This is a genomic window from Undibacterium sp. TJN25 (assembly GCF_049339885.1).
Classification (GTDB): domain Bacteria; phylum Pseudomonadota; class Gammaproteobacteria; order Burkholderiales; family Burkholderiaceae_D; genus Undibacterium.
Genome location: NZ_JBMPPM010000005.1, coordinates 341,337 through 398,788, shown reverse-complemented (window position 1 = coordinate 398,788; position 57,452 = coordinate 341,337). Strand labels below are relative to the sequence as shown.

At 57.3% G+C, this 57,452-nt stretch carries 50 protein-coding genes (2 of these 50 cut by a window edge); 20 read left to right on the top strand and 30 right to left on the bottom strand.

Features of this window, described 5'->3' with window-relative positions:
* On the bottom strand, positions 1-480 hold the 5' portion of the coding sequence (locus ACO0LO_RS15160) for an FMN-dependent NADH-azoreductase (RefSeq protein WP_422965067.1). Its footprint begins 132 nt before the window's first position; the window shows 480 of its 612 coding nt (coding positions 1-480); it begins with the start codon at positions 478-480; its stop codon lies off the left edge, out of view.
* 136 nt (positions 481-616) lie between these two features.
* Between ACO0LO_RS15160 and ACO0LO_RS15155 the strand changes: the two genes are divergently transcribed.
* Positions 617-1,033, top strand: a complete 417-nt coding sequence (locus ACO0LO_RS15155; protein ID WP_422965066.1) for a winged helix-turn-helix transcriptional regulator — start codon at positions 617-619, stop codon at positions 1,031-1,033.
* Positions 1,034-1,271: 238 nt separating this feature from the next.
* The gene (locus tag ACO0LO_RS15150) at positions 1,272-2,405 is read left to right on the top strand and encodes an ABC transporter substrate-binding protein (protein WP_422965065.1); all 1,134 of its coding nucleotides are present in this window, start codon (positions 1,272-1,274) and stop codon (positions 2,403-2,405) included.
* 324 nt (positions 2,406-2,729) lie between these two features.
* On the opposite strand, the gene ACO0LO_RS15145 is transcribed toward ACO0LO_RS15150, so the two are convergent.
* The 3 genes from ACO0LO_RS15145 to ACO0LO_RS15135 form a co-directional block, all read right to left on the bottom strand.
* Entirely contained in the window at positions 2,730-4,175 is a 1,446-nt protein-coding gene (locus tag ACO0LO_RS15145; protein ID WP_422965064.1) for a PA domain-containing protein, read from the bottom strand.
* Entirely contained in the window at positions 4,162-4,602 is a 441-nt protein-coding gene (locus ACO0LO_RS15140; RefSeq protein WP_422965063.1) for a post-PEP-CTERM-1 domain-containing protein, read from the bottom strand. The genes ACO0LO_RS15145 and ACO0LO_RS15140 overlap by 14 nt, the downstream gene beginning before the upstream one ends.
* 131 nt (positions 4,603-4,733) lie before the next feature.
* Positions 4,734-5,423 carry a choice-of-anchor J domain-containing protein gene (locus tag ACO0LO_RS15135; RefSeq protein ID WP_422965062.1) on the bottom strand — a complete coding sequence of 230 codons (690 nt, stop codon included), beginning with the start codon at positions 5,421-5,423 and terminating at the stop codon, positions 4,734-4,736.
* Positions 5,424-6,000: 577 nt separating this feature from the next.
* Between ACO0LO_RS15135 and ppk2 the strand changes: the two genes are divergently transcribed.
* A complete protein-coding gene (gene ppk2, locus ACO0LO_RS15130) occupies positions 6,001-6,909 on the top strand; it encodes a polyphosphate kinase 2 (protein WP_422965061.1) in 909 nt (302 codons plus the stop codon).
* Between the two features lie 205 nt (positions 6,910-7,114).
* Complete coding sequence (locus ACO0LO_RS15125) at positions 7,115-7,522, top strand: hypothetical protein (RefSeq protein ID WP_422965060.1); 408 nt, start codon at positions 7,115-7,117, stop codon at positions 7,520-7,522.
* A 96-nt stretch (positions 7,523-7,618) separates the two neighbouring features.
* Here ACO0LO_RS15125 and ACO0LO_RS15120 read toward each other — a convergent pair whose 3' ends face one another.
* The 3 genes from ACO0LO_RS15120 to ACO0LO_RS15110 all read right to left on the bottom strand — a co-directional run bounded on the left by ACO0LO_RS15120 (position 7,619) and on the right by ACO0LO_RS15110 (position 10,368).
* On the bottom strand, positions 7,619-8,617 hold the full coding sequence (locus tag ACO0LO_RS15120) for a TAXI family TRAP transporter solute-binding subunit (protein WP_422965059.1): 999 nt from the start codon (positions 8,615-8,617) through the stop codon (positions 7,619-7,621).
* Positions 8,614-9,408 carry a hypothetical protein gene (locus ACO0LO_RS15115; RefSeq protein ID WP_422965058.1) on the bottom strand — a complete coding sequence of 265 codons (795 nt, stop codon included), beginning with the start codon at positions 9,406-9,408 and terminating at the stop codon, positions 8,614-8,616. The genes ACO0LO_RS15120 and ACO0LO_RS15115 overlap by 4 nt, the downstream gene beginning before the upstream one ends.
* A gap of 189 nt (positions 9,409-9,597) precedes the next feature.
* Complete coding sequence (locus ACO0LO_RS15110; protein ID WP_422965057.1) at positions 9,598-10,368, bottom strand: hypothetical protein; 771 nt, start codon at positions 10,366-10,368, stop codon at positions 9,598-9,600.
* A gap of 444 nt (positions 10,369-10,812) precedes the next feature.
* Between ACO0LO_RS15110 and ACO0LO_RS15105 the strand changes: the two genes are divergently transcribed.
* Positions 10,813-12,306: a peptide MFS transporter gene (locus ACO0LO_RS15105; RefSeq protein WP_422965056.1), complete on the top strand. Its 1,494-nt coding sequence runs from the start codon at positions 10,813-10,815 to the stop codon at positions 12,304-12,306.
* A gap of 81 nt (positions 12,307-12,387) precedes the next feature.
* Here the strand turns inward: ACO0LO_RS15105 and ACO0LO_RS15100 are convergent, their stop codons facing one another.
* Entirely contained in the window at positions 12,388-13,071 is a 684-nt protein-coding gene (locus ACO0LO_RS15100) for a ribonuclease HI family protein (RefSeq protein WP_422965055.1), read from the bottom strand.
* A 170-nt stretch (positions 13,072-13,241) separates the two neighbouring features.
* Between ACO0LO_RS15100 and ACO0LO_RS15095 the strand changes: the two genes are divergently transcribed.
* On the top strand, positions 13,242-14,231 hold the full coding sequence (locus ACO0LO_RS15095; RefSeq protein ID WP_422965054.1) for an MBL fold metallo-hydrolase: 990 nt from the start codon (positions 13,242-13,244) through the stop codon (positions 14,229-14,231).
* A gap of 71 nt (positions 14,232-14,302) precedes the next feature.
* On the top strand, positions 14,303-15,415 hold the full coding sequence (locus tag ACO0LO_RS15090; RefSeq protein ID WP_422965053.1) for an NADH:flavin oxidoreductase/NADH oxidase: 1,113 nt from the start codon (positions 14,303-14,305) through the stop codon (positions 15,413-15,415).
* A gap of 85 nt (positions 15,416-15,500) precedes the next feature.
* Here the strand turns inward: ACO0LO_RS15090 and ACO0LO_RS15085 are convergent, their stop codons facing one another.
* Complete coding sequence (locus ACO0LO_RS15085; RefSeq protein ID WP_422965052.1) at positions 15,501-16,259, bottom strand: class I SAM-dependent methyltransferase; 759 nt, start codon at positions 16,257-16,259, stop codon at positions 15,501-15,503.
* Between the two features lie 173 nt (positions 16,260-16,432).
* On the opposite strand from ACO0LO_RS15085, the gene ACO0LO_RS15080 reads away from it, so the two are divergent.
* The gene (locus tag ACO0LO_RS15080) at positions 16,433-17,239 is read left to right on the top strand and encodes a helix-turn-helix transcriptional regulator (protein ID WP_422965051.1); all 807 of its coding nucleotides are present in this window, start codon (positions 16,433-16,435) and stop codon (positions 17,237-17,239) included.
* An 11-nt stretch (positions 17,240-17,250) separates the two neighbouring features.
* Here ACO0LO_RS15080 and ACO0LO_RS15075 read toward each other — a convergent pair whose 3' ends face one another.
* Positions 17,251-17,904: a glutathione S-transferase family protein gene (locus tag ACO0LO_RS15075; RefSeq protein ID WP_422965166.1), complete on the bottom strand. Its 654-nt coding sequence runs from the start codon at positions 17,902-17,904 to the stop codon at positions 17,251-17,253.
* A gap of 111 nt (positions 17,905-18,015) precedes the next feature.
* Here ACO0LO_RS15075 and ACO0LO_RS15070 point away from each other — a divergent pair, with 111 nt between their 5' ends.
* Positions 18,016-18,849, top strand: coding sequence for an AraC family transcriptional regulator (locus tag ACO0LO_RS15070; RefSeq protein ID WP_422965050.1), 834 nt, complete (start codon positions 18,016-18,018; stop codon positions 18,847-18,849).
* A 3-nt stretch (positions 18,850-18,852) separates the two neighbouring features.
* Here the strand turns inward: ACO0LO_RS15070 and ACO0LO_RS15065 are convergent, their stop codons facing one another.
* The 3 genes from ACO0LO_RS15065 to ACO0LO_RS15055 all read right to left on the bottom strand — a co-directional run bounded on the left by ACO0LO_RS15065 (position 18,853) and on the right by ACO0LO_RS15055 (position 21,822).
* Complete coding sequence (locus ACO0LO_RS15065) at positions 18,853-19,296, bottom strand: GNAT family N-acetyltransferase (RefSeq protein WP_422965049.1); 444 nt, start codon at positions 19,294-19,296, stop codon at positions 18,853-18,855.
* Positions 19,297-19,378: 82 nt separating this feature from the next.
* A complete protein-coding gene (locus tag ACO0LO_RS15060) occupies positions 19,379-19,729 on the bottom strand; it encodes a DUF5329 family protein (RefSeq protein ID WP_422965048.1) in 351 nt (116 codons plus the stop codon).
* Positions 19,730-19,911: 182 nt separating this feature from the next.
* On the bottom strand, positions 19,912-21,822 hold the full coding sequence (locus tag ACO0LO_RS15055; RefSeq protein WP_422965047.1) for a DUF3857 domain-containing transglutaminase family protein: 1,911 nt from the start codon (positions 21,820-21,822) through the stop codon (positions 19,912-19,914).
* Between the two features lie 664 nt (positions 21,823-22,486).
* Between ACO0LO_RS15055 and ACO0LO_RS15050 the strand changes: the two genes are divergently transcribed.
* Together ACO0LO_RS15050 and ACO0LO_RS15045 are read left to right on the top strand one after the other, a co-directional pair.
* Positions 22,487-24,118 carry a methyl-accepting chemotaxis protein gene (locus ACO0LO_RS15050; RefSeq protein WP_422965046.1) on the top strand — a complete coding sequence of 544 codons (1,632 nt, stop codon included), beginning with the start codon at positions 22,487-22,489 and terminating at the stop codon, positions 24,116-24,118.
* 166 nt (positions 24,119-24,284) lie between these two features.
* A complete protein-coding gene (locus ACO0LO_RS15045; protein WP_422965045.1) occupies positions 24,285-24,557 on the top strand; it encodes a hypothetical protein in 273 nt (90 codons plus the stop codon).
* Between the two features lie 134 nt (positions 24,558-24,691).
* Here the strand turns inward: ACO0LO_RS15045 and ACO0LO_RS15040 are convergent, their stop codons facing one another.
* On the bottom strand, positions 24,692-27,313 hold the full coding sequence (locus tag ACO0LO_RS15040) for a sensor histidine kinase (RefSeq protein ID WP_422965044.1): 2,622 nt from the start codon (positions 27,311-27,313) through the stop codon (positions 24,692-24,694).
* A gap of 269 nt (positions 27,314-27,582) precedes the next feature.
* Between ACO0LO_RS15040 and ACO0LO_RS15035 the strand changes: the two genes are divergently transcribed.
* Both ACO0LO_RS15035 and ACO0LO_RS15030 read left to right on the top strand, forming a co-directional pair.
* Positions 27,583-28,050 carry a YbaK/prolyl-tRNA synthetase associated domain-containing protein gene (locus ACO0LO_RS15035; protein WP_422965043.1) on the top strand — a complete coding sequence of 156 codons (468 nt, stop codon included), beginning with the start codon at positions 27,583-27,585 and terminating at the stop codon, positions 28,048-28,050.
* A 21-nt stretch (positions 28,051-28,071) separates the two neighbouring features.
* On the top strand, positions 28,072-28,401 hold the full coding sequence (locus ACO0LO_RS15030; protein WP_422965042.1) for a DHCW motif cupin fold protein: 330 nt from the start codon (positions 28,072-28,074) through the stop codon (positions 28,399-28,401).
* A 34-nt stretch (positions 28,402-28,435) separates the two neighbouring features.
* On the opposite strand, the gene ACO0LO_RS15025 is transcribed toward ACO0LO_RS15030, so the two are convergent.
* Complete coding sequence (locus ACO0LO_RS15025; RefSeq protein ID WP_422965041.1) at positions 28,436-30,073, bottom strand: rhodanese-related sulfurtransferase; 1,638 nt, start codon at positions 30,071-30,073, stop codon at positions 28,436-28,438.
* Between the two features lie 26 nt (positions 30,074-30,099).
* The gene (locus tag ACO0LO_RS15020; RefSeq protein ID WP_422965040.1) at positions 30,100-30,693 is read right to left on the bottom strand and encodes a cysteine dioxygenase; all 594 of its coding nucleotides are present in this window, start codon (positions 30,691-30,693) and stop codon (positions 30,100-30,102) included.
* A gap of 556 nt (positions 30,694-31,249) precedes the next feature.
* On the opposite strand from ACO0LO_RS15020, the gene ACO0LO_RS15015 reads away from it, so the two are divergent.
* Positions 31,250-31,585 (top strand): putative quinol monooxygenase, encoded by a 336-nt coding sequence (locus ACO0LO_RS15015; RefSeq protein ID WP_422965039.1) that lies wholly within the window; start codon positions 31,250-31,252, stop codon positions 31,583-31,585.
* A 52-nt stretch (positions 31,586-31,637) separates the two neighbouring features.
* Here ACO0LO_RS15015 and ACO0LO_RS15010 read toward each other — a convergent pair whose 3' ends face one another.
* The 6 genes from ACO0LO_RS15010 to ACO0LO_RS14985 all read right to left on the bottom strand — a co-directional run bounded on the left by ACO0LO_RS15010 (position 31,638) and on the right by ACO0LO_RS14985 (position 38,407).
* Positions 31,638-32,963, bottom strand: coding sequence for an alpha/beta hydrolase family esterase (locus tag ACO0LO_RS15010; RefSeq protein ID WP_422965038.1), 1,326 nt, complete (start codon positions 32,961-32,963; stop codon positions 31,638-31,640).
* Between the two features lie 23 nt (positions 32,964-32,986).
* The gene (locus tag ACO0LO_RS15005) at positions 32,987-33,433 is read right to left on the bottom strand and encodes a CopG family transcriptional regulator (RefSeq protein ID WP_422965037.1); all 447 of its coding nucleotides are present in this window, start codon (positions 33,431-33,433) and stop codon (positions 32,987-32,989) included.
* A 242-nt stretch (positions 33,434-33,675) separates the two neighbouring features.
* The gene (locus tag ACO0LO_RS15000) at positions 33,676-35,274 is read right to left on the bottom strand and encodes an acyl-CoA synthetase (protein ID WP_422965036.1); all 1,599 of its coding nucleotides are present in this window, start codon (positions 35,272-35,274) and stop codon (positions 33,676-33,678) included.
* Between the two features lie 96 nt (positions 35,275-35,370).
* On the bottom strand, positions 35,371-35,700 hold the full coding sequence (locus ACO0LO_RS14995) for an AtuA-related protein (protein WP_422965035.1): 330 nt from the start codon (positions 35,698-35,700) through the stop codon (positions 35,371-35,373).
* Between the two features lies 1 nt (position 35,701).
* Positions 35,702-37,051: an acyclic terpene utilization AtuA family protein gene (locus ACO0LO_RS14990; protein WP_422965034.1), complete on the bottom strand. Its 1,350-nt coding sequence runs from the start codon at positions 37,049-37,051 to the stop codon at positions 35,702-35,704.
* Positions 37,052-37,108: 57 nt separating this feature from the next.
* Positions 37,109-38,407: a CitMHS family transporter gene (locus ACO0LO_RS14985; RefSeq protein WP_422965033.1), complete on the bottom strand. Its 1,299-nt coding sequence runs from the start codon at positions 38,405-38,407 to the stop codon at positions 37,109-37,111.
* Positions 38,408-38,530: 123 nt separating this feature from the next.
* Between ACO0LO_RS14985 and ACO0LO_RS14980 the strand changes: the two genes are divergently transcribed.
* The 3 genes from ACO0LO_RS14980 to ACO0LO_RS14970 all read left to right on the top strand — a co-directional run bounded on the left by ACO0LO_RS14980 (position 38,531) and on the right by ACO0LO_RS14970 (position 41,432).
* A complete protein-coding gene (locus ACO0LO_RS14980) occupies positions 38,531-39,475 on the top strand; it encodes a LysR family transcriptional regulator (protein ID WP_422965032.1) in 945 nt (314 codons plus the stop codon).
* A gap of 186 nt (positions 39,476-39,661) precedes the next feature.
* A complete protein-coding gene (locus ACO0LO_RS14975; RefSeq protein WP_422965031.1) occupies positions 39,662-40,735 on the top strand; it encodes an AI-2E family transporter in 1,074 nt (357 codons plus the stop codon).
* Positions 40,736-40,883: 148 nt separating this feature from the next.
* Complete coding sequence (locus tag ACO0LO_RS14970) at positions 40,884-41,432, top strand: surface-adhesin E family protein (protein WP_422965030.1); 549 nt, start codon at positions 40,884-40,886, stop codon at positions 41,430-41,432.
* A gap of 103 nt (positions 41,433-41,535) precedes the next feature.
* Here the strand turns inward: ACO0LO_RS14970 and ACO0LO_RS14965 are convergent, their stop codons facing one another.
* The 3 genes from ACO0LO_RS14965 to ACO0LO_RS14955 are packed head-to-tail and all read right to left on the bottom strand — an operon-like array spanning position 41,536 to position 47,534.
* Positions 41,536-42,990 (bottom strand): efflux transporter outer membrane subunit, encoded by a 1,455-nt coding sequence (locus ACO0LO_RS14965; protein ID WP_422965029.1) that lies wholly within the window; start codon positions 42,988-42,990, stop codon positions 41,536-41,538.
* A gap of 4 nt (positions 42,991-42,994) precedes the next feature.
* On the bottom strand, positions 42,995-46,150 hold the full coding sequence (locus ACO0LO_RS14960) for an efflux RND transporter permease subunit (RefSeq protein ID WP_422965028.1): 3,156 nt from the start codon (positions 46,148-46,150) through the stop codon (positions 42,995-42,997).
* A 22-nt stretch (positions 46,151-46,172) separates the two neighbouring features.
* Positions 46,173-47,534: an efflux RND transporter periplasmic adaptor subunit gene (locus ACO0LO_RS14955; RefSeq protein ID WP_422965027.1), complete on the bottom strand. Its 1,362-nt coding sequence runs from the start codon at positions 47,532-47,534 to the stop codon at positions 46,173-46,175.
* 160 nt (positions 47,535-47,694) lie between these two features.
* On the opposite strand from ACO0LO_RS14955, the gene ACO0LO_RS14950 reads away from it, so the two are divergent.
* On the top strand, positions 47,695-48,333 hold the full coding sequence (locus ACO0LO_RS14950; RefSeq protein ID WP_422965026.1) for a TetR family transcriptional regulator: 639 nt from the start codon (positions 47,695-47,697) through the stop codon (positions 48,331-48,333).
* Positions 48,334-48,508: 175 nt separating this feature from the next.
* Here the strand turns inward: ACO0LO_RS14950 and ACO0LO_RS14945 are convergent, their stop codons facing one another.
* The 3 genes from ACO0LO_RS14945 to ACO0LO_RS14935 all read right to left on the bottom strand — a co-directional run bounded on the left by ACO0LO_RS14945 (position 48,509) and on the right by ACO0LO_RS14935 (position 52,183).
* On the bottom strand, positions 48,509-49,252 hold the full coding sequence (locus ACO0LO_RS14945; protein ID WP_422965025.1) for a tetratricopeptide repeat protein: 744 nt from the start codon (positions 49,250-49,252) through the stop codon (positions 48,509-48,511).
* Between the two features lie 102 nt (positions 49,253-49,354).
* On the bottom strand, positions 49,355-51,460 hold the full coding sequence (locus ACO0LO_RS14940; RefSeq protein ID WP_422965024.1) for a bifunctional 2',3'-cyclic-nucleotide 2'-phosphodiesterase/3'-nucleotidase: 2,106 nt from the start codon (positions 51,458-51,460) through the stop codon (positions 49,355-49,357).
* Between the two features lie 318 nt (positions 51,461-51,778).
* Entirely contained in the window at positions 51,779-52,183 is a 405-nt protein-coding gene (locus tag ACO0LO_RS14935; RefSeq protein WP_422965023.1) for a cupin domain-containing protein, read from the bottom strand.
* Positions 52,184-52,356: 173 nt separating this feature from the next.
* Between ACO0LO_RS14935 and ACO0LO_RS14930 the strand changes: the two genes are divergently transcribed.
* Positions 52,357-53,508, top strand: a complete 1,152-nt coding sequence (locus ACO0LO_RS14930) for a DegT/DnrJ/EryC1/StrS family aminotransferase (RefSeq protein WP_422965022.1) — start codon at positions 52,357-52,359, stop codon at positions 53,506-53,508.
* Between the two features lie 57 nt (positions 53,509-53,565).
* Here the strand turns inward: ACO0LO_RS14930 and ACO0LO_RS14925 are convergent, their stop codons facing one another.
* Positions 53,566-55,278 (bottom strand): methyl-accepting chemotaxis protein, encoded by a 1,713-nt coding sequence (locus ACO0LO_RS14925; RefSeq protein WP_422965021.1) that lies wholly within the window; start codon positions 55,276-55,278, stop codon positions 53,566-53,568.
* A gap of 87 nt (positions 55,279-55,365) precedes the next feature.
* Complete coding sequence (locus tag ACO0LO_RS14920; protein WP_422965020.1) at positions 55,366-56,934, bottom strand: sensor domain-containing diguanylate cyclase; 1,569 nt, start codon at positions 56,932-56,934, stop codon at positions 55,366-55,368.
* A gap of 276 nt (positions 56,935-57,210) precedes the next feature.
* Between ACO0LO_RS14920 and cynS the strand changes: the two genes are divergently transcribed.
* Positions 57,211-57,452, top strand: the 5' portion of a protein-coding gene (gene cynS, locus ACO0LO_RS14915) for a cyanase (RefSeq protein ID WP_422965019.1). The gene runs 202 nt beyond the window's last position; the window shows 242 of its 444 coding nt (coding positions 1-242); its start codon is at positions 57,211-57,213; its stop codon lies beyond the right edge, outside the window.

Genomic DNA, 57,452 nt, shown 5'->3' with positions numbered 1-57,452 from the left:
CAGGTATGGTTCCTGGAAGTCGTAAGGTTTGAAGGCACCCTCCGAATAGACGCCGCCGCGGACAATCACCAGATAGGCTTTCTTGCCAGTGACCAGGCCTTTGGGACCGTTTTCAGAATAGGCAAACGTGGCGCCGGCGCGCAGCACATGGTCCAGCCAGGCTTTCAGTGTTGAAGGTATGCCGAAATTGATCATGCCGGACGCAATGACGATGATGTCAGCGGCAAACAATTCCTTGATCAGCGCGTCGGAACGGCCAATCGCTGCCTGCTGTGATGCAGAATGCTGATCGGCGGCCAGAACGCGGCCGGTGACGAAATCTTCACCGATATGCGGCAACTGGTCATGCGCCAGGTCACGTACGGTGACGCTGGAACCGGGATGTTTCTGTTTCAGCGATTCCACCAGCGAGGTCGCCAGTTTGGTGGAAACGGATGCAGCGCCGCTAGGGCTGGATAAAAGCAGCAGGATATTGCTCATGGGGTTTCCTTATTAAATAATCAAACAGCATCAATGGGATTTTGTAAAACGGCCGTCCCGGCTTTGTTTTACTGGTTACTTTTTGTGCGTAGGTATATTATGGTGACTTAACTTTTGACCGCAAGAAGGCACATTCATGTCACCTACCCTAGACCCCGCAAGCGAAGGCTGCGTTGCTGCGCGCCAGGTACTGGACCGTGTCGGCGACAAATGGAGCATCTATATCGTCATGATGCTGAGCGGTGAACCCATGCGCTTTAACCAGCTCAAGCGCAGCATAGACGGCATCTCCCAGAGGATGCTGACACTGACGCTGCGCAGCCTGGAAAGGGATGGCCTCGTCACCCGCACGGTCTTCCCTACCGTACCGCAGAGTGTGGAATACAGGCTGACGGCGCTTGGTCTGACGCTGCTGGCGCCGGTAAAGACGCTGGCGGAATGGGCACAGGCAAACGCCGAGGACATCCAAAACGCCCGCTTTGCCTTTGACGCCATCAGTATCAACAGCGAAGGCAACGCGACTGCAGGCGTTACCAGGGTCAGGTTCGGATAAATTGCGCTCACCGTGTGGAGGGTGGCGCACGGATAGCACCGCTACGCCGTCAAGTGACAGTCTCGTGACAATGCCACAAAATGGCCAAAGCCAGCCCAAAACGCCCGGCAGCTTTTGTAGATTTGCCTGCAGCGGCGTATAATCTCTTGATTTTTCCGCAAAGCAACACACGCTGCCGCATACGCCGCGCGCTCTGCCACTGCAGCACTTCCTTCGTACCTCTTTTGCATTGCCTATCATGAACCTACAGAAGCTACTGTTGTGCCTCAGCCTGGGACTCGCCATCTCCGCCACCGCCGCAGAAAACGGCATTACCAGCAAAAGCATCACACTGGGGCAGTCTGCAGCGCTGACCGGGCCGGCGGCGCAGCTGGGCATAGAAATGCGCGACGGTGCGCAGGCCTATTTTGACCATGTCAACGCCACCGGCGGCGTGGGCGGCCGGCAGATCATCCTGAAAACCCTGGACGACGGCTATGAAGCGGAGAAAGCGGTCGCCAATACAAAACAGCTGGTGGAAAAAGACGATGTCTTTTCACTGTTCGGCTATGTAGGAACCGCAACCTCCAACGCCGCGCTGCCACTGGTCGCCAAGGAAAACCTGCCCTTCTTTGCACCGTTCACCGGCGCGCAATCGCTGCGCGAACCGTTCAACCGCAATATCTTCAATATCCGCGCCAGCTATTTTGAAGAAACCGAAAAAATCATCCAGCACATCACCACACTGTCATTGAACCGCATTGCCGTGTTCTACCAGGACGACGCCTACGGCAAGACCGGACTGGAGGGTGTGATACGCGCGATGAAAAAACGCAACATCGACATCGTCGCCACCGCTACTGTGGAGAGAAACAGCGTAGACGTGTCCAAGGCCATCGCCCAGATGAAACAGGCCAAGCCGCAAGCCATCGTGATGATCTCGGCCTATACCTCCTGCGCTGCTTTCATCAAGGGCATGCTGAAAGACGGCGAGGTCAGCCCGATTTTCTGGAATATCTCCTTCGTCGGCAGCCAGGCCTTATCGAAGGAACTCGGTGCCGAAGGCCGCGGCGTGATGATCTCGCAAGTGATGCCGGCGCCTTGGGACGACATCAACCCTGTCGTCAAGGAATACAAGAACCTGTATCTGAAAACACCGGGCCGCGTTCCCGGCTACGTCAGCCTGGAAGGCTTCATCGCGGCCAAAGTATTTGTCGAAGGCCTGAAGCGTGCCGGCAACAACCTGAGCCGGGAAAGTTTCGTCAAGGCGATGGAAGGCATCAGCTCGCATGACGTAGGCGGCTTCCAGGTCAAGTTCAGCGGCAACAACCATAATGCCTCGCACTTCGTCGATCTGACAGTCATTGGAAAAGACGGCAAGTTCATGCGGTGACTTAACGCCCTGCCTTGCTTGAAATCCACCATGCCATGCTCCTTGCGGACATGGCATTTTTTTTGCCGGCATGTGAAGCGCGCATAAAAAAACCCGCAAACTTTTCAGGGTTTGCGGGTTAAGCCAAGCCTCGAGGGAGGTCAATGGAAGAGACAGCCCTACTATATCTGCTTGCTTTGCCATCTGGAACGAATATTTCCTTATATTAACATTCGAAATTAATCTATTCCTTCGGGCTTGAAAAGTACGCGGATGGAAAGGAAAAAGAAAAAGGCAGCGCAAGCCAAAGCCTGCGCTGCCTATGCATGGAAATACAGATCTTGCTTACCAGCCGATATCTTTCAGCAGCTCAAAGGTCAGATCCTTGGGCACGGTCACTTCATGCGTCAGATCGACATTGATGGCAGGCTCCATCAGCTGATTAGGCGTCGCCAATGTATCCCAGTGAGATACGGAAGACCCTGGCTCAAATACCGTCGGCGTGTACAGCAATGGACGTCCCAGCTTGTCGGCGCCTGCATACTGGCTTGCGTCCACGCCCAGGTTGGCAATAACACCCGATGAAGTACGGGTGCGCTTGGTCAGCTTGGATTTCAGCAATATGGCATCGGCCTGGCTGATCGACAGCACGGGAATGACGACCGTCGGGTCGGCGCCACCCAGGCCCGGCGCACTTCCTGCCGCATTATTGGCAACCACCACGCCAATCGCGCCTGCGTCCTGCGCATTCTTAGCTTTTACGGCAAAGCCGCAAACACCGCGATCTACCAGTGCGATACGGCCATTGACGGCCAGCGCATTCACCGCTGAAAACGGATTGCAGGCAAGGCCGGTACCATCAGTCTGATCCACTACCGGCATCAACTGGCCCGATACACCCGGGCTGGACAAGGCCACACCAAATGACGCGGTGCCGATAGCATAGTCACCTGCCGTATTGCCGGCTGAAGGGCCGGAAATACTCAGGCGCTGGGTGCCGAGTGAAAGCACGGACGGCACCTTGCTGACAGCGTTAGGACCTGTCCATGCCAGTTTGCGGAAGTTAAGGCTTGACGCTGCGCGTTCTGCATTTGTCATGTCGACCCAGCGCTTGCCTGTGCTGTTATCCCACATGAAGTTATCCCACACAGATGGCGTGCCTGCAAGCTGAGCACCTGTGGCCCCGTTTGTGAAAGTCTGAAAACCAAGGCCATGCGCGAACTCATGCTCCAGCACTGTCACCATATCAATTGCCGTACCGGCATTGCCATCCAGACCGAGGTAAAAAGGCGAACCAGGCAGGCAGTTTGCTTGACCCAGGTTGGAATTGAAGCGCGCTTGTATTTGCGGACTGGCGTCATCGCCCAGTGCTTCGTCTCCATACAACTTGTTGGTCAGTGCATAACCATACCAGGAATTAGGTAGCGGCGCGCCAGGGAAATCGCTGAAAATCTGCGTTGCGCCAGCGCTACCCAGCGTGGCAGCGGTTGCCGTGCAGCTTAGCGGCTCCATCGTGGCCAGCACGGTAATAGGCACATTGCTGGTCAGCGTAGCGCCCCATTTGGCTGCGGCGGCCTGAAATGCGATCAAACGCTGCTGACCCAATGTCGTGCCGGAATTTCCACCCACGGGTAAAGCTGGCGTGCTGTCGTTAAAGCCTACATTTGCCGCGTTTCCATTGACGATGATAATCGTCGCCGCAGCATAAGAAACTGTGCTGGCTGCAGTGCCGGCAACAAAAGCGCCGAGGATGGCAGCGGATTTCAGGGACAGCATCTTATTTTTCTTCATGGTGGTGCTCCTCGAATTTGGTGGCTTTGGCTGATGCTGTTGCGGATGGCGCAGCGCTCATGAGTTTTTCTGCAGCTTCCTCTCCGGTGACACATTCCATTCCTAAGGTGCCGTCCGCATTGCGGGTAGCAACCGAATAGGTCATGAAGCTTTCATCCAGCGCCATCGTTTTAGAACCGTCCGGACGCACTACGGCCACCGCACGCTTTGCACGCGCCTGCGTTGCCTGGCGACCGCTTTTGCTCGCCTGAACGGCCTTGTCCTGGGCATCCAGCGCCGCACTTTCTTCCGCAGTAGGCGCGCGCAGCTGGCCTGTTACTGGGTCCTTGAATACACGCATGCCACTGTCCTGCGCCTGTACCGCAGTTGTTGCTGCAAGAGCCGACACGACGGCAGTTGCCAGGAATAATTGTTTATAGGTCAACATGTCACTATCCTTCAATTAGGTTAGAGCTTACCGACAAGAATATTGCGCCTGAAAGGCGGCAAAACCTTGTCTCTTGGTACTGCGAAACTGAACCATCCAACAACGGTACCGACTACTGTTGCTGTGCCGTCTTATACCGAACCACTACGGCGGCGACGCATCGTCATCAGCGCGAGCAAGCCTATGCTAAGGCTCATCATCGTGGCTGGTTCCGGCACGACGTTCAAGCTGTCAATACCAATATAGTTGCCGGTTGTCGAAGCGTCAGCCAGGAAATAGCGGAAAGCCAAACGGCCTGTGCTTTGTGCGGTACCGTCAGGGATAGTGATCACATATTGGGTCCAGTCTGTCGGATAACCGTCTGCATCCAGGCCAGGATTAATTTGGAACTGCAATGCAAAGTCGCCGGTATTGGTGCTGGCGCCGCTACTGCTCAGGCGGACCTCCATGTTGTCTGCAAGAGAATGATCTACCGAGCGTGTGTAAAAACTAATGACGCCGCCGCCCGAGATAGTGAAAACCGGTGTGAAGAGCCAGTCATCTATCACGTTGCCATTACTGGTCGCAAAATTGACTCCGGCAAAGGAATCATCGGCGCCTGATTGTGAATTGAAAGCCGCGCCGGGATTACCTTGATCCCACGAAATCACTTTTTTTGTAAGGCGATCAGTTGCAGGAAGGTCGCTATTATTTTTGACCACCCAGCCCTTGCCAGCGAGCGAACTGAAGTCATCAAAATTTTCGGAGAGGATGGTTGAGGCCTGCGTACTTGCAATCAGGCTGAGAGCAGCAAGACCTGCCAGCAGATATTTGAATTTCATTGTGCTTCCTTGTCATAAGTAAATGATTCGAGCGGATACAGGCACTGTTGAAACATTGGGGAGATGCAAAATTACAAACAAAAAATTGCCCCAGATCAGCCCCAAAGCACAAAAAATGCCAGAGAAAAATATTGCTGCAAATTCAAACACTTAAAAGAAAGATACTTTTCAGAAAGTATCGTAATGTAAAAAAATTCGACATATTGTATAAATTGTTTATTTATGTAAAGAAATAATTTACGACTTTCTTTCCGTTGAGATTTGTTTCCTTGTATTAATTTATAGTATTTTTAATAGAAAAAATGCCGTCTCCAGAGTGAGCAATTTGCGTTCGTTCTTATTTGGAATTTCAAGGGCGATTCCACAAAGATATAGCCGCAAAGAAATTTCCATAAGAAAAAATAAAGAAAAAAGCTGTGTAAATTTTCAAATTCCCTTTATATCCCGCACCGATTTAGTGAGGCCCTGATATTTTTAACAGGGTATCTGGACATCCGATATTGCGTTCCTGCCCGCGTCATTCCTTCGTCACAATCCACGTGTATGTTCGGAGAAAAATCTTATCCATGGAGAACACATGAACGAAGAAGAACTGGTGCGCCGCATCCACCGTGAACTGGCCGACAGCTACGATGAAGAGATGGAACTGGAGATAGAAGACCGCAATATCGACGAAGCAACCGGCGAGCCGTCCAAACGCTCCGAAGAAGAAAAAGAATACCGCCGCCAGTATTTCCAGGAGCTGTTCCGCCTGCAGGCGGAGCTGGTGAAGCTGCAGGACTGGGTAGTGGCTTCCCGCCATAAGGTCGTCATCCTGTTTGAAGGCCGGGATGCCGCCGGCAAAGGCGGTGTCATCAAGCGCATTACGCAACGGCTGAATCCCCGCGTATGCCGCGTGGTGGCCTTGCCTGCCCCCAATGACAGGGAAAGAACCCAGTGGTATTTCCAGCGCTATGCCACCCATCTGCCGGCAGCCGGCGAGATCGTGCTGTTTGACCGCAGCTGGTATAACCGCGCGGGCGTTGAGCGTGTGATGGGGTTTTGCTCGGATGACGAATATGAGGAATTTTTCCGCACGACGCCGGAATTTGAAAGGATGCTGGTGCGTTCCGGCATACAGGTGATCAAGTACTGGTTCTCGATCACCGATGAAGAGCAGCACATGCGCTTCCTGAGCCGTATCCACGATCCGCTGAAGCAATGGAAGCTCAGCCCCATGGATCTGGAATCGCGCCGCCGCTGGGAAGAATATACGAAGGCCAAGGAAGTGATGCTGAGCCGCACTCATATCCCGGAAGCACCGTGGTGGGTAGTGCAGGCAGTGGACAAGAAACGCGCCAGGCTGAATTGCATCCACCATCTGCTGGGGCAAATGCCGTATGCGGAAGTAGCGCATCCGCCGATCACGCTGCCTCACCGTGAATACCATGACGACTATGTGCGCAACGAGATCTCGCAAGAGATCATGGTGCCGCAGGTTTATTGACAATATACGGGAAATTTGATCTCACCGATGGCGTTGGCCTCCTTGCTTTTTAGACGAACAATCTTGTGAGCGGCCAACACCGGATATCAATCCGCTCTCAGCAAATTCATTAGAAATCGCCCCTTGTAAATATCAATATTTGCATTATCATTAACATTGGTTTTATTGCATCTTTCCTTTAGTAGACAAAATGGGGAGGTACCAAATGGATGATATTTACCTGCATATTGCAAGAGCGCGCGCGAAAACTATCCAGGGCGGTTGTGTAACAGCCACCGGATATTCCGGAAAAGTCCAGGGTCTGGGGAAAAAGCGCCTGAATTCGGCAGCGTCGATCTTTCGCAATTATCTCGACGAGCTGACACCGAATCAAGGTTCCGGCGGCAAGACTGCATTCACGTGCGCAGAACCTAAGGTCATCCTGGATGCCTTGAATAACGGTGCAACGCCCGAATCCATCAACTTGTACCAGATTAAATGCAAGCGGGAAGATAGGGCACCCTGCCAGGCATGGTGCTCCCAATACCTGAGTCCGTCACCTAACGGAGCCGGCTACGTTATTGACGATGATGTCATAGACCACATTTATAAGCACATGCCGAGGTACCGATAACGAGGCCGACAGGCCAAGCACCTGCTGAATGAGGATGGGGCTATCGCCTTTCCCGCATCTTCGCCGCGGACAAAGAAAACGTGCCATCCGCAAGCGTTACTTCAGCCCGGCCTCGCGCAGGTATTTCAGTGTGCCCGGATGCAGCGCTGCATCCGGCGCTGCAGTAGCGGTATTGGCCGCCCTCGTTTCCTGTGCCTGCGGCAGCAAGCCGCCAATGATGCCCTCCCCTTCGTGCAAGGCTTTCGTTATCCGGTATGCGGTCTCGTCCGGCAGATCAGTGCGGGCCATGATGAAGCTCCATGAACCAAGAGAATGCAAAGGCGCAGACTGGCCTTTGAAACTGCCCGACGGCAGGGTCAGTAATTTCAGGAAATCATGCCGTGCCCTTATGCTTGCGATTTCTGCGTCATCAGGCACGATAAAACGTCCACCGGCCGGCGCAGTCGTCACCGCGATAAATCCGGGCCAGCTGCTTCCGCCACCCCATAGTGCCGCCACGCGGCCATCCGCAACCATGGCCGGCCCATCACCGGCACGATCCAGATAGACGGCCTGGAAATCCTTGTCCATATCCAGGCCCATGCCATCCAGCACATACCGCGCGAGTATCACCAGGCCGGAGCCGCGTGCACCAAACGCCACCGGCTTGCCGCGCAGGTCGCTGATGTTGCGATAAGGGCTGTCGGCACGCACGACAAACATGCCGGGTGTCGAATACATCGCGGCGATGATTTTCAATGTTGACGGTGGACGGCCCACGCCTTGCAAAGCCTCATATGCCGCCTCGCCCTGCACCAGCGCGATATCCAGCGCGCCTGCCTCCAGCAACGGAATATTCTCGGTACTGCCCCTGGTATTACGCGCCTCTATCGTCAGTTGGGGATCGGTACTTTGCACGGTACGCACCACCGCATCGCCGAACACAGGGAAGCCGCCGCCGGGAGTTGCCGTTCCCATGACGACGCGGAGATTGTCAGACGCGACGGCAAACCCGCCCGACGAACCTATCACGGCAGCGACTACAACGAAAAGAGCGGAACGCAGGAAGACGGGCATGCGGCTTATCTTTGCTATGGTATGGAATTCATGTTTCATGCCGGCTTGTCCGCAAGCACGTCTTGCGCCGTCTGCCGGACAGTTGCCTGTATCAACCTTCTCAGCACCACTGTTTTTTGTGCGGCGGTTAATGTATCCCACGCATTCAATCCTTCGCCGCGGTCGCCGGCATTGGCAAAGCTGGTGGAATTATCCAGCGTTTTTTCTGCCACTACGGCCCAGCTGTGGGCGTCGATCAGCCGCACAGTCACGTAGGCATACGGCGCGATCATGCCGCGTCCTGTTTCCTGCGTATCGCTGCGCTTCGACCTGATGCGGCTGTCGACGTAAAACCCCAGGCCTTCGAGCTTGCCGTGGCCAAAGCTGGAGTTTTTCAGTTTCAGCCGTGCGTCGCCGCGATGCTTGGTCACCAGGACCAGGTGGGTGATGTCAGGCTTGTCCTTCAGCGCCAGCTTCAGCCCCTCCAGTGCAATGCCTGCTTCTGCAGAACCGTCGAACAAGGCGCCTTGCATTTTATACAGACCGGCGTCATTGCTGATCAGCAGATCGGTCTTAACGCCGGGCCGCATTTTGCCGACGGCGTTATTCACTGCCAGCAAGGCCGTATTGTCGAGTTCGCTATTGGGTACCTCGATTTTTTCCAGCTTGTTGCGGTCCAGGTTGCTGCCTGTCGTTTCCACTTCGAATATCACCGATATGCTGTCGCCGATCAGTGACAGCGCAGCATAATGGCGCGCAGCGGCGTCTTCTGCGCCGGCTTCACCCATCCACAGCAAACCCGCACAGCTAAGGCAAAGGGAGAGAGTTTTCTTCTTGATGACGGCATTCATGCGCGGAGCCCTGTCTATGTTCAAAAATATGAGCCAGCATAGCCCTCTGCGCCGGCTCCGATCTGCCTGTCAGCCAGGTATTCAACAAAGGATAAGACCAATTTCCCCCGAAGTTTGTATATTAATGTTGCAGGGGCATTTGCAGGGCGATGGAGCATGCACCGGGGCCAGGTTTCACCCTGCTTGCTGTCAGCGCCGCTGCGCCGCGAGGACGTTTTCTCCCGCCTGCCAGACGGTGGCCTGGATGATCTGTTTCAGTGCGGACGTCTTTTGTTCCGGCGTTAATGCGCCCCACGCGTTCAGGCTCTGGCTCTCGTCACCGACGTTGGCGTAGCTGCTGGAATTGTCCAGCGTCTTTTCACTGATCACCTTCCACGTGGCAGTATCGATCAGCCTGACTGTCACGAAAGCATAGGGTGCTATCAGCCCACGGCCGATTTCGCTGGTATCCTCGCGTTGCACCCAGGTACGGCTATCCACATAAAATCCGACACCCTCCAGTTTTCCATGGCCTATCGTATCCTCCGACAGCTTCAGCCTTGCCTCGCCGCGGTGTTTGGTGATCAGGATCAGGTGGGTTGCAGCGGGTTTGCTTTTCAGCGCTTCCTTCAACCCGCCCAGCACGATATCAGCCGCTGTAGTTCCCCGGAAGAAATCATCCTGCAAACGATAGAGGCCCGCGTCATTACTAATCAGCAGCTCTTTTTTTGCCGAAGGCTGGCTCGAATGGATCAGGCTGTCCATGGCGAGCAGCGCGGCGCTGTCCAGCTCCGAACTCGGAACCGGAACTTTCTGCAGATTATTCTGGTCAAGATGGGTGCCGGTGCTCCCGCGCTCGAATACGACGGAAATGTTATCCCCTATCAGCGACAGCACCACATAGTGGCGCGGCGCGGAGTCTGCAGCAAGGCAGCCGGTGATGCTGAGATAGCCGGCTGCCAGCAGTGCTGCCAATTTCATTTTCCCTGTTCTCATGTGCATGCATTCCCCAATTGGATTGCCGTGGACCACGGCAGATGGCGTCATTAATATTACCAAATAAGTAATTTTTATAATATAACAACATCAATGCCGATTGGAAAGTTTATTTTTAATCAATTAAGTGGATGCGTGGCACGCCAATTGCTAACAGGTGCTGGCGCGCAACATCACGGAAATCTGGTTTTTTAGATATTGTTTTTGTGAATCTGAGAAAAGAAGCGTGATTTAGCGCACCGAATCAATGTAAATCGTTAGCGTCCTCTTGTAGAATGGCGCGTCGAAATATATCGGCAAGCAAATAACCCCTGGTAAAAATTACAGTAGGCGGGGCAAGCGCCATACACATGGCAAATGCCCGAATTTAAAAATCCGCGTACAGGAAACCCACAAGGAGACGACGATGCACGGAATTTGGAGAAACCCATGACACTTGTTAACACCGCATCCGATGCGGTTCCATCCACAGCCACGGCAAAAGAAAAGCATCCTGCTGCGCTGCCGATGCTGTTCTTCACAGAAATGTGGGAACGCTTCAGTTATTACGGCATGCGCGCCCTGCTGGTGCTCTATCTCGTCAATGCGATAGGTTATACGCGCTCCGACGCACTGGCTTTATACGCAACCTATACCGGGCTGGTGTATCTGTCCCCGCTGATAGGCGGCTACCTGGCCGACCGCTACCTGGGTCGCCGCAAGGCCATCCTGATCGGCGGCATCACCATGGCGCTGGGCCACTTTGCAATGGCTTTCGAACCGCTGCTGCATTTGTCACTGGGCCTGCTGATTATCGGCAACGGCTTCTTCAAACCGAACATCTCCACACTGCTGGGCTCGCTGTACCGTGAAAACGATCCGCGCCGCGACGGCGGTTTCACCATTTTCTACATGGGCGTGAACCTTGGTTCCTTCCTGTCCCCATTGATCGCCGGCACGCTCGGTGAAAAAGTGGGCTGGCACTATGGCTTCGCCTCTGCCGGTGTCGGCATGTGCCTGGGCATTGCGCAGTTCCTGTGGGGCCAGCATAAGCTGGGCGACGCCGGCCTGCCTCCGGGCAAATCGCGCATCGACGGCCAGGACTGGATGCACATCCTGCTGATCGCCTTCGGCATGATCCCGCTGGTCTACGCCATCATGAGTGTATGGGGCGTGGTAGGTCCGGTGTGGAACAGCTTTGCCGTACTGGCCAAGCTGGCCGTAGCGGTACTGATCTGCGCCGTGCTGTGGTTCGGCAATGGCATGTTTGGCAGCAAGCAGGCCAAGGCCGAAGTGCCGCTGACGCGTGAGGAGTGGCACAGGATTATCGCCATCCTGATCATGGGCTTTTTTGTTGTGTTTTTCTGGATGGGCTTTGAACAGGCAGGCGGCACAATGAACCTGTTTGCCGACAAGCAGACCGACCGCCACCTGGGCAGCTGGGAAATCCCTGCCACCTATTTCCAGGCCATCAACCCGCTCGGCATCGTGTTGCTGGGCCCGGTACTGGCTGCAATCTGGACCCGTGTAGACCAGTCCCGTTTCCGCCTGCCTACGCCCGCCAAACTGGCGATCGGCATGATCATTCTCGGCCTGGGCTTCATCGTGCTCGCCATTGCGCAAACGCAGGCTGATACCGTCGGCAAGGTTGGCCCGCAATGGCTGTTCTTTGTCTACCTGCTACATACGGTAGGCGAACTCTGCCTGTCCCCGGTAGGCCTGTCCATGGTCAGCAAGCTGGCGCCTGCACGGGTGGCGGCGATGATGATGGGTGTATGGTACCTGGCCAACGCACTGGCCAACTACCTGGCCGGCATGCTGGAAGAAATCCTGAAAGGCTCTTCCTTCCCGCTGTACTGGTTCCTGGTAGGCAGTTCAGTCGGCGCCGGCGTTGTGCTGCTGATCATCACACCGTTGCTGAAGAAACTGATGCACGGCAGGTAAATACTGTTGCAGATAGAGGCAAACAAAAGCCGCTGCCTTTAAAAGCAGCGGCTTTTTTAATAGTGCTAAGCGATTTGTGGGCTATGGCCCTGGACTTGCAAGCGCTGCCGCTGCCTGCCTGGCCTGCTGCGACAGCGCATCCGCCTCCATATTCCTGTGCCGGGGAATCCAGCTCAGCGCAACCGACCTTAGCTGCCCCATCCATCCTTTCGCCTGTGCCCGGTAGTGCTCAAGCCCGCGCGCACCCGCAACTCCGGCTTGCAGCACATCATTGATCACGATCTGGCTGTCCCCAAACACAAGCAGCCTGTCGGGCTGCCAATGCACTGCTTCCTGCAGCACGGCGATCAGCGCCAGATATTCTCCCTCGCTGCTGCTGCCGTACCCTGCCGTGCGGCTGATCTGTATTACCTGGCCGTCCGGACTTTTCAGTATGCCGCCTATGCCCATGCGGCCCGGATTTGGATACACCGAACTGTCAAACCAGGCCTGCCACGACGAGGCATCCGGCTCGCGCGCGCGCTTTCGCCTTTCCAGTGCAGCGGCTTTCTCATCCCTGCGCATTTGCAATTGACGCTCCGCCGTGCGCTGCAGTTCGCGGCGCGCCTGGACCAGCTCATCCAGAGAGCGGCCTGCCGCTGCCAGCAGCAGGATTTGCACCAAGGCCTGCTGTTCCGGCAGGCCGCTGTTCTTTTGCAGGCGGCGGCTTAACACCAACTCGGTGTTATAGGCAACGGCAAGCAATTCGTCAAATTGGGGCATCATGGCGTCAGCTTATCAGAGATGGAGAGATGGGTTTACCGGTTCCAGCCCGAACTTGCAAGGGCCAGCAGCGTTTGCAGGAATTGGGCATAATGCAAAACCACCATTTTGTTGTATTAATGTTGTAGTTAATCGTTGTAGTCAATTGTTGTGTCCACTTTCAGGAGACCTCCATGTTCATCCCTTCCCTGCCGCGCACTGCCGCCGCAATTGCGTTGTCTGCGTCATTCATCGCCACTGCCGGTGCAGGATTGTTCGGCGCGGGCACGGCCCACGCCGCAGCTCCCATGGTCAAGACATCCGCCCCGGCCTACTACCGGATGATGTTGGGCGACTTTGAAATTACCGTACTGTCCGACGGCACCAACGCGCTGCCGGTGGAAAAATTGTTGACCAATACCACGGCAGCGGAAACCACCAAACAGCTGGCGAAGTCCTATCTGAAAAGCCCGCTGGAAACCTCCTTCAACGGCTTCCTGATCAATACCGGCAGCAAACTAATCCTGGTCGATACGGGTGCCGGCAGTTTCTTCGGTCCCACGCTGGGCAACCTGGCCGCCAACCTGAAGGCAGCCGGCTACCAGCCTGAGCAAGTGGACGAAGTCTATATCACCCACATGCACTCCGACCATATAGGCGGCCTGCTGGCGGGCGACAAGGCCGCATTCCCGAATGCGATCGTGCGCGCGCAAAAAAATGAATCCGACTACTGGCTGAGCCAGGCCAACATGGACAAGGCGGCCGATGGCGGCAAAGGCGGTTTCAAGAATGCCATGGCGGCATTGAACCCTTATGTCAGTGCCGGCAAATTCAAGCCCTTTGAAGGCAACACTGAACTGGTGCCCGGCATCAAGGCAATTGCAGGCCACGGCCATACTGCAGGTCACAGTGAATATGTCGTCGAAAGCAAGGGCGAAAAACTGGTGCTGTGGGGTGACCTGATCCACGTTGCCGCGGTACAGTTCGAACATCCGGAAGTAACAATCAGCTTCGACAGCGACAGCAAAACCGCAGCCGCGGAGCGCAAGCAAGCCTTTGCCGATGCGGCCAAAGCCGGCTACCTGGTAGCCGGTGCCCACCTCGCCTTCCCCGCGCTCGGCCACCTGCGCGCCGAAGGTAAAGGCTATATATGGGTGCCAGTGAATTACGCCCCGGTACGCTAAGCAAGCATTGAAGGAAGCGTCTTGCAAAGTACGCCAGGGGCGCTTCCGGTATTTCTAGAAAGAGGTCAGGCATGAGCACACTATTCAGCCCGTTTTCACTGGGCACAGTCACACTAAGAAACCGCATCGTCGTATCGCCGATGTGCCAGTATTCCGCCGAAGACGGGCAAGTCGGCGACTGGCACATGATGCATCTCGGCGGACTCGCGCTGTCCGGCGCCGGCCTGCTGTTTATCGAAGCCAGCGCGGTGGAAGCAGATGGCCGCATTACGCCCGGCGACGTCGGCCTGTATTCGGATGCCACTGAAGCGGCACTGGGCAAGGTCATCAACGCCTTCCGCAAATACTCGAAGATCCCGGTTGCGATCCAACTCGCGCATGCGGGCCGCAAATCGTCCAGCCGCGCCCCCTGGGAAGGCGGCCAGTTGATCCCCATCGGCGAAGGCGGCTGGCAGACAGAAGCGCCGTCGGCCGTGCCGCATGCCGAAGGAGAGCACCCTCCCACTGCATTGGACAAGGCAGGACTGGCGCGCCTACGCGATGCCTTTGCAGAATCTGCCAGGCGCGCGCACCGCTTAGGTATTGAAGTCATCGAACTGCATGCTGCACACGGCTACCTGCTGCACCAGTTCCTGTCCCCATTGGCGAACAAGCGCGATGATGAATACGGCGGCTCGCTGGAAAACCGCATGCGCTTCCCGCTGGAAGTATTCGACGCAGTGCGCGCCGCGCTACCCGCGGACAAGGTTGTGGGGATGCGCGTCTCGGCCACAGACTGGGTTGCCGGCGGCTGGGACCTGGAACAATGCACCGCGTTTGCCCGTGCCCTGACGCAGCACGGCTGCCGTTTTATCGACGTTTCCAGCGGCGGCGTATCGCCTTTGCAGCAGATAAGCCTCGGCCCCGGCTACCAGGTCGGGTTTGCCGAGCACATCCGCAAGGAAACAGGTATGCCGACCATCGCAGTCGGTCTGATTACCGAACCGGAACAGGCTGAAGCAATCGTCGCATCCGGCCAGGCCGACATGGTGGCGCTGGCGCGCGCAATACTGTACGACCCACACTGGCCATGGCATGCCGCTGCCAAGCTGGGCGGCACGGTGGAAGCGCCGCAGCAGTACTGGCGTTCACAGCCGCGGGACCAGAAAGCGCTATTTGGCAACACCCTTATCGGCCAGCGTTAAGCTGCCCGTACGCGGGGTGCTGGCAAGCAGGGGCAGGTCCGCCACGGACCTGCCCCTGCTTTTCTGACGATAACACCGGACTTTCTCAGTGCCTAGCCTCTATCCACGCAGTATCGCTGCTGAAGGAGCCGTCAGCCTGCACCGCAAAGTATTCCTTCACCTCGCGCGGCAGTTCCCGCATCGTTACCTGCAAGGCCGCCACCCGCTCCGCTGAAGTGCGGATGCGCTTCACCCAGCTGCCGAACTCCAGCGGCAGTTTCCAGCTGTCGCTACCTGTTACCTGCAAACCCGCAGCGCCCAGCATCGCCTTCCATTCAGAGATGCGGTAATCCCGGACGTGGCTGGAATCACGCAGCAATTCCACCGTCTGCAATACGGTATCGTACAAGGGCGTTTCAGGCGCCACCACGTCGATGACCACCAGCGTGCCGCCGGGTTTCAACACCCTGGCCATTTCCGCCACCGCGCTGCCCATGTGCAGCCAGTGGTGCGCGGAAAAGCGCGTCGCCACCAGATCAAAACTGGCATCGGCAAACGGCAGCTTCTCTGCCGGACCCTGCCGGGTATCCAGATTGGCAAGGCCGCGTTTATGCGCTTCCGTGGCCACCACCTGCAGCATTTCATCCGACAGGTCATACGCCGTCACGCTGCCCGCCTGCGCGGACGCCAGCGCAAAGCTGGCATGCCCCGCGCCGCAGCCCAGATCCAGACTGCGCTGCGCTTGCAGGCGTGCCGCCAGCGCGCCAAGGCGCTGCAAATCCTGTCCCTGCGCATGCACGCTGCTGCTCAGGTAGTTGGCCGCCGTACTACCAAATTGTTGTACCACCAAGCCTTGCTGATCCACGATATCTCCTTTTTGCGGTGTAAAAATACCTTATGCCTTGCTACAGCCTTACCCTATCCCCACAAGTGCCGGCGAAGCGTGCTTAGTATAGAATCGCTAAAATACTGGAACAAGACTCCCCTTTATCCTAGTATCAGTAACTACCAGTATCACCCTCGCCCGGATACCATCACATGAAAAACCAGGACCTCGGCAAATTTATCCGCACCCACAGGGAACGCGTGCGGCCGGAAGATGCCGGCCTGCGTACTACCGGCAGGCGCCGGACACCCGGCCTGCGGCGCGAGGAACTGGCGCAGCTATGCGATGTGAGCCCGACGTGGATCACGTGGCTGGAGCAGGGGCGGCCCGTCACCGCTTCGGTGGAAACGCTCGCCGCAATGGCGGATGCGCTGAAGCTGACTGCGGCCGAAAGGTCGTACCTGTTCACGCTGGCAGGCAAGCTGGATCCGGCAGCAAGCCCGGAGCCTGCGCACGGCGGCGCTGATGCGGTACTGGGAAGCCTGGCCCATATCAGCATACCCGCCTATATACTGGACAGGCAGTGGAACGCACTGGCATGGAACGACGCAGCGCAAGACCTGTTTGTCGGCTGGCTCGACCAAGGCAAGAAAGATGCAGAAAGCCAGGAAGCACCCAGCCTGCTGCACTATACCTTCCTGTCACCCAGGGCGCGCAAGCTGATACTGGACTGGGAAGACCGCGCCAGGCGGCTGGTGGCCGAATTCCGCGCCGATTGCGGCAGGCACCTGGACGATACGGCGGTGCAGCCCGTCGTCGCCGACCTGTGCCGGCTGAGCAAGGAATTCGCCGCCTACTGGCAAGACTACGATGTGACCACACGCGAAGGCGGCACCCGCCAGTTCCGCCATCCGCAGCGCGGCCTGCTGGCATATCAGCAAACCACATTTTATGCGGCGGTGCGCAGCGATCTGAAACTGGTCATGCTGTCGCCGCTGGCGGCAGGCGCCATGGCCTGAGCCATAAGCCTTCAGGCCGGGGTCGCTGCCGATTCCGCTGCCGGTTCCGCTGCCAGTTCCGCATCCATTGCCGCTGCCCTCACCGCTGCCGGACGCGCATTGATACGCTCTAGATATGCAGTAAGCTCCGGCAATTCAGGCACCAGCTTAAAGGCGACTATCCAGCTCAACGCATAACCCCACAGCGCGTCTGCGGCAGTGTAGCGATCGCCCAGCAGATAAGGTCCGGCAGCCAGTTGCAGGCGCACGGTTTCCAACGTGGTGTCAAAGCTGCCGTAGGGAGACAGCGAGGGCGGCGCCGGCTCGCGCTTGAGTGAAAGGTCCACCACGGCCGGCTCAAAGCAGGAACCGTAAAACACCATCCAGCGCAGGTAAGCACCGCGCAAGGGGTCGCCGGGTAGCGGCGACAAACCCGCTTCGGCATACAGTTCAGCCAGGTACATATAGACCGCAGCCTGCTCGGTGACCAGGACATCGCCATGCAATATCGCCGGCACCTTGCCCATGGGATTGACCGCCAGGTAAGCCGGGCCGCGCTGCTCGGCGGCTTTCATGTTCAATACGTGCAACTCGTAGTCGGCGCCCAGCTCCTCCAGCAATATACGGACGCCGGCGGAACGGCTGTGCGGAGAATGGAACAGGACGATACGGCGGTCGGGGGTCATCATGCTATCCTTGTAGAAATGGGTGAGTGCCCATTCTCTTCCGCGGCGATCACACCTGTCTTGTAAAAACGCGCAGGTTCGGGCAATTCCTCGCTTCAATAATAAAAACGAATGACACAGCTGATCAACGTTACCGACAAACCCAAAGGCGTCGTCGATCCCGCGGCGGCAAAAAAAATGTTCCGGCTGGAACGCTATCTGCCGGGCGCGGAACTGGCGCATGTGCTGGACCACTACTGGATCGTGGAATGGAATCTGGAAGGGCGCCCGCCCTATACGCAGAAAACCCTGCCCTACCCCTGTGTGAACCTGGTATTCGACAAGGGCAGGACGGCCGCTTTCGGCGTCGTCAGCGGCGCGTTCGATTACACCTTGCAAGGCAGCGGACGGGTACTCGGGCTGCGCTTCAGGCCGGGAGCTTTCCGCTGCCTGCTCGGCAGGCCCATGCATACGATCACCGACCGTACCGTCCGCGTGCAGGATATACTGGGCTGCGATGATATCGCGGCTGAAAACCTGGTGCTGTCGGCGCCAGACGATACAGGCATGGTCGCCGCGGCAGAGGACCTGCTGCTGCCGGCAGTGCGGCAAGCCTTGCCGGAGCCCGATACCAAAGTGGAAAAAATCAACCGCATCCTGAATATGCTGGCTGAAGACATCGGCATCACCAGGGTGGAAGACCTGGCGGAGCAGGCGCAGACCGGCATGCGCGCATTACAGCAGCTGTTCAGCGACTATGTGGGCGTCAGCCCCAAGTGGGTGATACGCCGGTACCGGCTACAGGAAGCGGCGGACCGACTGGCCGGCGGCGATGCGCTCGATCTGGCGGAGCTGGCGCACGGACTGGGTTACTTCGACCAGGCGCACCTGACAAGGGATTTCCGCAAACTGGTCGGCAAGGCGCCGGCGGAATACCGGAAAGCGGCGATGCCGCATAGCGACTAGAGGCTACGCAGCCTCTGCATTTCTTTTGTGCAGCGTATAACCAACCTCAATGTGGTTCAGCATATCGCCCCTTTGCCAGCCTTGCGCCAGGTAAAAGGCATCGGCCCGGGTGTGGGCCTGGGTGCCCAGGCTGACCTTGTCATTGCCAAGGCTAAATAGCCAGGCGGCAGCTAATTCCAGCAATCTCTTTCCCGCACCCCGCCCTTCGTATTCCGGCAGCACGAACAGCGCCCAGATCGATGAATCTTCTTTGGCCGCATAGCTGAAGCCGACAATGCGGCCATCCATTTCGGCAACCCAGCCGCGGCCCAAGACATCCAGGTAATCCACGCACATCTGCACGGTAACCCTGGCAGGATTGGACAAGACGTTTTCTTTGACCGCCAGCCGTATCTGCATGATAACGGGTACATCGGCCTCTACGGCCTGTCTGAATATTGTGTTCATATTTTTTCTGGTTTCGGGCGCAGCCTGAAGACTTGCGCATAGGCTTTCCGCGATGCGAAATAAAAATCGCAGCCAGGATAACTTACTTTGCCGCGCCGCGATAGCGTGCCAGTTCCTGCTTCAGCCAGACTGCACTTTCCATGGATTTTCCGTCGGCACATTTGACGAGGTAGGCCTGTCCGCTCAGGCTGCTCTTGCTGGCCGCGAGTTCAATGAAGGACTCTGCAGTGGAGATTTCTCCGCGCAACATGAAGTAGTCGTATTTTTTGATCAGATGGGATTTGGCATCGGCGCCGCCATACCAGGAACCGTTCCTGTTGAATTCGCATTTCGACGTCACCAGCGTTTGCAGCAGATGATCAATCTCGCGCTTGACAATCGCCTTATCGACGGAAGCCGCCATGGCGGCAGCGGTGGCGCCGGTGGGCGCCATGACAGCCGCTGCTACAGTCGTTGCAGTCGCTGCGGCCGGCAAGCATAGAAAAATGAGGGAGCATGCTAAAACACCAGGCAATTTCGTATGTATGGTCATGTTGGCTCCCCGCTCGCGCCGGGTTGGTTGGGCAAATCAGCAGATTATCGACAACTTGCCAGCATACACGAAACCATCTCAAACTAATTGTGCGCAGCAGCACCCGCCCCACCAGAGGGTGCCGCCACCGTCGCATCGTCCTTCATCACGAATACCAGGCGCGCTCCCAGCGCCTTGTCTATCCTGCTCATCACAGGCCGCATCGCCTGGTATTCCCGTGCCGAGCACCAGGACTTGTCCGAACTCGATCCCCATTTGCGCGTCAGCCGGTACACATTGCCGATGCGCTCGTACCGGGCATCAAAAAAGATAGGCCCTTCATGCATGCTGATATCCTTGGGCAGGTACATCACCTGCATTGCGGGCGGCATTTCTATGTCCACCACGTCGTTGACCGAGAAGGCATCACACTTGGCATCGGCCGTCCGCTCCGGCTGGGTGAAGCGCTTCAATATCTTGCCCAGTGAAATGGGGCCGGTCACTCCCGGTGAAAATGCCAGCACGCCGGCTTCCGGCTGGTTGACGTAATTGCGTATGCTTTCGGTATAGCGGAAGCCCAGCACATCCTCCCTTGCCGACTTCACCGTCTGCAATGAGCCATCGCCATCCAGCCCTGCGTCTGCCATGGTCTTTTTCACCCAGTCCTGCTCCTGGCCCGGCCCTATATCTTCGATGAAGCTCCTGACCTCGGCGGCAGCCCTGCCGTAGCCGTCTATCTCGGAGGTACGCACCGCCGATCCGTCGGCGGCGAATTTGATATGGACGCGCCGGTTCATCTTGAAATTGTCTGCCGTTGCAATCGGCGTGCGCCGCACCTCTTCAAAATTCTTCGTTACCAGTACCGGCTTGTCGCTATCTCCTTCCGGCAAGATGCCGAACGGCATCTGGCTGTCGGTGGAATCCAGGAACAAGCCCAGCGTGGGCAGGTAGTTGATCGCGTGGTTAAACCACAACAAGGCCACCGGCGGCAACAGGTAGTTTTCGGTATCGGAATAAATCAGCACCTGCGATGCGGGGATGCCGCGCGCTTCCAGCAGGGCTTCCAGCAAGGTGGCGTGGTCTTTGCAATCGCCGTAGTGGGTCTTCAGAATGGTCGCGGTGTCGTTCGGCACCCAGCCGCCATTGCCGACATAGCTGGCGACATAGCGGATATTCTTGCGCACCCAGTCGTACAACAGCCGCGCCTGTTCGCGCTGCGAGCCGGCGCCTTTCGTGATGTCGGCTGCCAGCGCCCGCACTTCCGGCGTTACGACGGATTTTTGTGTGGACGCCTGCTGATACGCGTCGGCGATGGCTTTCCAGTCTGCGTAGGTGGACAGCATCACATAGGGTGTTTGCTGCCAGCTGTTGATGCTGACCGGCTCAGGCAATACTGTGTCCTTGCTGCTGAACGTCAGATGCAGCCGGCGTTCGTCACCCGAGACGCCGTCGTCCGCAAGCACCAGGTCATTGTGGGCAATATTCAGTTTCAAGGATTGTGGATAACGCACGGTGACGGCAACATCGTCGCGGATCATGTCGCGGTAAAAGTAATAAATGCGCGAGGTTCCGCCCGGCAGGTCAGGTAATTTCTGCACAAAGCGGTAGCGCAGCCGGATTGCATCGCCGGCCGTCAGCTTGGGAAAGGTGATCTGCAGCAGCTTCTGTTCCGGATAGGACACGCCGCCTAGCACGCCCTCCTGCATCTTGATGTCGGACTTTGGCACCTTGATGACACCGCCCTGCGCGGAAATGGTCTCGGCTTCCAGCACTTCGATTTCCTGCCGGCTGACGTCATATACCAGATACTGCTGGCCCAGTGTGGCCGCGCCTTGCAGATCTACCGCGCGCCAGGTGTAATCGATAATGCTGGTGTAAGTGCCCTCCGCGTCGAAGCTGACGTCGAAGCGTTCCTTGACCGAGTGGATATGGCCTTCGCCGGCCGCGCAGGCCGCACCGGAAATAAAAACAAGAGCAAGCAATGTGCCGCATACAGGCAGGTTTTTGCACCACATTCTTATTCCCCTTTACTGATGTTTTTTGCGCGTGCGGCCTTATGCCGCAAAAACATACTTCTGAGTTCACATTGCGCCCCTGCACAGCGCGGACTGTTCATCAGTATAGGCATGCCGGTACCGTTTAGACAAAGATGACTTGTCGCAAGATTGCAATGGGGAATAGCATGCCTGCCTTTTCTGCGGAAAGAATATCAATTAATACATACCGTTGCACCTGGCGCATCTTTGTTAAAGAAGGTGAATGTTCCTGAAGGAGCCTGCGAATACGGGGTTCCCTTTCTATTCGCTCTCAATATGCACTCAGATTTTTCTTGTTACAATACTCTACTTTTACGGCATTTCCGACGAGTAAGCTCGGTTATATACTGAATTTGGCAGACATAAAAAAACAAGCTCGAAGCCACCCTAAACGCATATTCCCTTTCTAAGGAGCGCCGGTTTCAGGGACTAAAAAATATCTTAAAAATTCTCAGGCACCAAAAAGAAAATCCATTTAGTCGATGCCAAAATGGCAAACACGATGACGTGCATTTCGGCGCATGGCATGACGCTTTAGCCTGCCCTTTCCGTAAAGTGTATTTCATCGGCATGCAATCATTTATTGAGACAATGCAATATTCGCATACAGATTTAACTTTCTTTATTCCTTCAAGGACCCGCCATGCAATGGTTTAATAATATGAAGATCAGCAGCAAGCTGATGAGTTCTTTTATCGTGATGATGGTGCTGACCGTCGTACTTGGCGCATTTTCCATACGCGAATTGATTATTGTCAACGCAGCGTCTTCGGATATTGCCACCAACTGGCTGCCCAGCATACGCTCCGGTCTGCAAATGCAGTCATCGCTGGCGCGCTTCCGCATTTCGGAACTGCAGCACATTCTGTCCACCGAGGACGCTGACCTGGGTGCTGCCGAAAAGGCAATGGAGACACGCCTCGTGCTGTTCCGGAAAACGCAGGCAGAATATGAAAAGATGATTTCGGAACCGGAAGAAAAACAGATCTATCCGGAATTTCAAAAAGCGCTGGATGCCTATCTGGCCGAGAATAAAAAAATCCTGGACATGTCACGTACGGGCAAAAAGGATGAAGCACGCGCCGTATTCAAGGCTGAGTCCAATAAACTGTTCCGGCAGTTGAACGAACAGCTGGACCAACTTGTAAAAATCAACGATGACGGCAGCACTACCGCCAATGCAAGCGCTGACGTCACCTATGCGTCGGCCCGCACCTGGATCGTGGTACTGCTGATCAGCTGCGTCGTCATCGGCCTGGCGCTGGCCATACTTATCGCGCGCATTATTTCCCGGCCGTTGATAGAAGCCGTCGAAATTTCCGAAAAAGTCGCGCATGGCGACCTCACCGCCGACATCCACTCTTCGGGCAACGACGAAACCGGCCAGATGATGACCGCGCTGAAAGCCATGAACGACAGCCTGCTGCAGATTGTCAGCGAAGTACGCACCGGCACTGAGACCATCGCAACGGCCTCCAGCCAGATCGCCGCGGGCAACCTGGATCTGTCCAGCCGCACCGAGGAACAGGCCAGTTCGCTGGAAGAAACCGCGTCGGCAATGGAAGAGCTGACATCCACGGTCAAGCAGAATGCCGATAATGCACGCCAGGCAAACCAGCTTGCCGCATCTGCTTCGCAGATTGCCGTACAGGGCGGCGAAGTAGTGGGCCAGGTCATACAAACGATGAGTTCCATCAATGAATCTTCGCGCAAAATCGTCGACATCATCAGCGTCATTGACGGCATCGCCTTCCAGACCAATATCCTGGCGCTGAATGCAGCGGTGGAAGCCGCGCGCGCCGGCGAGCAAGGACGCGGCTTTGCCGTGGTGGCAACTGAAGTACGTACGCTGGCGCAGCGTAGCGCGGCAGCCGCCAAAGAGATCAAGGTGCTGATCGATGATGCGGTCGGCAATGTCAGCGTAGGTAGCAAGCTGGTGGACCGTGCCGGCGAAACGATGAAACAGGTGGTGGACAGCGTCAGGCAGGTGTCTGACATCGTCAGCGAAATCAGCGCCGCCAGTAACGAACAGAGCACAGGCATCGAGCAGGTCAACCTGGCAATTGCGCAGATGGATGAGGTCACCCAGCAGAATGCCGCACTGGTGGAGGAGTCAGCCGCCGCCGCAACGTCGATGGAAGAGCAGGCCGCGAAGCTGGCGCAAGCCGTCAGCATATTCAAGCTGCGCGACGGCATTGCCGCGCGCGCTGCCGGACCTGTCCGCGCAACGTCGGCTGCACAATTTTCCGCTTCCAAGCTACGCCAGCTGACCTGATCAGGCGTCGCGTTTCCCTTGGTGCCGTACAGCCCGCGCTGTGCGGCATTTTTCTTTTACGCAAGCTTTCTTATAGGAATAATCCTACAGCAGCATCCGGCCTTGTCCGGTTGCCTGTCATGCATGATACGCCCACACTTCCGTCATTGTCTGAAAGGAAACTATCATGCAGCATGTCCACTATCATTACAAACGTCCCAGCAAGTTCCGCTCTGTCGGCTATCTCGCCTTTGCGCTGATAGGCTTGGCCATTTTGAATGTTGTCCGCAGCTATCATATTGCGATGTGCGATGTGCTGAGCGTCTGCGAAGTGGAAGCCCCATTACTGTTCCTGATGATACCAGCGCTCATGGTGGTCGCGGGAGGGGGCCTGTTTTTGCATCAGGCTTACCGCGATTTCGTTCGCCAGGACTATCTGGAAGAAGACCCCTGGGAATAGGCTCGTCTAGGATTCGCCTGCATAACTACAAATAAGAAGCTACACATAAGCGACCTCGCACTGTGGGCATAAAAAAAACCGTCTGAACTGTATCGGCAAGGCCTGCAATCATACTGCAAACCTGCAGGTAGCAATCAGCTGTCGTTGCCCTGCTCTTCCATAACAGGCAGTTCAAAATAGAAGCTGCTCCCCTGCTCCACTACCGACTCAAATCCTATCGTGCCTTGCATCTGCTCCAGGATGGATTTGCAGATACTGAGGCCCAGGCCCGTGCCCCCTTTTTTGCGCCGGTCGGAACCATCAACCTGTGAAAACTTCTGAAAAATCTTGTCATGGGATTCGGGCGGTATGCCGCATCCGTGGTCGGTCACCGTAACTCGAACCCTGCCTTCTTTCGCCTGGGCCGATATCTCTACGCTACTGCCTGTATTTGAGAACTTGGCAGCATTGGACAGCAGGTTGATCATCACCTGGATCAGCCTGTCCTGATCCACATTGACGCAAACATCCGGCACCGGCGCAATCAAGCGCAATTCCACGCCGTATTGCTGCCCATAGAAAGTGCTGAGTTCAAGCGCCTGCTGTATCAGCACCGGCAGGCTGCTGGTTTTGAAAACGAAACTCATATTGCCGGATTCAATTTTCTCTATATCGAGAATGTCGTTGATCAGGCGTATCAGTCGCTCGCTGTTACGATGGGCCACCGCCAGCAATTGCCCAGCCTGGACGGGTACCTGCCCCGCAACGCCCCCCAGTATCAGCCCCAGTGAACCGTGAATGGAAGTTAAGGGCGTACGCAGCTCGTGGCTGACAGTGGAAATAAACTCATCCTTCAAGGCATCCACCTTCCTGCGCTCGGAAATATCCCGCAGGAAGACATGCCCCGCGTAGCCGTCCGTATCGTAGAGTGATGCGATAGAAATTTCCATCGGTATCAGCGTGCCGTCCTTGCGCCGCGCATCGATTTCCACCCTTCTGTGCACCACCATGCCGCGCGCATTGTCGTCTTCCAGGTGCGTGATGTGGACAACGACGGCATCCAGCTGATCCGGCGGAATGATCGTTTCCAGCAGGCGCTTGCCCAGCACCTCGTCGCGCGTCCAGCCCAGGCTGCGTTCCGCCTGCGCATTCCAGTCGCGGATCTGGCCGTTTTCACCGACCATGACGAAGGCGTCGGTGGAATTTTCCAGGATCAGCTTCATGCGGTTCTGTTCCTGCAGGATATGGCTGACCAGCGGCTGCAGCTGTTTGCGCAGTACAAAGGTGCCCAGCACCACCAGCAAGGCCAGCAATATGCCCAGCAGGTTGAACTGCTTGCGCAGCAACGCATACTGCTCCTCCAGGCCGGTTTTCAACACTAGGCCCAGGCCGAGCTTGCCGACAGGCGCATAAGCAGCCATGACATTGCTGCCGCCCATATCGGTTACCGCAACGGCGCCGGACTGCCCGGCCAGCGCGCGGGCTACCGGCAAGCCGATGCCCTTGTTGCCGGATAGCGCGATATGCACATTTGCCGCAAAAAAACGGGTAGGAAAACAGACAGCGTCAGCGCCTTCTCGCGTGCACAGCAAGGCATCATCCGAATCGCCCAGCGTCTGCAGATCCTTGACCAGGCTGCTCAGCGCCGACAGCTTTTGCTCAGTGATGACACGGCCAGCGACTTTTCCGTCCACGATGGCCTCGTTTTCCGAGCGTAATACGAAGCCGTCCTGCCACAGCAAGCTTTCCTGGCCCTGGCTACCGGTCCCATCATTCAGGCGCGCCACCACAACGGCACGGTCACCGCTCATCTGCGCTGTGGTGAGCAGGTGTTCGCCCCGTGCACTATAGAATTCGATGCCGGAAAATCCCAGCGGCAACAGTGTCCGTCCTACCTCCGCGACAAAAGCCAGCGCATCCGCATTGCGCGGCTGCTCGCTCAGGGAAGCCAGCGCCCTTTTCAGCGCAGGCCGTGTAGCGATCGACTTGGCAAGCATAGTTGCCTGGTCCAGCATGTGCGCGATGACCACCGCATTGCGGGTGGCGTCGCTCTGCACGTTGTCCTTGGTGGTTTGCTCATAGCCTTGCTGCAACACTGCAAAGCCCGTCAGGCCGGCAACGACCGCCAGTATCGTCAGCAGCATGCCGGCAATGCGGGTAATGCGCTGGTCTTCATTATGCAGGTTGACGGGAGCAACAGCGATGCCGTCGCCGACAAAAAACCACAAGCCAAGGCCGAGCAGGCAGATGCCTAGCGCCGATGGCGCTGCAACCCGGTTATAGCCGGTGATGCGGTACAAGTCTTCCAGGTTGAGCGTATACATGAACAGGCTCAGTCCGCCAATCAACAGCACCGCAATCACCAGTGCCGTGACAATTTTACGGGTGCGGGGCCCCTGCACGCTTCGGCTGTCCAGCAGGAATACTGCCCCCGACAGTATCAGCGCGAGGCTGGTATCGGGTGGCAACAGGCTGGTGGAGCCCGAGGCTGGTCCGGGCTTGAACAAGGGTTCTATCAGGATTAGCGCCGGCGCCGCCATCAGCACAACCGAAAAAAAACGCAATACATAGCGCGACCAGCTGCTACGGTAAGATCCCAGCAGGCAAGCCCCGGCCACGATGAACAGGATGGCAGCAGCCAGCGACATGGCCTCCGTGCCGGACATGATGGAAAGCATTTTCTCATTGCCCATCAGCCAGCCGCTAAGGACGACAGCCGGCAAGCCGCATAGGGCAAGGCCCAGCCACCGCCTGATTCCTATTGAAAATATATTCATCCCGCACGCCAGTGATGCCGCTCGATACGGCGGCCTAGAACTTATTTCATCCCGAACGAGTCCATTCTATTGATGAAATGAATGCTAATTTTATTATAACTGTTGCATGGCGTAAAAAGACGGCGGTGTGGCATTTGCGCCCACCTGCCCGGAATCACCCCGCCGTGCAGGCAATGCGTCGCTCATATACTATCTGGCTGAATGCCTGGCTTAATACGGCTTGCAGGCACAATGGGTTAAAAAGAGTCAGCCCCTCAGGAGAACAGAACGTGTTTGAACGACTGCAGCAATTATTGACAGAATCCGGCGCCGCTTTCCGCATAGTGGAGCACGTGCATGAAGGCAACTCGGAAAAAGTTGCTTCTGTACGCGGCACCGAGGTCGGCCAAGGCGCCAAGGCCATGCTATGCAAACTGAAGAACGCCGATTTCAGCGTCATGACCATTGTTCCCGGCGACCGCCGCGTGGACTTCAAGAAAGTGGCCGCCCATTACGGCGCGGCCAAGGCCAGCCTGCTGTCGCCGGAAGAGGCCATGGCGCAAACCGGCTGCGTCATCGGCGCGATACCGCCTTTTTCCTTCGATCCAGGAATACGATTGCTGGTGGATCCCGAGCTGTTCAGGCGCTACAAGGAAATTGCGTTCAATGCCGGCAGGCTGGACAGGTCTATCGTACTCAATGCGGATGATTATCTGCGCATCGCCAGCCCTGAGCTTGCCGACATCACCGCCGCCTGAAAAATCTTTGCGAGAGACGCCATGCATATATCCGATATCCCCTTCGGCATCACCGACTGGTCTGCCGTTGAAAAAACCGAACATCCCGGGGAAACCGGCACCGCCTGCTGGCGCACCCGCCAGTTTGGCACTCTCCGTGTACGGATGGTCGATTACAGCGCCGGCTATCTGGCCGACCACTGGTGCAGCAAGGGCCATATTCTGCTGTGCCTGTCGGGTTCGATGGAAACCGAATTACAGGATGGACGCCGGTTCCTCCTGACGCCCGGCGTCAGCTACCAGGTAGCGGACCATGCAGAGGCGCACCGCTCTTACACCAAAGACGGCGCCACGCTGTTCATCGTGGACTGAAGCAGCGGCGCAGTTCAGCTTAGCTTGGATTAACTCAGATCACAAAAAAACCATGGGTGCCGTCACGGCCCAACTGTTCCACCAGCCCGTACTCCCAGTCAAGATAAGCCTGCATGGCGGCGACGGGATTATCCGTGCCTTCATAAGGCCTGCGGTAGCGGTCCGAGCGCGGCGATGCAAAATGCGCAGCGGCAGAAGAGTCTGCGCCCTCGGTTTGCAGGCCGGCGGCAACCCAGGCATCGGTGCCGCCTTCCAGCACATACGCCTGCGCCGATGTCAGTGCCTGAAATTCTTTCAGCACCAGTTGCGCCAGTAAGCCGTCGGCAGACGTCAATACATAACGGCTTGACTGAGGCAGGTTTTGCAACGCCACCTTCAGTTCAGAGCGCAATGCAAACCAGGCGCCGGGAATGCGCCTTTGCACGAATTGCGCGCTGGCGGCAAAATCGACTACCGTAATTCCGCTTGCGCCGTCGCCTGCCAGCCATTCCTTCAGCGCCCCTGCAGTGAGCATCGCAGCGCTGTCTATCGTTTCGACACGTAGCGGCAGACGTACGGCCGACTGGCCGCTTCCACTCCAGCTCTCTGGCGCAGCACCATCCAGCACGTGCACCTCCCAGCCCATCTGCGCAAGCCAGGAAGCTGTCATATTGGCGCGTACGCCGTCGTCATCGGCCAGCACAATGCGCGCGCCGCGCACCGGCGCCACATGGTCGGTTTCCTGCACCAACTGGCCGCCCGGCGCCGACGCAAAACCCGGCAAATGCGCGTGCAGGTATTCTTCCGGCGTGCGCACGTCGAAGCGGTAGGTGGTCCTGTCCTTCTGCTCCAGATACTGCTGCAGCTGTTCCACACTGGCACGCTGCACACCGGCCAGATCCGCCGTGCGGCGCGCGGAAACGGCCGCCTGTGCGCGGTTATCCGGGCTTGTTTCCGGGAAACGGCGCTGCTGCTGGTGTTGCAGGGTTTGCCCGGCCAGCGTCCAGCCTATGGTGCCGTTGCGCAGCGCTGCAACCGGATTCGGAATGCCGGCGTTGACCAGCGACTGCGTGCCGATGATGCTGCGGGTACGGCCGGCGCAATTGACGATCACCCGGGTCTTGGGATCGGGCGCCAGTTCGCGCACGCGCAGCACCAGTTCTGCGCCGGGTACGCTGATGCTGGTGGGGATGCTCATCGTGCGGTATTCGTCGAAGCGGCGCGCATCCAGCACAACCACATCGGCCTTGTCGTCCAGCAGTTGCTGTACTTCCTGCGCAGAGAACGACGGTGTATGACGCCTGGATTCCACCAGTTCGCCGAAGGCCTTGCTGGGTGCATTGACGTCACGGAAAATTTCGCCGCCGGCTTCGCGCCAGCCTGCCAGTCCACCTTCCAGCAGCGAGACGCCTGTATACCCCAACTCCCCCAGCATGCACGCGGCGCGTTGCGCCAGCCCTTCGCCGTTGTCATACACGGCGATGAGCGTATCCAGCCTGGGCATGCGCGCATAGGCATCCAGCTCTATCCGCGATAGCGGCAGGTTGGCGGCAAACAGCGGATGTTCTTCCGCGAAAGGTGCTTCCTCGCGCACGTCCAGCAAGGCGATTTCGCGTTTTTCCAGCAAGGCGCTGCGTATCCGCGCATAAGAAATAGTGTCGATTTTTAAAATTTGCGTGATGTCGGCGCTCATTGATCGGTTCTTGATTGAGTGGTTGTTCAGGAAAATGCCGGCGTCGAATATCCGGAGATGAAATCTTTGCTGCTGCCGTCGGGATAGAACACCGAGCGCCGCACTTCGCCGATATCGGCGCCGTACACGTGGATGCTGATGGAAACCTTATCGGCATAGGCATTGCTGACCTGGTGGACATCTCCGATGGACGGCGATACCGCGTCTACCGTCCCCGGCTCCAGCCTGGCGGCCTCGCCATCCGGGGCCAGCGCGCCGCTATCCGTGGCGCTGAACCTTTGCGCTACCTCAGCGCCGCGCAGCATGCCGATCAGGCCCCACACTGTATGATTGTGAATAGGCGTCTGCTGGCCCGGACCCCAGACAAAGCTGACTACGGAAAAGCGCTTTGCCGTATCTGCATGCAACAAAAACTGCTGGTAATGCGTCGCATCCGGCCGCGCACAGGCTTCAGGCAACCAGTCATCTGCCGATACCAGCGCCCGCAGCAGCGCCGCACCGCGATCCAGGATCACCGGCTCCGGGGGTTGCCCGTCCAGCAGCGCAGAAAACGCGCTGACGAAATTTTGCAGGCGGCCGGATGCGGCGGATAAACCGGCGGGAAGTTCATGATTCGGCATGGCGACACCTTGTCTTTAAAGCGCATACGATAGCCGAAGACGGCAGGAAGCAGCACATCGCCGGCAATTTATTTCCAAAACAAATGCGCTCATGCCTACTTTACCGCATCGCCGAAAAGCCTGCTCTGTCAAGCTGATACTTTATACAGGCCGGACAAATTTACTTACCCACAAAAATTGTGGTCAAGATTGTGGATAACTTCTGTTTCCATGCTTTATCTCTTTGATTAAAAAGGGAATAGCATTTCTGATTAATTTTAAGGCAAAGCATTGCGCGGCAAGCTGTCCCTGTCAGATTATGCATGCAGGCCTTGCCGAATTTACAAAAGGCAGGTGACGCAAAGTGCCTGTTTATTGAGCAAAAAAACGGATTGGCGACGCGCGTGCCAGCACTTGCGGCAAGCTGCCGCAAGCGGCTCCGCATAAACCGCTTTTATCCAATAGTTAAGAGAATTAGGCAATCAAGAAATAAGATTATGTATTCACCAAACCGGGCGTGGCTTCTACACTGGCATCCATGGTTTTGTTCATGCCGTTCTACATTCAGGAGTGCCTTATGCCTATCACCAAGATCGTCTTTATCCGTGCAAAAAAAGGCTGTGAAGAAGCACTGGGGGGCGTGCTGCTGACACTGGTCCAGGCTGCACGCCAGGAGAGGGGTTGCCTGGATTACGACCTGCACCGCGCGGTGGACGACCCCGCACTGTGGTTCCTGTACCAGAACTGGGATACTGAAAACGGCTTCCAGCTCCACCTGAAAAAGCCGGCGGCCAGGGCCTGCATACGCGATGCGCAGCCCATGGTGGAAGCGGACATGAACCTGCAGCCGTTCAAGATGATATCGCAGCCTGTGCGCCGTCATTTTCACGACGAGGATGCACTGGCCGCGTGAGCAAGGGGAGCAGAGGGCGGCAGGCACAAAGCGCGCAGCCGCCGGTCTGCTGCTAGGCGCTGCCGGCCTGTTGCGGATGGGTAGCGAAGAATCGCATCATTTCCCTGGAGGCGTCCGGTCCCGTGGAATCGGTATAGCTGCCGCGCCGGTCGCCGCCCGACCACGTATGCCCCGCGCCGTGCACCAGCCATTGTTCAGCCACGGCCCGGCCGTCGCCGGCTTTATGCACGGTACGCGTATAAGTACGGCCTTGCCCGGCACGGCCATTTTCCACTTCGGTGCGTATCTTGAGCGCGGCGTCTGCAGCGCTCTCTACATATTCCTCAATGATCTGGTCGCCATTACGCGGACTCACCGTATTGTCCTGGTCGCCATGGAAGACGATCACGGGTATCTGCTGCAATAAGCGCTCTGCCTTGCCGGCACTGTGTCCCCTGCCCTTCATTGCAAACAGGGCGGAAGGCAGATCCTTTGCGGCGGCGTACGGCAAACCCGAGTGGATGCCGACTGCTGCATACAGGTCGGGATAGGTAGTCCCCATGATCACTGACATCGCACCGCCGGCAGACATGCCGGCCACGAAGACCTGGCGTTCGTCGATCGTATATTCCGTGATGATTTCGCGCGTGATGCCGGCAATGATGGAAGGTTCGCCCTGATCGCGCTGCTGATCGATGGCGTTGAACCAGTTCCAGCATTTGGAACCGTTAGCGGCCTGCGACTGTGCCGGATAGGCGACAAAGCAGGGCTGGTCTTCCGCAATAATATTCATGCCGGTGCCAAGCGCAAAGTCGTCGGGGTCCTGCGTGCAGCCATGCAGCATTACTACCAGCGGCAGAGGCTGCCCGTGGTATTCGCTGGGGATGAACAGCTTGTAGTTGCGGCTGCCTGCACGATTGCTGTAAGAGGCGCTGATGAAACGGCCGCCTCGGACCTGGCCGGCGCCGTCATTTTCCGCAGCGTCATTGGCAGCAGGCTGTTCATGCGGTAACGGCGCTTGCGGCAGTGATCCTACCTGGCCCCAGCTTTCGTCAAACGGCGAAGGAATATGCAAGCCGCCAAACAGCTTGGGCAAGAAATCCGACATGGCATCGGCCTGAGCGGCAACACTTGCTGTTGCTTCTGTAGCGGTAGCTTCTGCCGCTTTCGCACGTGCAGCCGGCTGGGAGGCCGCTGCTTTTGGGCGGGGGTTAATATCTCGCATTGCTTGCGGGTTTTCCTTGAAGTGATGTGGGGGGACGCCGGACGCCCCGTCTTTCGGTGGCAGCATTTTTTGCAGGGCACGCTGTATCAACCGGGTGGCATTGACCGGGCCTTCGTCGCGCAAGGCACGCGTGGCTTCCTTCATCGCGTCAAGCATGTTCTGGTTGATTTTCATGAAAATCCTTTTTCTGGGCCCATCTATAAAATACGCTCGGCCAGCGCTGCCTTGACGGCGGGGCTTGCGTGCAGTGCTCCTAATACGACAATGGAATCGATGGTGGCTAAAGCCAGCTCTGGCGATACGTCTGTTCCTATGCTTGCCATTCCCAGGATATGAATCTGCAGGCGCTGGTTGGCCGCCTGTACCGCCTCCAGGTCAGCCCTGGAGTAATAATGCAGGCCCAGCACCAGGCTCTTGCGCAGAATGGTCTGCCGGATCACTTCCGAATGCGTACTCAACTGGTTTCGGATCGCGGTGCGGATCAGGTCCGTCCTGTTGGAGTAAAAGCCTTCCTGCACCAGCAAATCGATCTGACCAAGGTCGATGAGCCCCATATTGATCGTAATTTTTTCTGTTTCCACAGTTTTTCCCCGTGCCGCAGGAGCGGCGGGCACAGGCGCATTCGGTATTGTCGGTACTTTCATGTTGTCTCCGTTTTTGATTTTTTGGATTCCATACACCATCTGTATGGATGGTATATTAGTTCAATACCCGATGTTTGCAAGGGTATTGCAGCTTGAAGTTGTCATGAGGGAATTTTAAGTGTGCGTTTAACGAACACTCGGGCAGGCACACTCGTGGGTATGTTGCTGGAAAGGCAAAAGATACAGGCATGCATGCCGGCCCGTGGTTCTGCCGGGCAAACACCACAATGGGCAATGCAGCGTCAGATTTTCCGGTCGCTGCTTTCCCAATAGGGTGCGCGCAGCTTGCGCTTGAAGATCTTGCCGGAATCCTCACGCGGCAGGCTGTCTGCAAACTTGATGAGCCGGGGGACTTTAAATTTGGCCAGCTGTGCCGCCAGCTGGCGACGGATATCGTCTTCCGTCAGCGCAGCGGCATGCTCTTCCCGCTGCACATAAGCGCATAGTTGTTCGCCGAACTCCGCATCGGGAATGCCGAAAACGGCACAATCCTTGACGCCGGAGATACCCAGCAGCACGGCTTCTATTTCCGCCGGATAGATATTCACGCCGCCCGAGATGACCATATCGTTTTTGCGGTCGCTCAAGAACAGGTAGCCGTCTTCGTCCAGCCAGCCCACGTCCCCTACCGTGATATAGCCGTTGCGGCCGGCGGCCTGCCGCTTGTCCGGTTGCCGGTGGTAGGTAAAATCCGGCATGTGCGCAATCTGCACATACACGTCACCAACGACGCCGGGAGCAACCTCCGTGCTGCCTTCATCCAGAATCGCGAACCTGGCGCCGGGTATGGCGCGTCCCACGGTGCCGGGCTTGTTTAGCGCATCGGCCGATGTATTCCTCGCCATCAGTCCCGTTTCAGTGGAGCCGTAATATTCGCTGATGACAGGCCCCCACCACGTGATCATTGCCTGCTTCAACGCCGGGGAACAAGGCGCCGCGCCATGCACGACGTCCTTCAGCGAGCTGAGGTCGTAGCGGCGCCGGACTTCGTCCGGTAATTGCAGCAGGCGATAGAACATCGTCGGTACGATATGCATATGGGTGATGCGGTGGCGCTCTATCAGCGCCAGCATCTGCTCAGGGTCGAAACGCTCCTGCAGTACGATGTCGGCGCCCAGCCGCGCCGCCGTGCTGCCGTAACTGTTGGGAGCCGAATGGTACATGGGCCCGTTCATCAATACCCGCATCGGCTGCTCCGGCGTCAACCCGTAAGCGGCCGCTGTCGCCGCGCTCATTGCGGCAAACTGCTGCGCATTGACGGGATTGCGGCGCACCCCCTTGGGTTTACCGGTAGTGCCTGATGTATAGATCATCACGCCGCGCATGTCCGGCGGCGGCGATGCCAGCGGCGCATGCTGCCCCACCCAGGCATCCCACATCACGACGCCGGGCGGCAAGGCCGCCAGGTCGTTGGCAGAGTCGTTGGCAGAGTCGTTGGCAGAGTCGTTGGCAAATTCGTTGGCAGATTTGTAGGCGGCCAGTATCTCGGGCGGCGTAGTCACGAACAGCAGCTTGACGCCATCCGGCACGCCAGCGGCAATACCGGGCCACAGATCGGTGTGCACCACCAGCACCTTCGCCGACGAATCTGCCAGTACATACTCCGCCTCGGCCGCAGTCGCATGCCAGTTGATCGGCGTCGCATAGGCGCCGATCTGGCCGGCTGCCAGTGAGGCTTCAAAAAACGCAAAATCGTTGCGCAACAGCAGCGCCACGACATCGTCTTCACCTACGCCCAGCGCCTTGAAACCGGCGGCGGCCTGCGCGGCGCGCTGCATGATATCGCTGACAAGACGTTGCCGGTCACCGGCGAATATGCGGGGCGGATTGGTAGAGGCCATGTATTTTTCTCGCTGTGGTGTAGCGTTATAGTTTGATGTCGTCAGCGTCCTGTCTCCCGGCCGCTGCATGAATCTACTCTACACCATCCCGAGATTTTATTCAGTAGCCGGCAACTCCAGGCTCAGCATCGCCGAACTCAGGCACTTGCCATGCGCGTCCAGCGCCAGCGAGCGGGTGACGCCGCCGCCCAGCGCTTTTTCCATCACAAAATTCAACGCACCCAACGCCGGCAGGCTGTAGCGGCGCACTTCGCCTTGAACGACTCCGGCAAAATGCTGCTTCACCCTTTCTGGCGTCAGGTATTCTTCCAGCCGCGCGAAGTCGCTGATGTCGTAGGCGATGACCGAGATATTCGAGATGTCGCCCTTGTCCCCGGCCCGCGAATGGGCCAGCTCCCTCAGTGTTCGTCGTTTTTGTGTTGCCATGCTATGCCTCCAGCATCTGTATGGATGTTCCAACCTGCTGCCGCGGCAGGTAAGTGGACAGCACCGCCACCACATCCCTGGCCGACTTGCTCGCCCCGCCACCGCCGGCGGGGCCGCAGGTATACAAGGCCTCCACTTCATCGCCGATGCGGCGTGCTGCCTGCAGCGTATCCGCGCGCGCGCTGACGCGCAGCCGCACTTCATACGGTTCGGCGCCATGGGAAGACAAGGCGCTGCCGTGTATGGAATTGAGGCCTATCAGGTCGTAACGCACTTCGTCTGCAATGCCGGGGATCTCAACGGCCATCATCTGCAGACGCTGCGCAATGATGTCTTGCGCCAGCTGCGCTCGTGCCAGCGCACCGGGGCCGGCATAGGATATCTGGCCTTCGCCGATGTAGCTGTCGATATAACCCAGCGATACCTTCAGCGTCTGCGGCCGTGCATGCCCGCTCGCGCCGCTGATGCGCACGCGGTCCGGCGCAATTTCTTCTATCCGCACTTGCGAAAAATCCGCCACGACGTCCGGCGTCAGGTAAGCGGCCGGGTCATGTATTTCATACAGCAGCTGCTCCTTGCAGGTGGCGGCAGTGACCTGGCCGCCGGAACCGGCCACCTTGGTGATGACGGCGGAACCGTCTTCAGCGACCTCTGCCAGTGGAAAACCCAGCCGCGCCAGGCCGGCCACATCCTTGTAACCGGGATCGGCAAAATAGCCGCCGGTAATTTGCCCCGCGCATTCCAGCAGATGGCCAACCAGCGTGCCCTGCCCCAGCCTGTGCCAGTCATCCATGGCCCAGCCAAACTCGTGGATTAGCGGCGCCAGCACCAGCGCCGGATCGGCGACGCGGCCGGTGACAACAATATCCGCCCCTTGCGCCAGCGCCTCCGCCAGCGGCTGCGCGCCGAGGTAGGCATTGGCGGATAGCAGCTTGTTGCCGAGCCGGCTGACGGCGGCGCCGGTATCGTCCAGATAATTGCCATCGACTATCCGGTCCAACACGTCGTCTCCGCTGACGGCGGCGACCTTCAGCCCCGCCAGCCCCAGCTCGCGGGCGATTTCTACTATCCTGGCGGCTGCAGCAAGCGGGTTAGCGGCGCCCATATTGGTCAGGATACGCACGCCGTTTTCCTTGCACAGGCGTAGCACCGCAACCATCCTGTCGTCCAGCAAGGGGTCGTAGCCGAGAGCAGGATTCTTCATCTTGCTTTGCTGCGCCACTGCAATTGTGCGTTCGGCCAGGCATTCGAAGATCAAGTAATCCAGGTCACCCTTGGCAGCGAGCTCCACCGCGGGGTCTATGCGGTCACCGGAATATCCGGCGCCGGCGCCTATCCGTATTTGTTTCATGGTTTTCCTTCCGTTTTCCTGCATTTCCTTCATGGCCTGCAGCATGAGCGGTATGCGCTAGATGGGAAAAATTCCCAGCAGCACGCAAGCGATTGTCATGACAACCGATGCGCCGAACAGGTATTTGAATGTGTATTTCTGGTGGTCCGCCAGGTCTATGCCTGCCAGGCCTGCCACCAGGAACGTCGCAGGCGTCAGCGGGCTGACGGGGAAACCGGTTGTCATCTGCCCTAGCAATGCTGCCTGTGCAACCTGTATCGGCTGCACGCCGAGTATCTTGCTGACCTCGGCCACTACCGGCAGCACGCCGAAGTAAAACGAATCCGGATCAAACAGCAGCGACAGCGGCATCGACAATAAGCCGAGCGCAAACGGAATGTGCGACGCCATCTCCGGCGGCACAAAAGCCACGGCGGTCTTGGCCATCGCCGTCAGCATGCCCGATTTACTCATGATGCCGGTAAACACGCCGGCAGCGAACAGGATGCCGGCCATCAGCAGTGCCGCCTTCGCATGTGCATCGATACGGGCCCGCTGCATATCTACGTTGGGATAATTGATCATCAGCGCCAGCACCACGCCCACCATGAACATGACGACAGGGTCGATCTTGCCGCTGATCATTGTGCCGAGTACAAAAACGGTCAGTACGATATTGACCCAGAAATTCCTGGGTTTGCGTATAGCCTTCTGTTCTTCGCTCAGTTCATGGCTGTGGGAGAAACCTGCAGGGGCGCCCTTGGTCAGGCCCAGCCTGACTTCCTCTTTCCGGCCCAGCAGGTATGACACGGTGAACACAAACACCAGGCCCACTATCTGTACCGGGATCAGCGGCATGAAGATTTCACTGACAGGAATATGCAGCGCCGCCGACGCCCGTATCATCGGCCCTGTCCACGGCAGGAAATTGACGCCGGCCGCCAAAGACGCGACGCACGCCAGGATGCGTTTGTCGATACCCAGCCGTGTGTAGAGCGGCAGCATGGCCGGTATCGTCACCAAGAAAGTTACCGCGCCGGAGCCATCCAGGTGGATCAGCAGGGCCAGCAAGGCCGTGCCGGGCACGATGCGAGTGGGCCTGCTGCCGACCACACGCAGGATACCGCTGATGACCGGGTCCAGCATGCCGGCATCGGTGACGATGCCGAAGAACAGGATGGCAAACACAAACATGCCGGCCACCGGTGCAATGCCGGTAATGCCGGCCACGATGAATTTGGACGTCTCCATGCCGAAGCCGCCCACCAGCGCGGCAATAATGGGGATGGCGATCAGCGCCACCAGCGGCGACATCTTCTTGGTGAGGATTGCCGCAAGTAATACGACGATGGTGATGAAACCGAGTAAAGCCAGCATTCTTGTCTCCTGTCTGTTTTTTTATCCCCTGCTGTGGCGCTGAGGTGTTTTTATTCTGACTTCCTCTATTAATTTAGTAAAATGGTAAATTACGATTGATTAAACCGTTTTTCCGATCAATAAATGAGCGCCAATATTTCCACCCGCCTGCTGTACGCCTTCCTCGCGCTCGATGAACTGAAGCATTTCACGCGCGCGGCGGAGCGCTGCCATGTCTCGCAATCGGCGTTCAGCGTAATGATCCAGAAGCTGGAAACGGCGGTCGGCGCCAAGCTGTTCGAGCGGGATACCCGCAACGTCACGCTGACGCCGGAAGGCAAGCTATTCGTGGATGTGGCGCGCTCACTGACGGCAGAAATTGAATCGGCATTTGCCGACATGGCGGAATATGTGGAAAAGCGCCGCGGCCGGGTTGCCATTGCCGCGCTGCCTTCGCTGGCCGCCAACGGCCTGCCTGCAGTGATCGCCGCTTATAAAAAGCTGCACCCTGGCGTGACCGTCACGCTGCACGATGCCTTGTCCGACCAGTGTCTTGCGCTGCTGCGGCAAGGCAAGGCCGACCTGGCGCTGACGGCGCCCGGCCCCAACGTGCAGGAATTTGATGCCGGCACCTTATGCAGCGACCCGTTTTACCTGGTATGCCGCCGCGACCACAGACTGGCGAAAAAACGCAGCATCCAGCTGGAAGACCTGGCCGGATGCGAGATGATCCACCTGGCGCGCTCCACCAGCGTCAGGCAGCATGTGGATATCTTGCTGCGCAATGTAGCCACGATTTCTACCGGGCTGGAGGCGGAACACCTGGCAACGGTAGCAGGCCTGGTGGAACAGGGCCTGGGCATTTCACTGGTGCCGGAATTGACGCTGTTCCAGTTCCGCCAGCTGAACCTGGTCGCCATCCCTGTGGAAACCGAAGGACTGGTGCGCCCTATCCTGATCGTCAAGCGCAAGTCAGAAAGCCTGTCCATTGCGGCGCAGGCGATGCTGGACATGATCACGAAAGAGCTTGGGACGCCTGATCCAGCGCCGGAAAAGCAGAGGAAGAGGCGGAAATACCAGCAAGTCTAGGCGCTTGCGTGGGGCTTTGTTACAATCCATGCAATAGTCTCCAATTCAATGCCACAAAAGATACTAAGTGATTCAGCGCACGGGCGCGGGCCATGCTTTCCGCTAGGATAGGAGGCAAAACAAGCAAAGAAATCCCGCCCAGTCTATGGCCGGGATGCTCAAAATACTTTTACTTCAGGAAGAAATATGCTCGGTTTCGATATCCGCGTCGCCAAGATTACATGGACAGTGTTCCTCGTTGCCTTTCTGCTGTTCATTATTTATACGGTGTCGTCCACGCTGCTGGTGGTCGTGTTTTCCATCTTCTTCAGTTACCTGATCTATCCGCTGGTGCAACTGGTGGAGCGCTACCGCCCGGCGCGTATGCCGCGCACAGCGTCGATTGCTCTGGTGTTTGTGCTGGTGGTGGCGATTGTGGCGGTGGCCGGCTCCATCTTCGGCTCGCAGATCCAGGACCAGGCAATCAAGCTGAGCCAGCAGATTCCCGAACTGCTGGACGCCAAGAACGTGTCCGACCGGATACCGCTGCCGGACTTCCTGGAGCCGCTGCGCCAGCGGGTGCTGGAATTTGTGCGTGGGCAGGTGGTCAGCAATGTGGACCAGGCGATGCCGCTGGCGCGCAACTTCGGCGTCAGCGTCATGCATGCGGCCAGCAACCTGATCTACCTGATCCTGGTGCCGGTATTGAGTTTTTTGCTGATCAAGGAAGCACCGGCCATCCGAGAAGAGCTGCTGTCGTGGCTGAACTATGCAAACAAGCGCATGTGGTCCGGCATCATCAAGGACCTGGATGTGCTGCTGTCCAAATATGTGCGCGCCTTGCTGCTGCTGTCGATCGCCACGCTGATCAGCTATGGCATCGTATTCTCGCTGCTGGGCGTGCCGTATGCCTTGCTGCTGGCCAGCATCGCGGCTGTGCTGGAATTTATTCCCTTTGCCGGGCCGCTGGCGGCAGTGGCAATCGCAGTTGCGGTATCGGTGTTCAGCGGCTATCCGCACCTGGTCTGGCTGCTGGGTTTCATCTTTGCGTACCGCATGTTCCAGGACTATGTGCTGAATCCTATCCTGATGAGCGAGGGCGTGGAAGTCAGCCCCCTGCTGGTCATCGTAGGCTTGCTGGCGGGCGACCAACTGGGAGGCGTAGTCGGCATCTTCCTGTCGGTGCCGGTAATTGCTGCACTGAAGATCATCTTCGTGCGTGCCAGCGCCTCGCGCAGGGAAAAACTGCTGATGCAGCAGCGCGAGATTATCCAGGAATAAATACACCCAGGAGCACCATGCGCCGCTCCTGCCTGCCGGCCCTGCAACACCGTCTTACAAGTTTTAAGACGGTATTGCAGGTATTTAGTGCTGCAGACTGAACTCAGGCCTGCTATATTCATCTAAATTTTTTTTGACCGAAGCGAATATGAAAAAACTGATATTACTGGCAAGTCTGCTGGCCGCTGTTTCAACAGTCTCTGCCGTTTCGGCAGCCGATGTTGCCAAAGACAAAAAAGCCGTCAAGCCTGCTAGCGCGGCAACTGCAGCTCCTGCCAGCAGCCCGGCTGCCGACGTTACTATCAGCAATGCTGGCAGCCCCACTGGGCGGCCAGCCGACTGGCGCGTCATCAATGATGACGGCAGCACGGAAATGAGCCTGGATGCAGCATCAATCCGCCAGATCGGCAGCATGCGGGAAGTGTGGGCAATGTGGAACTTCAAGCAAGCCAGGCCAAACAAGGGCGATCCCAGCTTTCCCGCACTCAAGTCTTATCAGGATATGTATATCCTGAATTGCGAAGATAAGACCATGCGCCTGAGCAAGGAAATCATCTATGCCGAAAACTATGGTGCGGGCGACAAGCGCGACCATTCCGATGCGCTGACCAATATGAGTTATGAAAAGCCGGCGCCGGATACCGTTGCTGAAACCATGGTCAACGAAGTCTGCAACCTGAAGATGCCGAAGAAATAAGCTCCGCAAACATCCGCTGGCACCATAAAAAAAGCCGGTACCTTCACAGGTACCGGCTTTTGTATTAAAGCAAACGGATTAACGCAGCTGGATATGCATCAGCTTATTTCGCCGCCAGGCTTTGCGGCTTGTCCCAGCCGCCGCCGACTGCCTTGTACAGGCTGACGACAGCCGCCAGGTGGGCGCGCTTGGTATCGATCAGGTTGGCTTGCGCCTGCAACAGGTCGCGCTGTGCATTCAGCACTTCCAGGCTGCTGCTGTAGCCATTGTCGTAGCGCAGTTGCGCCAGGCGCAGGCTGTCTTTCAGCGCGGCCACGCGACGCGTGGTCGATTCCATGATCTGCTCGTCAGACTGTATGTTGGTCAGCGCATCATGCACATCGCGGAAAGCGCCCTGCACGGTCTGCACGTATTGTGCCAGCGCCTGGTTCTTGCGCGCTTCCGCCCCCTGGACAACCGCACCAATCGCACCGGCACGGAAGATAGGCTGGGTCAGGCCGGCACCCAGGTTCCACATCAGCGACGCAGGATCAAGCAGGCTCCTGAAACCAAGCGATTCATAGCCATAACCGGAAGTCAGCTTCACATCCGGGAAATATTGGGATTTGGCTTGACCGATATCGGCGTTGGCGGCAACCAGATTCTGCTCGGCTGCGAGAATGTCAGGACGACGGTTCAGCAAATCCGATGGCAGATCGGCCGGCACCACGAGTTGCTGGTACAGGCCATCCAGCGGTGCACCGCGGGCGATCACCGGATTCAGCACCGCACTCGGCGCACGGCCCAGCAATACCGCCAGCGTCGATTCGGTAACAGCTCGTCCCTGCCTTGCCTGCTCCAGCACAACCTCGGTTGACGCGGCTTCCGACTCTGCCTGATGCAAATCCAGTTCACCGATAGAGCCTGCGGAGAAACGTTTTTGCTGCAGACGCAGGTTTTCCTGGCGGGTTTGCAGCGTGGTTTCCGCAAGGCTTACCTGAGCGTCGTACGCCCTCAATGCAAAATAGCTTTGCGCCACATTGGAGTACAGCGTAGTCAGTACGACGCCGCGATTGGCTTCCTGCGACAGCAGACGCGCACGTGCTGCCTCATCCGCGCGGCGCAGTTTGCCCCAAAAATCAAGCTCGTAGGAAGCGGTCAAACCCAGCGTGTATTCATTGTTCACCAATGGAAAGCCGGCAGGGATCTGGCCGGAATTTCCGCTGGTACGGGCTCTTACGCCATTCAGGTTGGCGTCCACAACCGGATACTTGTTCGAATTAGTGCCTGCCTGTACCGCACGCGCTTCTTCGATCCGGCCGGTTGCCAGCACCAGGTCCTGGCTGTTGGCCGCAGCCTCATCCAGCAGGCCGCTCAGTACCGGGTCCTGGAAGGATTTCCACCATTGCAGCAAGTCTACTGCTGCAGTCGGCTTGCTTGAGGCGGCAGTACCCAATGTTGCAGGCGTATCCAGTGCCGGACGTTTGTAGTCGGGTCCGACTGTCATGCAGCCTGCCAGCATCAGGCTGGCTGCCAACACGGACAGCGGCAATTTCGGGAATGAAATTGAGAGTGTCATATGCTTATTCCTTACCCTCAAGGGATTGAACGCTTTGATGTATATGTACCGGATGGACAAAGTCCAGCTCGGTGGTCTTCAGGCGCTTGTCGAAGATCAGCTTGAAGAACAGCGGTACAAAGAAGATCGCCAGGAAAGTCGCCGCCAGCATGCCGCCGAATACACCCGTACCCAGCGACTGCCGCGCACCCGCGCCGGCGCCATGGGAGAACGCCAGCGGCGCCACGCCCAGGATGAAAGCCAGCGAAGTCATCAGAATAGGCCTGAAGCGCAGGCGGGCCGCTTCCAGCGCCGCTGCCACTGGCGCATAACCTTCATGCGTTTTCATCACGGCAAACTCGACGATCAGAATCGCATTCTTGGCCGACAGGCCCAGCAAGGTGACCAGACCGATCTGGAAGTACACGTCGTTGTTAAAGTGACGCAGGGTTACCGCCAGCAGCGCACCGAAGATACCGAAAGGCATCGCCAGCAGGATGGAGAACGGCAGCGACCATCTTTCATACTGCGCAGCCAGGATCAGGAAAATCATCAGTACGCCGGCGCCGAGGGCAATGCCGCCCGCGCTGCTGCTGCGTTTTTCCTGGAACGATGCGCCGCCCCAGTCGTAGCCTACGTCGGAAGGCAATACCTTGGCAGATACACGTTCCATCGCTGCAAGTGCCTGGCCGGAGCTATAGCCCGGTTTGGCATCGCCCAGCAGTTTAATGGATGGCAAGGCGTTGAAACGCTCTACCGAATCCGGGCCGCTGATGAAGCGCACGGTCGTGAACGAACGCACAGGCACCATTTTGCCAGCCTTGGAGCGCACATAGATATTGCCGATATCGTCAGGCTTGGAGCGGAACTCGCCCTCGGTCTGCAACTGCACGGTATAAATGCGGCCGGCTTTGTTGAAATCGTTGACGTAGTAGCTGCCCAGCGTTGCCGCCAGCGTGTTGTAGATGTCTGACAGCGCCACGCCCTGGGCGCGCGCTTTTTCATTGTCCACGTCCACGTACAGTTGTGGCGAATTGGCTTGGAACAGGGTTTTCACGCCAGCCAGTTCAGGCTGTTTGTTGGCTTCTGCCAGCAGTGCAGGCAACAGTTGCGACAGACGCTTGACGCCGCCTTCGCCTTTATTCTGCAGGTAGTACTCAAAGCCGCCGGTCTGGCCCAGGCCCTGAATCGCAGGAGGCGCAAAGAACAATGGCAAGCCTTCCTTGATGTGGCCGGTTTTACCGTAGCTCTCGCCCACCAGCTGTGCCGCGGACTGGTTACGCTCTTCCCATGGTTTCAACGGGAAGAACATGGTTGCAGCAGAAGATTTCAGGCCGCCACCACCCAGGAAATCGAGGCCGACCAGTGCGAAGGTCGTATCGATATTCTTGTTGGTTTTCATGATGTCTTCAACTTTTTTCACCATCGCGTCGGTGCGTTCCAGCGAAGTGCCTTCAGGCATGATCGCGGCACCGATGAAGTAGCCCTGATCTTCGTCCGGCACCAGGCCGCCCGGCACGATTTTCCACAGGAAGCCGGTGGCAATCAGCATGCCGACGAACAACACGACACCCAGCAATGCGCGCTTCATGAAGAAGGTAACGCCGGCGGTATAGCGGCCGGTCAGGCGGAGGAACGCGCCATTGAACCAGGTAAAGAAGCGGTTATGCTGCTCTGCGCCCGGCTTCAGCAGCACTGCGCACAGCGCAGGCGTCAATGTCAGCGCAACGATACCGGACAATACCACCGCGATGGAAATCGTCACCGAGAACTGGCGATACAATTCGCCGGCCAGGCCGCCCAGGAAAGCAATAGGACCGAACGCGGCAACCAGCACCAGCACAATTGCAATGACGGGACCCGTCACTTCATTCATCGCTTCAATCGCAGCGTCACGCGGGCTCATCGCCTCTTCGTTCATCAACCGCTCAACGTTCTCCAGCACCACAATCGCATCGTCGACCACAATACCGATCGCCAGCACCATGCCGAACAATGTCAGCGTATTAATGCTATAACCCAGCAAATGCAGACCCGCCAGCGTACCGATCAGGGATACCGGCACCGCCAGGGTAGGAATGATCGTCGCGCGCCAGCTTTGCAGGAACACGTATACCACGATGAACACCAGCACCATCGCTTCGCCCAGGGTTTTCAATACCTCGGCAATGGATTCGGTCACGAAAGGCGTGGTGTCGTAAGGCGTGGTGTAATCCATGCCTTCAGGGAATTTGGCTTTCAAGTCCTTGAATGTCACGTCCACGGCCTTGCGTACGTCCAGCGCATTGGCGCCGGTTTGCAGGAAGATACCGATATTGGCAGACGGATGGCCATTGACGCGGCCGTTCAGGTTGTAATCCTTGGAGCCCAGTTCTACCCTGGCAACGTCCTTGATACGTATCGTTGCGCCGCCCGGTGCGGATTTCACGATGATATTGGCAAATTCGCCCGGCTCCAGCAAGCGGCCTTTGGCCGTTACCGTCATTGTCAGTTCTTCGCTGTTGTTCGGCGTGGCGCCGATCTTGCCGGCGGCATACTGTGCATTCTGTTCGTTGATTGCATCGGAAATGTCGCCGACGGTTACACCCAGCTGCGCCATGCGGTCAGGGCGCATCCAGATACGCATTGCGTAGTCTTTTGCACCGAAGATCTGCACGTTGGTCGTGCCGGGAATACGCTTGACCGCATCCAGGATATTTTGCGTCGCATAGTTGGACAGGTACAGCGCGTCATAACGGTTGTCCGGCGAGAACAGCGCGCCTACGACCAGGAAGTTGGACGAGCTCTTGGAGACCGTCACACCCTGACGCCTGACTTCCTGCGGCAACTTGGCATCGGCCTGACGCACGCGGTTGTTGACGTTCACTGCAGCGATATCGAGGTCGGTACCGACTTCAAACGTCACGTTGATGGAAACGCGGCCGTCGGCAGACGATACGGAATCCATGTACAGCATGTTTTCCACACCGTTGATCTGTTCTTCAATCGGCGCGGCAACCGTGCGTTCCACTACTTCAGCGGAAGCGCCCGGGTAGACAGCAGTCACGTTGACCACCGGCGGGGAAATTTCGGGGTAGCGCGAAATCGGCAGCACCCTTAAAGCGGCCAGACCGGCCAGCACGATAATCAGCGACAGAACGGTCGCGAATATCGGGCGGTTAATAAAAAATTTAGAAAACATAGAGGTTCCTTAGCGCCGGGGCTTATTGTGCTGCTTTGGCGCTGTTAGCGTCAGGCGATGTTTTTGATGTCGAAGCGGCAGAAGCTGATCCTGCAGCCGGGGCCGCAGGAGCAGCAGGCGCGCCCGGAGCTGCCGGAGCGCCATCTGGGCCGATGGCTGGGGCCACGTAAGGCACAGGCTTGACTGTCATGCCGGGGTCATGCGCCTTGATGAAGCCTTCCACCAATACGCGGTCGCCGGCTTTGAGGCCTTTGGAAACAACCCATTCGCCGTTTGTCCAGCCATCCAGTTCCACCGGACGAGGCGCCAGCTTGTTGTCCGGGCTGACGGTAAAGACAATCTTGCCTATAGGCGCATCGATAACGGCGCGTTGCGGCACGGCGATCGAATTGTTCAGGTTGGCGCCGGCCAGCAGCACGCGGACAAATTGACCGGGACGCAGAACGCCGTCAGGGTTGGCAATCTGTGCACGGGCGTCAAAACCGCCGTTGGCCGGATTGATGCGCTCGCTGGCAAAATTCATCTTGCCGGCAGCCGGATAGATGCTGCCGTCCGCCAGTTTGATCTTGACCTCGAAATTCAGGCTGCCGTTGTTGGAGCGCTTGCCGGGTACGGATACCTTGCCTGCCGTAACTTCCTTGACCAGTTTCAGGTAGTCGGCCTCAGTAACGCTGAAGTTGACATACATAGGGTCGGTCTGGACGATGGTCGTCAACAGGCTGTCGCTGGCGGTCACCAGGCTGCCGTCGGACTTGGACGCAATGCCGCTGATCCCGTCGATAGGTGCGATTACTTTAGTGTAGCCGAGGTTCAGCTTGGCTTCATTGACCTGTGCGCGGGACTGCTTGAAAGCGGCTTCGGCCGATTCCATGAGGGACTTGGCATCGTCGAATTCCTTCTGGCTGATCGCCTTGTCGGCGGCCAGCGGCGTCAGACGGGCCAGTTCACGCTTGGCCTGGTTCAGCTTGGCTTCGTTGACGCCGGCATTGGCTTCAGCGGAAGCCAGCTGGGTCTGGTAAGTGCCCGGATCGATCTGGAACATGACCGAACCGGCCTTGACCTTGGCACCCTCTTCATACAAGCGGTGTTCAAGAATGCCGGCAACACGTGCGCGCACTTCCGTCTCGCGGGAACCGGCAGTCTGGCCGACATATTCAAAACCGAGCGCAAGGTTGCGCGGCTGTACTGTTACTACGCTGACTTCCGGTGGGGGCATATTGCCCGGGCCGCCTGCTGCGCCGCCTTCTTGTTTATTGCCGCATGCAGCGAGCAAGAGCAAAGGCATGCTGATCGCCAGTACGCGCAAAACCTTGTTGGGTTTGGCGCCGGCGAATGGAGTTAAAGGGGAAACTGATGCAGAAAAGGGATATTGATAGGCGCGCATGGATTCTTCTCTATTAACGGAGGGTATGCTATTATATACATTCATGAATGTTTGTAAATCAAAGCGGTAAAGTATTTCTTCTTGCAATTAAAAAAAGGACAATTTTTCCAGAAAACTGGAAAGGATGCCGGGTTGTCAAGGAATCGAGAGGAGACATAAAGTGGTCCGAAAAACAAAAGAAGAAGCCCAAGAGACATACACTGCCCTGCTGGATGCCGCTGAAAACGTATTTCGTGAAAAGGGTGTTACCAATACAACTCTGACCGACGTTGCCGTTGCTGCCGGCATGACGCGGGGGGCTATCTACTGGCACTTCAAAGATAAGATTGACTTGTTTAAGGCCATGTGCGACCGCGCCTTCATGCCGATGGAAGCCTTGCTGAACGAAGTTGCAGCGGGGCCTGGAGACGACCCTCTTGAATCCTTGCGGCAAATGGCACTACACATGTTGAACCTGGTGGCTACCGATACCCGGCAGCGCGCCGTATTTGATATCTTATTCCATCATTGTGAAAAAAACAGTGCTCTTGAATTCTTTATTCAGGAAAATGAAAAGCGCAGCGAATGCCTGGACCAGGTCACACTCATCTTTCAGGAAGCCATCAACAAGGGCCAGTTGCCGCCCGAAACCGACGTCTGGCTGGCCATGCATGCCTACCATGGCTATTTGATGGGCCTGATTCACCAGTGGCTGGAATCCCCGGAAGACTACGACCTGGCACTGCATGCCGAGGCCATGGTGGATATTTTCCTGGCCGGCCTTCGCGCCCGGCCGCCGCTGATAAAAAAGCCAGTATAGAGCCTGATCCGATATATTCGTAATATATTGATGCCACTCATTGCCGCGCAGATACAGGCCGCCGTTATTCCACTCCCGATTGACCCTGCCTGGCAATTTATTACCGCTTTTTGCCGGCACGCTTCACTGCTGCGTCTACCTCGGATATCAAGACAGAGCCATGCCATGATGATGCCTATTGAGACTTGTTCCAGTGCATGCGTCTTTCTTCTGTCGCCTCTTTCAATAAGTGCCTGGCCCGGTCCGGATCTTTTTTCAACTCCAGGTCGCCGCTTTCCGTGGCCAGCGCCAGCGCCTGTATCGCCACCGGAAAATCTCCCTGAGCGGATTTTTCCAGCCATAGGCGCGCATTACGCGCATCGCGCTCCACGCCGTCGCCGGACAGGTAGGCGTTGGACAGCAGGAACATTGCCTGCGCATTGCCCTGCTCGCTGGCAAACTTCAGCCATCTGACAGACAGCGCCAGATCCTGCGGCACGCCGTCACCGTACTTGGCCATGCGCGACAGCATCAGCGCGGCCTTATCGTCGCCCTGCTGCGCCGCCTGCCCATACCATTTCCACGCAGCGGCTGCATCTCGCGCAAGCCCCAGCCGCGCAAAATAATAGGCGTCACCCAAAGTGTAAGCAGCTTCGCCGTCCCCTGCAGCGCCGGCTTTTTCAAACCATAACCTTGCCTCGGCATATCCTGCCGGCGCGCGTTGCAGCATCAGCGCCAGTTCGCGCTGCGCAACCGGCAAACCCAGCCCCGCCCATTGCTGCAATTGCCGCCCGGCTTTTTCCTGCCGGCCCTGGTTTGCCTGTATGGCGACCGACTCAATCTCGGCCGCAGTCGGAGGCGCTTTAAGCTGTTCCGCGCAGGCAGCAGTCAGCAGGATGCCGGCGCAGATGAATATCCAGTTTCGGGTGCATTGAAACATGATGCCTTACCCTAAAAAACCTGCGGACCCCGCCTTAGGACGAGGCATGCAGGCATGGGCGGCGCGCCAGAAATTTCCCGGTGTCACCGCCTATTTATACAATTACTTGCTCAGGTCGATCGCGTACTTGGCAAAGCCGCTCGCATCCAGAGCACCTTCGGACTTCACACGCGCCAGGCCTATGGCCTGGGCAATCCCCAGCTTGCCTGGCGTGGAGCGCAAGACTACCGGACCCTGCGTCGTCACTTTGACAAAGCTCCAGCTCTGGCCGCTGCCATTGTCTGCGAGCGTAACCTTGCCGATTTTTTGCAGGTAGTTGCTGACCACGGTCTGGCTGGCATCCGGCGACTTGATGATGGTCTTGCTGCCGTCGATGCCCGGGAAGTTGCCGCCGCCGCCGGCGCGGTAATCATTCGTCGCAACAATGAAGTCATCTGTGGCCGCAACAGCCTTGCCTTGATAGCTCAGGTTAACGATGCGGCTGCCGACTGCTTTCGTCACGTCGATCTGGTATTGCAGTGCATTGCCTTCGGCATAGAACACATCGTAGTTGTAGATCGTCGAATAGGAGGGCACCAGATCTTGCTCGACTGGATTGCTAGGATCGATCTTGCCGAATTGCGAGGCCGCGGTTTCCAGCCAGTTCTTCAGGTCGGAACCCTTGATCTTGACTGCCTGCAGGTTGTTGTTGTTATACAAGTACAAGTCGCCGGGGTTGCGTACCTGCAGGCCGAACGGCGTTGCCGGTGTCGCTGTCGGCGCCACGTCGGTAAAGTCCGAAGGACCGTTGCGGCCGGCCTTGAACGGCGCGCTGCAAGAGATCACCGGGATGTTCTTGTAGCTGGACAGCGTCGCATCGGTGGTCGTCGCCAGGAAATTCTTCACATAATCGATCTGTGCCTGGTTGACGATCTGGATCGCACCGACATCGCCCACCAGCGAAAAGTAGGAAGACATTTCAAAATTGGTCGTCGTTCCCAACGGTTGCTGTGCATAGGCAATCGTCGCTTTATGCTCCGTCGCAACGATAGGCGCAATCGCAGGATCGGCAGCAATGTTGGTGACGCCATCCTTATATTTGAAGCCGCGCGCCTCCACCGTCGTTTGTGGTTTCTGAACCACCCATTTGCCGCTTTGGTACACCAGCGTCATCTTGATGATGCCGAGGCGGCGGCCCCAGCTCTGCGCCATGACCGTCGGCACGCCGTTGACGAAGCCATTGACCGAATCGACCAGCGGCTTGGGCAGCGCTGCCAGCGAAGCATCAATGGCGGGGGCCTGGGCTTCCTTGGCTTGCGGGAAAATCAGGTGGGAGTGGCCGACCAGCAGCGCATCGATACCGGTGGAAGCCAGATACAGGCTGCCGTTTTCCATTTTAGGGCTGTAGGGAGATGCATCCAGGCCGCCATGCGACAGCGCTACCACCAGGTCTGCGCCGGCATTGCGCAGCACGGGCACATACTGGTTAGCAGTTTCCTGAACGCCGTTGACATAGACCTTGCCGGCCAGGTTTTTCTGGTCCCAGTCCATGATCTGCGGAGGCACAAAACCCATGATGCCGATGTTCAGTTTGACATTGACTGCCGCGCCGCTAGGGTTGGTGGCGGTAAATTGCTTGGCAATGACGGCATACGGATTGAAGATGGGCTTCTGGCTGGAAACGCTGTTCACGTTGGACAGCACCAGCGGAAAACCGGGCGCGCCGCAGTTGGCCGGCTTGGACACGCCGGCTACGCCGAAATCGGTGTTGGTGATCTGACTGAGGAAACCGAGTCCGTAGTTGAATTCATGGTTGCCAAGGCCGCCGCCATCGTATTTCAGCGCATTCATGACCTTGTGCACGGCCAGCGTGCCGGAGCAGGAAACCGGCGTGGCTGCCGCCTGGTAATCGCCCAGCAGCGTGCCCTGGATGACGTCGCCGTCGTCGAACAGCACGTTATTCGGGTTTTCAGCCCTTGCGCCCTGGATCAGCGTCGAAGTCCGGTCCAGGCCCAGGCTGGTGTCTTCCGTCAGCGAATAGTAGTTATAACCCAGCACATTGGAGTGGATATCAGTCGTCTCCAGGATTGCCATCTTGAGCGTTGTTCCCTCGGGAATAGCATCGGGATTGGAGGGGCTCGATCCAGGATTGCTGCCGCTGCTGCCGCATCCTGCAAGCAGTACCGCTGTAGCCGTGGCCAGCACCGGCAGATAGTTTTTCTTCAACATGAAGCTGATCTCCAAAATAGATTTAGTACGACGAAATCGATTGCGCGAACAAAAATGACTCATCTTGCCGGGAATTAACGGTATATTTTACAAATTGGCATTCGGGCAAGAGACCGCAAAGTGTCGCTCCAAAATGTGACGTCCTAATGACCTGCAGGATTTACAGATATCATCCGATTTTAAGCCGAGATAGAAAGGCCGTGTGCAAAAAAACAATTTTTTGCTGGTACTGAGGAAGATGTGGAAAGCTGATGGAAAGGTTTTGAAAACCCCCGGGCAAGTACCCGGGAGTCTTTTGCCGGCAAAGCCGGGCCGGCGCTATTTGGCCTCGTCGTACAGCGGTTTTCCCTTGTCCACGATATGCACTGTATACAAGCGCAGCGGCGTATCGCCAACCACCTTGTAACCGCCGTGCGCGACATCGCGCAGGTTGAAGATAGGGGAACCGGTCGCCATCATCACCGGATCTTTCCCCGGCATCTGTATCATCGCACCCTGCAGCACATAGCCCGACTCCACACCGTGATGCAAATGTCGCGGCGAGACATCGCCCGGCTTGTATTCGACGATGGAGCTGATGACTTCCATGCCCGGCGCGCCGGCCAGGTCGGTGCGTTTCAATTCCGTGCGGACATTGCTGTTATCCTGCGCAAGCGCCGGTGCAGCAAACAATACCAGCGCCGCGCCGGCCGCCATCAATCTTGCAATTCCCTTGAATTTCATTTCCCTATCTCCTGTAAAGTTTTAGTTCTTTCAGTTAATGCCGCAGTGATATTAGCACCGGCGCGGTAATACTGCAGAGAAGCGCCGCCCCGGCGTCAAGGCGGGCATGCGCAAACGGGAATGATAAAATCCCTGCTCAGCGATCCCGATAACCGTCCACACACATCAGACCCATGAACGCCAATACCAACACCAATAACAACGCCAGCCCGCCGATGATCAATTTTGCCCAGCCCTGCCTGGATGACGCCACAATACAGGACGTTGCCGATGTGCTGCGCTCCAACTGGATTACCAGCGGTCCCAAAACCGTGGCGCTGGAACAGGCGCTGTCGGCCGGCTTCGGCGGACGGCCGACACGCATGCTGACATCGGCAACGGCAGCTATGGAAGTGGCGCTGGAACTATGCGGCATAGGCCCCGGCGACGAGGTCATCACCTCCGCGCAAAGCTTTTTCTCGACGATGAACATGATCGCCAAGCTTGGCGCAACTCCCGTATTCGTTGATTGCGACCTGGTTTCCCGGGCGATTAACCTGCAACAGGTGGAAGCGGCCATCACGCCGCGCACCAGGGCCATCATGCCGACGCATTTTCCCGGTGCACTGGTGGACATGGATGCACTGATGGGGCTGGCGCAAAAAAACAGCTTGCGCGTCATCGAGGATGCGGCGCTGGTGCAGGGCTCGTACTGGAAGGACAGGCCCATAGGTAGTTTTGGCGATATCGCCACGTTCAGCTTTCATCCCAACAAGAACATGACGACGATAGAAGGCGGTGCAATCGTCGTCAATACCGAGGCAGAAGCAAAACGGGTGGATATCCTGCGTTTCCACGGCATTACCCGCTTGCCGGACGAGACTCGCGACGTCGTCGTGGCAGGTGGCAAATTTAACCTGTCCGACGTGTCCGCCGCAATAGGTTTGCGCCAGTTGCCGCAGCTGGAAGGCTTCCTGCAAAAACGGGCCTTGCTGGTGGAGCGTTATTTCAGCCAATTCCCGCAGGTGCCGGGTGCGGTGCTGCCGCCCAGGGATTTCCCGCGCCAGAGCTGGAATATGTTCTGCGTACTGTTCCCTTTCAGTGAAATGCAATTAAGCCGCAAGGCATTCCGCGACGCATTGCGCCAGCAAGGCGTGGCCACAGGGGTCTCCTACGAAGCTTTGCATACCACGACGCTGGGTCGCAGTTACGGTTACAAGGAAGGGCAATTCCCGAACGCCGAGCGCATCGCCAATGAAACCCTCACACTGCCGCTGCATGTGAATATGAGCGTGGAAGATGTGGACCGGGTTTGCGCTGCCGTGGCAGCCATATTGAAGCGTTGATGCTGTAATAGAAAAAGGGCAGCCGCGCTGCCCTTTTTTCGTATCACTAGTAAGGATTTAAAACTCTTCCCAATCGTCCTTGTCCTTGCCGGCCGCGGCCAGCTGCTTCTGCGCAGGCTGTTGTTTTACCCGAGCGGCTACCGGACGCGATTTGGCAGGCAGGGCCTTGATGTTGGCGCGAGGCGCGGGCGCCTTGCTCTGCACCTGGCTTTGCAGCGCTTGCTGTTCATGCTGGTTGAGCTTGAAAATGCCGACCACGTTGGCCAGTTCCGCCGCCTGGTCTTGCAGGCTGCCGGCAGCAGCAGCGGCCTGCTCCACCAGTGCGGCATTCTGCTGCGTGACCTCGTCCATCTGCGTAATCGCCTGGTTGACCTGTTCTATGCCGGCGCTCTGCTCCTGGCTGGCGGAAGTGATTTCACTGATGATGTCGCTAACCCGCTTGACGCTGGCGACGACTTCATCCATCGTCGCGCCGGCCTGCTCCACCAGCCTGCTGCCGGTTTCCACTTTTTCCACCGAATTGCCGATCAGCGTCTTGATCTCTTTCGCAGCAGCAGCGGAGCGTTGCGCCAGGTTGCGCACTTCGCTCGCCACGACGGCAAAACCACGGCCCTGCTCACCCGCGCGCGCCGCTTCCACGGCCGCATTCAGCGCCAGGATATTGGTCTGGAAGGCGATGCCGTCGATGACGCTGATGATATCCACGATCTTTCTCGCAGACTCGTTGATCTCGCCCATCGTATCCACCACCTGCGATACGACGCTGCCGCCCTTGCTGGCGACTTCGGAGGCGGATTCAGCCAGCTTGTTGGCCTGGCGCGCATTGTCGGCGTTATGCTTGACGGTAGACGTCAGCTCTTCCATGGAAGAGGCTGTTTCTTCCAGCGAGCTGGCCTGCGATTCAGTGCGGGACGACAGGTCCATATTCCCCGATGCGATTTCGCCGGAGGCCGTTGCTATCGTATCCGTTCCTATACGCACCTGGCCGACGATACGCACCAGGCTGCCGTTCATGTCTTTCAGCGCCTGCGTCAGCATGCCGGTTTCATCTTTGGACTCGACCTGGATATTGCCGGTCAGGTCGCCTTCGGCCACGCGCTGCGCGGTATCGACTGCTTTCCTCAACGGCACGATAATGCCCATCGTCAGCCACCAGGCACACAGGATGGCCAATGCCAGGGCGGCGACGGTTAACGTGATCAGCAGCGTACGGCTACTGGCCGCGGTTGCTTCAATCTGGGCCGCCATGTCGTCGATGGACTTGCGTTCCATGTCCATGAATTGTTGCAGAAACGCCTCGTAACGCTTGGACGCTGGCAGAAATTGCTCATTGAAGATTTTTTCCGCTTCCTCATTATTGCCCAGCCCCTTGGTCTTGATGACTGCTTCGCGGCCGGCCAGGTATTGCACGCCCTCTGCATTGGTTTTTTTGTAATGCGCCAGCTCCTCATCGGTGGTCAGCATGGGCTCAATTTTTTTCTTCAGCTCGGCAGCAACCTTGACGGCGTTCCCCGATTCTTCCGCAAAAAACGGGCCGAGCGAGGGGTCGCTGCTCTTGACGATGGCGGTCGTCCTGCGGATGCCGGCAAATACAATACGGTACCAGTCGCCAATGATCCGCTCCTTCGCCAGCGGATCTTCCATCATCGCGCGCGTCGAGTCGGCCACTGTCTGCAGCCGCCAGATGCCAATGCCGCTGATGATCGCCGTTAATAACAAGACCAGGGCAAAACCCAAACCTAGACGGGTGCCGATCTTCAAATTTTTCATAATATCCCCTGTTGGTGATGCCAGTCCTGACAGGACCATTTTATAATTACCGTCCAGCAACCTATTCTTACATAAATACCCGGTAGTTCAAGCTGTTTTTGTCTGGCTGGCCATCTGAGAGCTTCCTACCCGATCCCGGCCGTTGGTTTTTGCGGCATACAAGGCCTTGTCCGCAGCGAGCAGGAATGCGGCAGCATCCGGTCCGTGCGGTTCCGGAAACCATGCCTCTACCCCCAGGCTGATGGTGACCACCCCCGCCGTATTACCGCTATGCGGAATTTGCAGCGCCTTGATGCCCAGCCTTAGCTTTTCGGCTACGGTAATGGCGCCCGCCAGGTCGGTGCTTGGCAGAAGAATAGCGAATTCCTCGCCGCCGTAGCGCGCGCTCAGGTCGCCGGGCCGGTGCATGTGGATGACCTCGCTGATCTTGCGCAGGCACTGGTCGCCTTCCGGGTGGCCGTAGATATCGTTATAGCGTTTAAAATGATCGACATCCATCATCAATAGCGCCAGCGACTGTCCATTGCGCATAGCGCGCTTGAATTCGGTGCTGAGCGCAATATCGAACTGGCGCCGGTTGGCCAGCCCCGTCAGCGCGTCGTGTAGCGCAATATTTTCCAGCTCGTGGTTCAGCACCAGCAGCTTTTCCTGCGTTGCCAACAGTTCATCCTGGATCCGCCCGCGGATCTTGATCTGCTTGATCAGGTGCCTGCCCAGCGAGGCAATGACCAATGCCAGGAACAGTGTGCCGATCACATGCCGTATCGCCTGCGCCCGCCAGTTGGCCAACACCTCGTCGGTGGACAGCGCCGTCACCGCAATCAGCGGATAATTGTTCAGGTGGTGGAAGGCGACTATCCTCTCGACGCCGTCAAACATGGACACCGTGGTGCCGGTACCCTCCCTGTTTTTCATCATGGATTCACGAAAAAAGGGCGAGCCGGCAAGATTCTTACCGATGAACTGCTCCAGGAAAGGACGCCGCATCAGCACCGTCGCATTGTCCAGCACCAGCACAATCGCTCCGTTGTCGCCGATGGTGAAATCGGCGAAATATTTGTCGAAATAGTCGACCTTGATCGTCGCCAGCACCACGCCTCCAAAGGAACCATCCACCTTGTTGATACGGCGCGATACCGGGATGACCCAGTCGCCGGTGGATTTGCTCATGATGGGGTTGCTAATATGCGGGCCGCGCCCGGTATGCGTGGAGTGGTACTGGAAATATTCGCGGTCGGAATTATTGAGGCCGGTGCTCACGTCGCCCAGGGAGTTGACCATCCAATCGCCGGCATTGTTATAAATGAACACCCCCTGCAGCTCCGGCAACTCTGCCACCCGCGCGGCCAGCACCGGATAAAGCCTGAGCAACAGCTCGGACCGCATCTCGGTCTGTTCGACATCGCTGACCAGGCCAAAGATAACGGTATCGGCGCGCTTGATGGTGTCTTCCGCGTGCTGGGCAACCGACCTTGTCAGGTTCTGGACATCGCCTTCGGCTTCTTTCAGCGTCGTTTTGTGCGCCTGAAAAGACGACCAGCCCTCCAGCACAATAAGTGAAAGGCAAACAAGCACCACAAAGCTGACTGCCAGGGTCAGAACGGAACTCCGTTTCCTGGCGGTAGCGATTACAGAACTGTTCTCTTGTCTCGTCATCGTTATATGATATTTTCTTGACCTTCCTTGAGTATAGTTTGAAAAAGTTACGTCTCATAAATATATGCCCAAAAAGACGTGTAGTTCACGTTTTTTCACACATAACTTGCACGTCCAGATACAGTAATTTGCCTCAGCTTGACACTTCATAGCCTGCAGAGCAGAATTAACTATCCAGCAATTTGCTTGCAAATTCCCGCTATCCCCCTGCCTCTGGCACATGTCTTGCGTCCCTTAAAAGGCCTTACCCCTTACCCCTTTAAACGGAGCACAAACATGGACAGACACGAAGTCACCAAAAAAATACTTTCTGCCAAGGTCAAAAACAAGATGACCTGGGCGGAAATCGCAAAACAGATAGGCCAGAGCAAGGAATGGACGACCGCAGCGATGCTGGGCCAGATGACGCTGAACCTGGAACAGGCCAGCACGGCCCGCTCCCTGTTCAACCTGACAGATGAAGAGACGGCCTGGCTGCAGATAGTGCCTTATAAGGGATCGCTGCCGACTGCAGTGCC

Coding starts and splice junctions, on each gene's coding strand:
- ACO0LO_RS14930 (WP_422965022.1), top strand. CDS start 52,357: ATGAACGCCAATACCAACACCAATAACAACGCCAGCCCGCCGATGATC.
- ACO0LO_RS15005 (WP_422965037.1), bottom strand. CDS start 33,433: ATGAAAGTACCGACAATACCGAATGCGCCTGTGCCCGCCGCTCCTGCG.
- ACO0LO_RS14945 (WP_422965025.1), bottom strand. CDS start 49,252: ATGTTTCAATGCACCCGAAACTGGATATTCATCTGCGCCGGCATCCTG.
- ACO0LO_RS14970 (WP_422965030.1), top strand. CDS start 40,884: ATGAAAAAACTGATATTACTGGCAAGTCTGCTGGCCGCTGTTTCAACA.
- ACO0LO_RS15065 (WP_422965049.1), bottom strand. CDS start 19,296: ATGAACACAATATTCAGACAGGCCGTAGAGGCCGATGTACCCGTTATC.
- ACO0LO_RS14995 (WP_422965035.1), bottom strand. CDS start 35,700: ATGGCAACACAAAAACGACGAACACTGAGGGAGCTGGCCCATTCGCGG.
- ACO0LO_RS15150 (WP_422965065.1), top strand. CDS start 1,272: ATGAACCTACAGAAGCTACTGTTGTGCCTCAGCCTGGGACTCGCCATC.
- ACO0LO_RS15040 (WP_422965044.1), bottom strand. CDS start 27,313: ATGAATATATTTTCAATAGGAATCAGGCGGTGGCTGGGCCTTGCCCTA.
- ACO0LO_RS15110 (WP_422965057.1), bottom strand. CDS start 10,368: ATGAAATTGGCAGCACTGCTGGCAGCCGGCTATCTCAGCATCACCGGC.
- ACO0LO_RS15090 (WP_422965053.1), top strand. CDS start 14,303: ATGAGCACACTATTCAGCCCGTTTTCACTGGGCACAGTCACACTAAGA.
- ACO0LO_RS15070 (WP_422965050.1), top strand. CDS start 18,016: ATGACACAGCTGATCAACGTTACCGACAAACCCAAAGGCGTCGTCGAT.
- ACO0LO_RS14975 (WP_422965031.1), top strand. CDS start 39,662: ATGCTCGGTTTCGATATCCGCGTCGCCAAGATTACATGGACAGTGTTC.
- ACO0LO_RS15000 (WP_422965036.1), bottom strand. CDS start 35,274: ATGGCCTCTACCAATCCGCCCCGCATATTCGCCGGTGACCGGCAACGT.
- ACO0LO_RS15045 (WP_422965045.1), top strand. CDS start 24,285: ATGCAGCATGTCCACTATCATTACAAACGTCCCAGCAAGTTCCGCTCT.
- ACO0LO_RS15050 (WP_422965046.1), top strand. CDS start 22,487: ATGCAATGGTTTAATAATATGAAGATCAGCAGCAAGCTGATGAGTTCT.
- ACO0LO_RS14985 (WP_422965033.1), bottom strand. CDS start 38,407: ATGCTGGCTTTACTCGGTTTCATCACCATCGTCGTATTACTTGCGGCA.
- ACO0LO_RS15025 (WP_422965041.1), bottom strand. CDS start 30,073: ATGAGCGCCGACATCACGCAAATTTTAAAAATCGACACTATTTCTTAT.
- ACO0LO_RS15155 (WP_422965066.1), top strand. CDS start 617: ATGTCACCTACCCTAGACCCCGCAAGCGAAGGCTGCGTTGCTGCGCGC.
- ACO0LO_RS15030 (WP_422965042.1), top strand. CDS start 28,072: ATGCATATATCCGATATCCCCTTCGGCATCACCGACTGGTCTGCCGTT.
- ACO0LO_RS14920 (WP_422965020.1), bottom strand. CDS start 56,934: ATGACGAGACAAGAGAACAGTTCTGTAATCGCTACCGCCAGGAAACGG.
- ACO0LO_RS14925 (WP_422965021.1), bottom strand. CDS start 55,278: ATGAAAAATTTGAAGATCGGCACCCGTCTAGGTTTGGGTTTTGCCCTG.
- ACO0LO_RS15080 (WP_422965051.1), top strand. CDS start 16,433: ATGAAAAACCAGGACCTCGGCAAATTTATCCGCACCCACAGGGAACGC.
- ACO0LO_RS15075 (WP_422965166.1), bottom strand. CDS start 17,904: ATGACCCCCGACCGCCGTATCGTCCTGTTCCATTCTCCGCACAGCCGT.
- ACO0LO_RS14955 (WP_422965027.1), bottom strand. CDS start 47,534: ATGCGCGCCTATCAATATCCCTTTTCTGCATCAGTTTCCCCTTTAACT.
- ACO0LO_RS15100 (WP_422965055.1), bottom strand. CDS start 13,071: ATGATGCCCCAATTTGACGAATTGCTTGCCGTTGCCTATAACACCGAG.
- ACO0LO_RS15060 (WP_422965048.1), bottom strand. CDS start 19,729: ATGGCGCCCACCGGCGCCACCGCTGCCGCCATGGCGGCTTCCGTCGAT.
- ACO0LO_RS14935 (WP_422965023.1), bottom strand. CDS start 52,183: ATGAAATTCAAGGGAATTGCAAGATTGATGGCGGCCGGCGCGGCGCTG.
- ACO0LO_RS15105 (WP_422965056.1), top strand. CDS start 10,813: ATGACACTTGTTAACACCGCATCCGATGCGGTTCCATCCACAGCCACG.
- ACO0LO_RS15095 (WP_422965054.1), top strand. CDS start 13,242: ATGTTCATCCCTTCCCTGCCGCGCACTGCCGCCGCAATTGCGTTGTCT.
- ACO0LO_RS15140 (WP_422965063.1), bottom strand. CDS start 4,602: ATGTTGACCTATAAACAATTATTCCTGGCAACTGCCGTCGTGTCGGCT.
- ACO0LO_RS15145 (WP_422965064.1), bottom strand. CDS start 4,175: ATGAAGAAAAATAAGATGCTGTCCCTGAAATCCGCTGCCATCCTCGGC.
- ACO0LO_RS14940 (WP_422965024.1), bottom strand. CDS start 51,460: ATGTTGAAGAAAAACTATCTGCCGGTGCTGGCCACGGCTACAGCGGTA.
- ACO0LO_RS15115 (WP_422965058.1), bottom strand. CDS start 9,408: ATGAATGCCGTCATCAAGAAGAAAACTCTCTCCCTTTGCCTTAGCTGT.
- ACO0LO_RS14980 (WP_422965032.1), top strand. CDS start 38,531: ATGAGCGCCAATATTTCCACCCGCCTGCTGTACGCCTTCCTCGCGCTC.
- ACO0LO_RS15135 (WP_422965062.1), bottom strand. CDS start 5,423: ATGAAATTCAAATATCTGCTGGCAGGTCTTGCTGCTCTCAGCCTGATT.
- ppk2 (WP_422965061.1), top strand. CDS start 6,001: ATGAACGAAGAAGAACTGGTGCGCCGCATCCACCGTGAACTGGCCGAC.
- ACO0LO_RS14990 (WP_422965034.1), bottom strand. CDS start 37,051: ATGAAACAAATACGGATAGGCGCCGGCGCCGGATATTCCGGTGACCGC.
- ACO0LO_RS14965 (WP_422965029.1), bottom strand. CDS start 42,990: ATGACACTCTCAATTTCATTCCCGAAATTGCCGCTGTCCGTGTTGGCA.
- ACO0LO_RS14960 (WP_422965028.1), bottom strand. CDS start 46,150: ATGTTTTCTAAATTTTTTATTAACCGCCCGATATTCGCGACCGTTCTG.
- ACO0LO_RS15015 (WP_422965039.1), top strand. CDS start 31,250: ATGCCTATCACCAAGATCGTCTTTATCCGTGCAAAAAAAGGCTGTGAA.
- ACO0LO_RS15020 (WP_422965040.1), bottom strand. CDS start 30,693: ATGCCGAATCATGAACTTCCCGCCGGTTTATCCGCCGCATCCGGCCGC.
- ACO0LO_RS15120 (WP_422965059.1), bottom strand. CDS start 8,617: ATGAAACATGAATTCCATACCATAGCAAAGATAAGCCGCATGCCCGTC.
- ACO0LO_RS15010 (WP_422965038.1), bottom strand. CDS start 32,963: ATGAAAATCAACCAGAACATGCTTGACGCGATGAAGGAAGCCACGCGT.
- ACO0LO_RS15125 (WP_422965060.1), top strand. CDS start 7,115: ATGGATGATATTTACCTGCATATTGCAAGAGCGCGCGCGAAAACTATC.
- ACO0LO_RS15055 (WP_422965047.1), bottom strand. CDS start 21,822: ATGTGGTGCAAAAACCTGCCTGTATGCGGCACATTGCTTGCTCTTGTT.